The organism is Paenibacillus cremeus (assembly GCF_007786445.1).
In the GTDB taxonomy this organism is placed as follows: Bacteria; Bacillota; Bacilli; order Paenibacillales; family NBRC-103111; genus Paenibacillus_G; species Paenibacillus_G cremeus.
The window spans coordinates 139343-184509 of sequence record NZ_VNJI01000008.1; the positions used below are offsets into that span (position 1 = coordinate 139343).

Sequence of the window (45167 nt, forward strand, 5' to 3'; positions counted from 1 at the left end):
ACAGCGGCGACGGGTGAAGACAACTCACTCCTGAAGATGGGGAACTGACGAAGGAAAGCCGTGTGCGGGAAATCCGCATGCACGGTTTGACGGGGAGTCCGAGGAAGTAATTCCTCGTCTTACCCTACTTTAACCAAATTAGCGGTGTACCGCTTGGGCCCCATTGGAGTAAAATGGGTGTACTATTTTCCAAGGGGGTGACGCAGCGTATGCTCGAAATTCAATTTTTTCAGCTGCAGCAGGCTTACGGCAGCTCTGCGGCAGCACCGGTGGAAGTCACGGTGGCGGAGCTGACCGAGCTATGGGTGTGCTCCGAACGGAATGTGAAGATGATTCTCAAAAAGCTCGAGTCCGCCGGCTGGATCGAATGGACGCCAGGACGGGGCCGGGGGCATCTGTCCAAGCTGCGGTTTCTCCAAGAGGGAGGCGGGCTGCTGCTGGAGCTGTCCAAGGAGCACGTGCAGAAGGGACAGATGAAGGAAGCGCTGGAGCTGCTAGAGCAGTACGGCCAAGGGACGGACGCGAAAGCACGCTTTATGGCCTGGCTCTCCGACTATTTTGGCTACACGAAAGAAACGGCGTCGGATCGGCCGCGAACGGAAATTTTGCGATTCCCGGTATTTCGCTCGGTGATCACCCTCGATCCGGCCAAAATGTTCTACGCCTTCGAAGCTCATTTGGTGAAGCAAATTTTTAATACGCTGGTGACCTTTCACCAGGAACGCCGGAGCATCGAGCCGCAGCTGGCGCATTATTGGGAATACAACGAGGAGCGGCTGGAATGGACCTTTTACCTGCGGCGCGGGATCCGGTTTCATCATGGTGCGGAGCTGACGGCACACGATGCGGCATTTACGTTTCGGCGGTTAATGCGGGTGAACGATCCGCTGCCGCACCGCTGGCTGTTTCAAGAGGTAGCCGACATTGCCGTGCCGGATGATTATGTGCTTCGCGTGCGGCTGCTGCGGCCGAACCATTTGTTTCTGCGGTATTTGTGCTTTCCAGCTACCAGCATTTTGCCTGCCGAATGGGTCCAAGGGAACGAGGCGCTGCTGGATCGGCAGCCGATCGGCACCGGGCCGTTTCAGGTGAAGGAGCTGACGGACAATCACTATGTGCTGGATACGAATCTGACGTATTTCGAGGGACGGGCGCATTTGGACCGGGTTGAAATTTTCGTCATCCCGCCGGAGGAGTTCGCGCAGCTTCAATTGCCGGCTTGGGAGCAGGTCATTTGCTTTCACAGCGGGGTCAGCGCGGATGCGCAAAGCGGCCGAGGCCCCGACTGGGGCGAAATTCATTTGATCAACGACGGCTGTACGATGATGACGTTCAACGGCCGCAAGGACGGACCGCAAAGTGATATTCGCTTCCGCAAAGCGCTGCACCACCTGATGAACCGCCGAGGCATGATCGAAACCCTCGGGGAAAACCGGCGTTTTCCCGCCTCCGGCCTGCAGCCGCACGAGTATTTGGCGATGGAGGATCATGCGTATGACCCTGCGGCCGCGCGCAAGCTGCTGGAGGAGATGGGGTATGCAGGGGAGCCGTTTCGGATCGCGGTGTCATGGAAGCATCTGAACGATGCGCTTTGGGTGAAGGAGCAGTGCGAGGCCTTCGGGGTTCAGGTAGAGGTTACCGGCTACGAAATTCATGAAATTGTGCTGGACCAGAACATCGACCAGGCCGATGCGGTGCTGCATCAGTTTGTGAACGATGAGGGCGAGGTGTCGCTGCTGGAGCTGTTTCTTCGCAAGGACGGCTTCATACGGAGGCATATGAACGATGACATCGGTGCCCGCATGGAAAAAATCGCCGCCGACCTGCTCGCTTCTCCATCGCCGGATTATCGCAAGCACCGGTTTCGGGAGCTGGAGGCGCTGCTGAATCACGAGCACGTCGTGCTGTTCCTGTTATTTAAGGAACTGAACACGTATTACAATCCGTCGGTGCGCGGCGTTTCGCTGAACTCGCTCGGGTGGATCGATTTTAAACAAATTTGGCTGCAAAATGTCTGAGAGGTGAACTAACCGATGAACGTGACCATACAGTTGGCCGCCTATGAAGAGAAGTCCGTGCTGAGGCAGCTGCTGGAGCTGTATAAGTATGATTTTAGCGAGTATGATTCGTCGCTGGATATGAACGAGCACGTACGGTATGAGTATAAATACTTGGATCACTATTGGACGGAGGAGCGGAGGTCGCCCTTTCTCGTGCGCGTGGATGGGAAGCTGGCCGGCTTCGCCTTGGTGTGGCAGTTCGACCAGACGGCGGAGGGGGTACCGATGTACTCGATGGCGGAATTTTTTGTGATGAAAAAATATCGCCGCACCGGCCTGGGCAAGCAAGTCGCCTGTCATTTGTTCGGGAGGTTTGAGGGGCTTTGGATCGTGAAGCAGGTGGAGGAGAACCTGCCTGCGCGTCAATTTTGGCAAACGGTGATCGCGGAGCACACCGGCGGTCAGTATGAGGTCGTGCGGGAAGACGGCTGGGACGGGCCGATTCACCGGTTTCGATCGCCATGATTTGGACACAAAGAGGTTGTCAAAGAACGATTCAAGGTTAGTTCCAGCATATTAGACACCCTATTCTCCAAGAAATAGGGGATTGGTTTGGAAATGTACATAGCTTGTTCCTTGCTTTCCCTCCATACTGAACAACGAAACGAAATATAGAAACCTGCAAAGGTATGGAGGAGTTCACATCATGAAGAGAAACCAACGAATACTGAAGCCCCTATGCGCAGCGGTACTGACCACAGCCCTGCTGACCGCTTGCGGCGCGAAAGAGGAAGCCAAAACGGGGAGTGCTGCAGCGGAAGACAAATCGGCGGCTCCGTTGCCCATCAGCTTGGTCGTGCAGCAGGTGGGTGAAGTGCCGGGCAAAGACAGCCCGATCCAACAGGCGATGGAGAAATACACCAATACGAAGCTGGATTTCCAATGGATTCCTTCCGCCGCCTTTGATGACAAGATTAACGTAATGGTAGCCTCCGGAGAGCTCCCTAAAGCTATGCGGCTGAAGTGGAACGCGTCGACTTTAAACAGCACACGCGACGGATTATTCCATGAGATCGGCCCGCTGCTCAAGGACTACCCGAACTTGTCCGCTTTGAATCAAATGTATTATGACAACGTGAAAGTCGACGGAAAAATCTACGGCCTTCCGCTGTACCGTGATATCGGCCGTGCGGGGATCGTGTTCCGCAAGGACTGGATGGACAAGCTGGGACTGAAGGTTCCGGTTACGCTGGACGACTGGTATAACGTCTCCAAAGAGATCGCAACCAAGGATCCGGACGGAAACAAACAAAACGATACGTACGCGCTGTTTCTGGACAAAAGCTTCACCGGACCAGGCAGCGCCAATACCATGACCCGTTTGGCCGTAAGCCAGGGAGCGCCGAATAAATGGGGTATGATCAACGGCAAAATGACTCCAGACTTCATGACGAAGGAGTACATGGATACGCTCAAGCTTTTCCGCAAGCTGTATGCCGAGAAGCTGATCAACCAGGATTTCTCCGTCGCTCAAACGACTGATAATGACAACAAGTGGAACAACGGAAAGCTGGGCTTGCGGATTGCGGTGGCTTCAACGGCGGAGGGATATAACGATCTGGTCAAAAAGTCCACTCCGAGTGCGGTAACTGACGTGGCCCCAATGACAGGTCCGAAGGGCATTCTGCTTCCTGGCGAACCAGGGAATAACGGGCTGTACGTCTTCCCGAAATCGTCGGTCAAGACCGAAGCGGAGCTGAAGCGCATTTTGAAGTTCTTTGATCAGCTGCTGGATGCGCCAATGGCTAACCTGCTGGCAAGAGGTATCGAAGGTACTCATTATGAAAAAGCGGATGGCGGCAAAGTGAAGTGGAAGGATCTGACGGCATTCCAGAAAGATGTGAAGCCATACCGCGATATGCTTCCATCCTTTGAAGTCGGCGGCAAGGCGTCCCCACTGCAAAACCCGGAGCTTACCGATAAAATGTGGAAGATTGTGGACGAAAACCTGAAGTATTCCGTACCAAACCCTGCTCTGACACTGAATTCCCCTACCTATACGGAAAAAGGGGCCGAGCTCGACAACATGATGATCGATTCCCAAACCAAGTATGTGATGGGCAAAATCGACGATGCAGCCTGGCAGGCGGAAGTAGACAAGTGGATGAAAGCCGGCGGCAGCAAAGTGATTGATGAATATACCGCCGAGTACAATAAGCTGAACAAGAAGTAATTGTGAAGAAAACCAAGAGGGCCGCTGAATTCCAGCGACCCTTTTTTGGGTTGGAGCTCTCCACGCCGAGTTGAGCTAAGTCAGCTTCCGCCCGCCCGCCTCGAGCTTGCGCTTCGCTTCCGCGACGTCCGCATCGCTGACGTCCCGATCGCCGTACCGCACCTGCTCGTACAGCGGCACGATCGCGCGGGGCTCCGCCTCCGCCTTCCGCTGGCTTTGCTCCCACTGCTCCAGCTCTCGGCCTGTCTCCTTCGGCGTCAAGTGGGGCTTCACCCGGTACCCCGCCTTCACGCCCGTCTCCAGCATAGCCCGATACAAAAACCGCACCCGCTCGCGGTTATCCTTGAGCTCATGCCAGCCCGGCTCCTTGCCGCTGCCGCCTTGAAAAAACCGCCGGAACCGGGCGGCAAGGCCGTCGCGAAGCTCCTCCCAGTCGACCAGGCTCTCCACATCGTCCTGATAGCCGGTGCCGGAGTCCCGCAGTCCGCCTTCCTCTAAGTACGCCCGCAGCCAAGAGATCGCTCGACGAATCCAGCGAGCCAACACGCGAATCAGCTGGTACAGCAAAAACACAATCATAACAGCTGCCACCACATAGGCGAAAATTAAAGCGGCTTTTTCCAGCAGCACCCACCACCAGGCCGCCTCTCCGGGAGGCTCCTGACCCATGGGCGGGGGAGGCGCCGGCTGATCCGACTGCGTGGGACCACTCGGCTGATCAAACAGGCTGAGTACCCACAAGAGCGCCAAAATCAGCTGATCCTTCAGCCAGATCACAGCCTCCTCCAGCTGCCGGTACAGAGCAAACACGAGAATCGCCGCGAACACGATCGAGATCAGAATGCGATTTTGCAAAACCACGGTGGAAGCGAGCACGACGTCTTTTTTACTGGACAACGTTTCTTTGCGAAGATTGCCCTGATTCACCATCAATAGCGTGACAGCGAGCGCTGCAATCCCGCACCAAGTTAAAGCTGCATACTCAGCCGCCGTAAACGTGGGTACGATTCGCGTCACAACAGAGGTAGCGAAATAGAGGATCATGCCCAGCAAATAAAAGCTGCCCGGAAAATAGTCCTGCCAAGCCATCCGAGTCATCTGTGACCCGCGATAGGTGAGCAGCCACACGAACAGCCAGCCGTAGATTAGCACATAGCTGCTGCCGAAGAACAGGAATGTCCATCCGAAAGCCAGCGCGATCAAGCAGCCATGCAGCCGGTACTTTTGATGCAGTACGGAGATGCCGCCCACAGCATAGCCCACCGCGTAACAGAGCGGCAAAGCTGCAAACCAGAGCCACCGCAGCATAGGCGGTTCCGACGGCAGCGCATACAGGATAACAAGGAACAGCGCCGGAAAAAACAGAAGCAGCTCCACCAGCCCTTTGGCTACGGCCAAACCAAGTGCAGCAGCATAAGCCTTCATGCCCCGACACCTGCCTCTTCCATGGACGAGGACGACATGGATGACTCCTCAACCTCGTCCCCCTCCAAAATAAACACGTCCACCGCGTTCCCGTTTCGGCGCAGCTCCTCGATCGGGGCAATCATTTTCTCCCCGACGTAGGCGGAAAGGATCAGAATGTCCATCCCGCTGACCATCCGCTCCACCTCCTGCTCCAGGAAGGTATCAAATGGCACGGCCCGCGCCACAATCAGCTTAGCCATCGTTTCGAACAGAAACTCCAGCTGAGCGGCTCCGTTCATCGGCTCTACCCGGACCGGCTCCTTCGGGTCATCGATCGAGTAGGCGTTCGTGCCGAAGCCTGTCTCCATCCCGCGCTCGATGCCGAGCTGGGCGAAGGCGGCGGCGTAGGCGATCCCTTTTTCCATCAGGGGGACGTTGTTGACTTGGCTCCACATTTTTTCGTGGTCCTCCACGTTGAAGTAGATCAGGAGCCGGTGCTCCGCCGTGTAATCGTGCTGATGCACCTGAAGCCGGCCGCTGCGGGCGGTGGCCTTCCAGTTGATCCCCTTCAGCGGGTCGCCCCAGCGGTACTCCCGGGTCCCGGAGATCATGAACGGATCGTCGACGATCCAGCGCCGCACGGTCACATCGCCTTGCCAGCTGTGGCTGGGCAGGTCGATCCCTTCCAGCGTTGCAGGCTGCGGATAGACCAGCAGCTCCCCGCCGAGCGTCAGCTGCTGACTGGAACGGTTCAGCCCCAGCATATCCCCCGACGTCAACGTAGCCGTACTCAAACGGTAGCAGCCTCGCTTCAGGCAGGTGATGTGGTGACGACGCGTAATTTGCATGTAGGGCATTAGGCTAAAAAAGCTGCGGTGGTTCTGAAACATAACCCCGTCGCTAATATCGAGATTGAACTGCCGCTCAAACTTCAGATTGGCGTGAATGAGCGACTCCAGCCGCAGCCAAGGTACAGGAAGCAGCTTGCGGTTCGATATGCGCTCGACCATTTCAATTTGCTCACCGGGCAGACACGAACGCACGCTAAAATACCGCTCATACCGCAGCCCCCGCTGACCGAACCGGTTAAACAGCCAGCCCTGCACGCCAGCCACAAGCACTGCGACGAACAAAAACCAATGAATACCCATTTTCGCTTCACGTCCTATTCTCCGAAGCTGGTGCTGCTGCTACAAAAATGAGCCGGTCTCCGCTGGCACAGGAATGTCCGTCAGGATCTTGTCCAGGATGGCCTGAACGGCATCTTGGCGTGAACGTACGCCGGCCTTCAGCACGAGGCGGTGGCCCAGCACCGGACCGGCCAGCGCTTTGACATCGTCGGGGGTGACAAAGTCCCGCCCGCGTAAAATCGCATGCACCTGAGCCGCCTTGAGCAGCGCTTGACTGCCCCGCGGACTGACGCCGACGGCGACATCGCTGTGGGAGCGAGTCTTTTCCACAAGCTGCAGCAGGTACGCGAGGACGTCATCCGACACCGTCACGCTGGAGTAGCTTTGCTGCGCTTGGATGATATCCGCCGCTTCGGCAACGCTTTCAATCGTCTCCAGCGGACTGCTTGCTTTGAACCGTTTAAGGATCTGCAGCCCTTCCTCGTTCGTCGGGTAGCCCATCTTAATCTTGAACAGAAACCGGTCCAGCTGCGCTTCCGGCAGGGGGAAGGTGCCTTGATTCTCGATTGGGTTTTGCGTGGCGATAACAAGAAATGGACGCTCTAAGCTGTGCGTTTCGCCATCGATGCTGATTTGGCGCTCCTCCATACATTCGAGAAGGCTCGATTGCGTCCTCGGCGTGGCTCGGTTGATTTCGTCGGCAAGCAGCAGGTTGGTGAAAAGCGGGCCTGGACGGAATTCGAATTCGGACAGCTTCTGATTGTAAAAATGAATGCCGCTGAGGTCCGAAGGCAGGAGGTCCGGGGTGAACTGGATGCGTTTAAAGCTGCAGCCGAGGGACTGTGCCATGGCTTTGGCCAGCAGTGTCTTGCCTGTGCCGGGGACATCCTCGAGCAGCACGTGCCCGGACGCGATCAGCGCGATCAGCAGCTTGTCGATGACGTCCTCTTTGCCGACGATGACGCGATTGACGTTGCTTCGAATGCGGTCCGCCAGCTCTTTGATATGCGCGAAGGACATGAGTGATTTCTCCTTTTTCAATAAAGGGATAGAATGATGGTAAATTCAGTATATATGGAAAGCGGCAGGAAATCGAGATGAAATGAAAGGGGCGAGGATAGGCATTCGATACCGGAACTACATTCCGCTATTTGATCTCCAGAGAAAGCATTTTTTAAATTAGAGGAACTAGCTTCCGCTATCGGAGCCCTAACACCAAAGATTTTGGTGAAAACAAGCGAATAACGGAAGTCCGTTCCGCTAATCCCAACGCGAAAGCCCGTGTGCATCAGTGGCATAAAAAAAACTTGCTCCCCAATGAGGAGCAAGTTCCGTTCTACGTCCCGAACTGCGCCCGATGCAGCCGGCTGTACACGCCGCCCGAGGCGACGAGCTCCTCGTGCCGGCCCTGCTCGGTGACGCCTTGCTCCGTCACGACGACGATGCGGTCCGCGCTGCGGATCGTCGCCAGACGGTGGGCGATCACGAGCGTCGTGCGGCCGACGGCGAGCTCCGCGAGCGACTGCTGGATCGCCGCCTCCGTCTCCGTGTCGAGCGCTGAGGTCGCCTCGTCGAGGATCAGAATCGGCGGATTTTTGAGGAACATCCGCGCGATGGCGAGCCGCTGCTTTTGCCCGCCGGACAGCTTCACGCCGCGGTCTCCGACCAGCGTGTCAAGGCCGAGCGGCAGCGAGCGCACAAACTCCTCCAGACGCGCCCGACGGGCCGCGTCCCAAATTTCCGCCTCCGTCGCGCCCAGCTTGCCGTACACAATGTTCTCCCGCAGCGTGCCGGAGAACAGGAACACCTCCTGCTGCACGATGCCGATGTGCCCGCGCAGCGAAGCCAGCGTCATCGCCCGGATGTTCATCCCGTCGATGGTGATGCTGCCCGCTTCGATCTCGTAGAAGCGAGGCAGCAGGCTGCACAGCGTCGTTTTGCCGGCGCCGGACGGCCCGACGAAAGCGATCGTCTCGCCGGCGCGAATCGTCAGATCGACGCTTTGCAGCACCTTCGCATGATCCTCGTAGCCGAACGTCACGCCCTGAAACGCGATATCCCCGCGCAGGCTCCGCACCTCGATTGCATCCGGCCGATCCGCGACATCCGGCTCCGTATCGAGCACCTCGAGAAATCGCTTGAACCCGGCCATCCCCTTCGGATAGCTTTCGAGAAAGGCGTTAATTTTTTCAATTGGCTTGAAGAAAATGTTGATGAGCAGCAGGAACCCGACGAACTCCCCGTAGGACAGCTGCCCCCGCACGACGAACCACGCCCCGCACAGCAGCACGAACAAGCTGATCAGCCGCATCAATAAGTACATTCCCGACGAGCTGAACGCGATAATCCGGTACGAATGCAGCTTGGCGCGCCGATAATTGCTGTTGCTGACCGTAAATTTGTCCATTTCATGCGCTTCGTTCGTAAACGTCTGCACCACTCGAATGCCGGTCACACTGTCCTCCACCTGCGCATTCACGTCGGCGATATCGGTGAACATCTGCTTGGCCGCCTTCACCAGCTTCAGGTTGCACACCACGACGAGCCAGATCAAGAGCGGAACGATGAGGAACGTCAAGCAGGCGAGCTTCCAATTAATGAAAAGCATCATCGTAAACGCGCCCAGCAGCGTCATCACCGCAATAAACACGTCCTCCGGCCCGTGGTGAGCCATCTCCCCGATCTCGAACAAATCATTGGTCAGCCGCGACATCAGGTGGCCGGTCTTGTTGTTGTCAAAAAAGCGGAACGACAGCTTCTGAATATGCCCGAACAGCTGCCGCCGCATGTCATACTCGATGTTAATGCCGAGCTTATGCCCCCAATAGGTTACGACAAACTGCAGGCCGGTGCTGCCCAGGTACATCAAGAGCAAGCCGACGCACGCCCAGAGAATCAGGGACCAATCCTTGCCGGGAAGCAGGTTGTCGACGATCGATTTGACCGCCAGCGGAAACGAAAGCTCCAGCAGCGCGGCAACGACCGCGGAAGCGAAGTCTAGCACGAACAGCTTCGTATAAGGCCGGTAATAGCTAAAAAATCGACGAATCATAGGTTCACGCTCCATGCTGGGTTTTTGCCATTATAAGGTCTGCACCCGCACGGCAACAAGGGAAAAATCAGCTATAACACACGATATTTTCGGATTGCGCATTTGGGCAGGGGATGGTACTATAAAGTTGTCAGTATACAAAACCTTGGTTTAGTATACTAAACTCACAGTGTGGAGGAAGCATGGAAAAGAAGTATTGGGTACCGGCACTGGAAAAAGCAAACGACGTGCTCCTAACGATCTCCGAGCAGCCGTCCGGGCTGAAGCTGATCGACATCTCCAAGCGGCTGGGCATTAACAAAAGCTCGATGTTCTCGCTGCTCAATACGATGGAAGAGCTGGATTGGGTCGTACGCGAGTCGGACGGCACTTACTCTTTGGGCTCCAAGCTGGGGTACATTGGAAACGCTTTTTTCAAGCAGTTCAGTCTCATCGACCGGTTTCGGAAGGAAGCGTCCGTGACCAAGCATGTGATTCAGGAAACGATTCAGCTAGCGAAGCTGGAGCAGCATGAGGTGCTTTATTTAGCCAAGGAAGAGATGCCCTCGCCGGTCCGATTGGCTTCGGAGCCCGGCAAGAAGCTGCCTGCGCACTCGACTGCACTCGGGAAGGCGATGCTAGCCTGGCTTGATGAGGCGGAATTGAAAGCGCTGTTTCAGAGCGAAGAGCTGGAGCCTTGCTTAACCCCGCTGACGCTGCGAAGCCGAGATGCACTTCTGGCGCAGCTTCAAGTGGTGAGGGAGAACGGGTATGCCTTCGATTTGCAGGAGGCGGTGATGGGCTTTTGCTGCGTGGCGGCCCCGGTTCGGGGAAGCAGCGGTGAAGTCGTCGCAGCGATCAGCTGCTCGATGTTCCAGCACGAATGGGAGCAGAAGCGGGAGCTGGCAATTAGTGAGATTTGTGCGCTCGCCAAGCGGCTGTCCCACGTCTAACGGTTATTCTTTTTCATTTTAATATAAGCCAAAGGAAGTGACCTGATCTTGAGACTGCAGAACAAGATTACCCTCATTACCGGTTCCGGCTCCGGAATCGGCCAAAGCTCGGCGGTGCTGTTCGCCCGTGAAGGCGCAACGGTAATCGTCAACGATCTGCTGGAGGAAAAAGGCCAGGAGACGATCGAGCTGATCCGCCAAGCGGGCGGCGACGCAATGTTTATTCAAGCCGACGTGACGAATCCGGATTCCGTCAAGGCGATGGTGGATACCGTCATCGAGAAGTACGGCCGCATCGACGTGCTGTTTAACAATGCAGGTGTTAGCGGTGTCGGTGCGATTCACGAGGTGGAGCCGGATGCATGGGACCGCGTCATCAGCATCAACATTCGCGGCGTGTACCTGCCATGCAAATACGTGCTGCCTCATATGATGGAGCGCAAGGCAGGCTCTGTCATCAACATGTCTTCGTGCATAGCCGAGATCGGGTTGGCTCGCAGAGCTTCGTATTCCGCCACCAAGGGCGCCGTGCTGGCTCTGACCAAGTCGATGCAGGTTGATTACGCGCCATACGACATTCGTGTGAATGCGCTGCTGCCGGGGACGGTGCTGACGCCGTTTGTAGAGGATTATTTGAAAAAGTCGTACGCCAATCCGGAGGAGGGCTACGAATCGCTTAAGCGTCGCCAGCTCAGCGGCGATCTGCTTCGTCCGGACGACATCGCCAAGGCGGCGTTGTTCCTGGCCTCCGATGAATCCAAGTTTATGATGGGCTCCCCGTTGTATATCGACGGCGGCGTCGTGTTTGGCAAAAATGTTTAAACAATAAACTATAAAACTCTAAGGAGACTGAACTCATATGAAACTGCTTACTTTTATCGAAAACGGACAGCAGCAGCTCGGCGTCAAAACGGACCGCGGTATTGTACATATTTCCAAAGCGCTTGAGGTCATTCCTGCGGACGGCGCGGTAGCGCGCAATGTGCATGAAGTGATCGACGGCGGCCAAGCGGCGGTAAGCGCTCTGGATGCGTATGTTTCCAAAGCACTAGCAGCGGGCGGCAGCGACGCTTATGTGCTGGACGAAGCGAACCTGACACTTGGACCTTGCGTAACCCACCCGAACAAAATCATTTGCGTAGGTCTGAACTACCGTCAGCATGCGATCGAGACGAACGCGGCGATTCCGAAATTCCCGATTCTGTTTAACAAGTTCAACAACACGCTGACAGGGCATGGACACGATGTGGAGCTGCCGATTCGCGTGACGAGCCAAGTGGACTATGAAGCGGAGCTGGTTATCGTCATCGGTAAAGAGGCTAAATATGTAGCCAAAGAAGACGCGTTGAGCCACGTGTTCGGCTACTGCAACGTGAATGACTTGTCCGCCCGTGACCTGCAAATGCGCACCCAGCAATGGCTGCTCGGCAAAACATGCGATGGCTTCAGCCCGCTCGGACCTTACCTTGTAACCGCTGATGAAGTGGGCAACCCGAACGATCTCAGCATCAAATGCATCGTCAACGGCGAGGTTCGCCAAGACTCGAACACGTCGGATATGATTTTCCACTGTGATGAGGTTGTCAGCTACATTTCGCAGCACATGACGCTGGTGCCTGGCGATATTATTTTGACGGGTACGCCTCAAGGGGTTGTGCTCGGCTATCCGGAAGACAAGCGCGTTTATTTGAAGGACGGCGATGTCGTGACGATCGAGATCGAGAAGCTTGGATCGCTGACGAACCGTATGGTGAACGAAAAGGCATAACGCCGGGAAAAGGAGCCCTACATGGCAGGACATATTACATCAGGAGCCGAGGCGTTGGTCATGGATTCGCGCGATCACGTCGCCACGGCGATCAAGGATTTGAACGCGGGTGACCGGATTACGTACCGCTTGCAGGATCAGGTCAAGGAGCTGACGCTGGTCGAGCCGGTGCCTTTCGGGCATAAGGTGGCGATCGGCGACATTCCGCTCGGCACCGACATTCGCAAGTACGGCGAAGTGATCGGACGTACGACGGAGGTTGTTCAAGCCGGCCAGCACGTTCATGTGCACAATGTGGAAGGCATTCGCGGACGCGGAGATCAAGCGAAAGCATAATGAAATGTATAAAGATCCGCATAGGATAGGCTTGCAAGGGTTTTGCAACCAGAAGGAGAACGAAGCATGACTCACATGATGGGATATAGAAGACCGAACGGTGACGTAGGCATCCGCAATCATCTGCTTATTATTCCTACCGTTATCTGCTCGAACCAAGTGTGCAACCGGATTATGCAAATGGTGCCGGAAACCGTAGCCATCCCGCATCAGCACGGCTGCAGCCAGATCGGCGCCGATAAGGAGCGTACCTTTGAGGTGCTGGCAGGGACAGGACGCAACCCGAACGTCGGCGGCGTCATCATCATCAGTCTCGGGTGCGAGGTCGTGGATCCGCATGCGCTGGCTGAGGCGATTCGTCCGACCGGCAAGCTGGTCGAGGTGTTCGACATTCAATCGGTCGGCGGCTCGGTTAAAGCGATTCAGCACGGCGTAGAGCTGGCGAAAAAAATGCGCGCGGAGCTCGATGCCATGAAGCCGGAGCCGGTGCCGTTCAGCGAGCTGATCATCGGCGTGAAGTGCGGCGGCTCGGACGCAACGTCCGGTCTTGCCTCCAACCCGGCGCTCGGCGCTGCAGCGGACACGCTGATTCAGCAGGGCGGCGGCGTCGTGATCGGGGAGACGACCGAAATTATCGGCGCCGAGCACGTGCTTGCTTCCCGCTGCTCGACGCAGGAGACGACGGATAAGCTGTACCATATCGTCGACCGCTTCGAGAAAGAGGTCGAGCGAATGGGCGCGGACATGCGCGGCGGCAACCCGAGTCCCGGCAACATCGCCGGCGGCCTGTCCACGATCGAGGAGAAATCGCTCGGCTGCATCAGCAAGTGCGGCAACGCCCCGATCGAGGGCGTGATCGAGTACGCCGAGTCCATTCCGAAGCACGGGCTGTACTTCATGGACTCCCCGGGGAACGACATCGAGTGCGTCTCCGGGATGGCGGCCGGCGGCGCGCATCTGGTCTGCTTCACGACCGGTCGCGGAACGCCGACGGGCTCGGCGGTTATTCCGGTCATTAAGATTACCGGCAATAAGCGCATGTTTGAGCGGATGTCCGACAACATGGACGTCGATGTCAGCGACATGCTGGAAGGTACGCTCAGCCTGGAGGATGCCGGCAGCATCGTTTGGGAAGAAATCCGAGCCGTCACCAGCGGCAAGCTGACCAAGGCGGAAATCCTCGGCCACACCGAGTTCAGTATCAACCGAATCGGCCCAAGCTTGTAAGTCTGTCTATATTACGCCCTTCCGTCCATCGGAGGGGCGTTTTCCTTTCTGCCGTCCGCCTCCAGTCTTTGGAGGAAAAAGGTTTATTTGCAAAAGGAGTGAGGAGAGCAGAGTAGTTCCCGCAGAGTTTACGTGTCGCCTTTGAAAATGGATTCCATCCTCCTTAATAAATTAGTGGGAATCCATTTTCAAGAGCGACCGAAGGGAACTGACTCTGACTCGGAGCACTGCTGCTTTTGCATGTAGAATTTTGTCGTCCAAAGACTAACTCTCCTAATATATATCTTAAACTTTCTAAAAATTTCCTCGGTATAGTAGGGATAGTGAGAGGGAACTAGGAGGTGTGAGCGTATGAAGGAAATTCATATGTTGTATAAAGGAAGAGTATGTCAGGGACGAGTAGCGTATGAAGGGGCCGACGTGATGGAGCTGCGGGTGACCTCACCGTTCTCGTTTAAGTACGGGGAGTCGGTGGTTTGCTATGACTTCAAGAGGCGGCTGAATATGCGGGTTATACAGGGATCAGGCTCCAAGTTGATTGTAGCACCGGAAGAAGCGGAAATATTCCGAATCGGCGAGCAGCCGATGAAAACATTCGAGGAATTGTACCGGGACGAGTCCAAAGTGTTCACCAGCTTCAAGCTCAATACGTTCGGGACGATTAGTAAGGACTTCAAGACGTACGCCGTGCGGTTTGCTGATGTAAGCCGGCTCGGGTTCGGATTTGAGATCGACGACTTTTCCATTCGACTCAACCAAGTGTACGACTCAATGATCATTTGTAACGAAGAGACGATTCATCCGAAGCTAATTGTACGGTACGCGCATATTCTGGAGAAAAAGATTCGATACGGGGCGGAAATTCACGCCATCTCGAACAAGGATTTGAATAAGCTGCGATATTATATTGCTTCCAAGCAATTTTAAAAAGAGGAAACCCGGCGCACCGTGAGCAGAAGCGGAGGCGGCCGGGTTTTTTTGGCGTTAAGCGAAAGGAAAAAAAGGGTTACCGGATCAAGCGGCCTTCCACCCACACGCGCTGCAGCTCCAGCTCGGGCGAAATGAGCAGCAGATCGGCCATCTTGCCTGCGGTGATGCTGCCGGTGGTCTCCTCCAGGCCCAGCAGTCGGGCCGGGTTCAAGCTCGCCAAGCGGCTGGCCAGCTCGACGCTGGTACCGGTGTGGCGAACCACGTAGCGCAGCGCATCGACCATCGTCAGCGTGCTGCCGGCGAGGCTGCTCCCGTCCTTCAAGCGGGCGACGCCGTCCTTCACGACGACATCGAGACCGCCGAGCGAGTAATCGCCGTCGCCGAGTCCCGCGGCAGACATCGCATCGGTGATGAGGAGCAGCTGGTCCGGCGCTTTCAATTGCAGCAGCAGTCCGATGCAGGCGGGGTGAACGTGATGCCCATCAGCGATAATTTCCGCGGAAATTGACTTTTGAGTCAGCACGGCGCCGACGACGCCCGGCTCACGATGGTGCAGGCCTTTCATGGCGTTGAACGTATGCACCGCATGACTTAGGCCATGCTGTACCGCTTCAACGATTTGCGCGTAAGTCGAGTCCGTATGCCCGCACGCGGCAACAATGCCTTGCTCGGACAGCAAGCGGATCAGCTCCAGCGCGCCATCCGTTTCCGGCGCCAGCGTCATCATTTTGACCAAGTCTGGGTATTGAGCGATCCACTCGCGCATCCACTGGGACTGAGGAGGGACGATAAAGCTTGGATTTTGGGCGCCGGGCCATTTCGGGCTGATGAACGGGCCTTCCAAATGGACCCCTGCAAGCTTGGCATGCGGCATTCCGCCTTCACGGCGTGTAAAAGCATCCACTGATTCAAGCACCCGATCAATCGCTTCACGGGAGGCAGTCACCGTGGTAGCTAGCATGGTCGTGGTGCCGTTTTGACTGTGGAAGTGAGTAATTCCCTCCAGCGATTTCTGCGTACCGTCCATAAAATCGTGACCATACCCGCCATGCACGTGCACGTCAATAAAACCGGGCAGCAGCCAGCTGCCTTTGGCATCCAATAGCTCCGCGGCGGAGCTGCGATCCGCTTCACTCAGGGAATCCATGGAGCCGACGCTTTGAATCCGCCCTCCGGACACCTTGACGAAGCCCGATTCGATGGTGCTATCAAGCGTTACGACTTTAGCATTTACAATGATAAGTTCCGCTGCTGTGTTCATCATGCCAATTTACTCCCCGCTTCCGAGTCTAATAGGACGACGACATGCGGGTGGGTCTGCAGCAGCGAGGCTGGAACCTCCGTCGTGATCGGTCCTTGCAAGGCCTGCTTTACAATGTCTGCTTTATCGATACCGCGGACCACGAGCAGGATCATTTTCGCTTTGAGAATCGTTCCGACACCCATCGTAATCGCATGGCTCGGCACTTCCTCCGGCGTGTTGAAAAAGCGTGCATTCGCCTCCCGCGTCTGCTCGCGAAGCTTAACGACGTGCGTGCCGCGGATCAGGGAATGATCCGGCTCGTTAAAGCCGATATGGCCGTTATGGCCAAGTCCGAGCAGCTGAAGATCGATCTGCTTCGCCTGCTCCAGCAAGCTGTCGTACCGCTGGCATTCCTCTTCCAGATTCGTGGCCATACCGTTAGGGATGTGGCACTGCTCCGGAGTAACGTTGACATGTCCGAGCAGATGCTTTTGCATGAAATAGTAGTAGCTTTCCGGGTGGGAGCGGTCCAAGCCGACATACTCATCCAAGTTAAAGGTCGTTGCTTTGGAGAAGCTGACGAGCCCTTGGCGGTAGATTTGCACCAGCTCTTCATAGATTCCGATCGGCGTGCTGCCTGTAGCCAGCCCTAGAATGGCACGCGGATTCGTTTGCAGCATCCCGGTCAAAATTCCGGCGCCTGCTTTGTTCAGCTCTTCATTCGAGCGAAAGGTCAAAATGTTCATACGAGCTATTTCCTGCTTTCTTTGTGGTATTTTTTCACCTGCTGGTACGAATGCTCGAGCAGCGGGACGTATTCGTCAAACTGTTCACTTACAAGCGCAGTAAATAAAATATCGATTACATGCAGCAGCGCGATTCTGGAGGCCATGTCGCCGCGCCGCATCCCTTCCTCAAGCGAGGAGGCAAACAGCCGGATATCCGACGTTTGCGACAGCCGATTCATGCCGAACTTGGTCAGCGAGATGGTCAGCGCCCCGCGTTCTTTCGCACATTGCAGCGCATCAATCGTCTCGTGCGTTTCGCCGGAGTAGGAGATGGCGACCGCGACATCCTCCTTGGACAGGCTGGAAGCCGCCGTGATCTGCATGTGGGAGTCGGACCAGTGCTGGGCCATTTTGCCGATTCGCACCAGCTTCTGCTGAAAATCCAGCGCAACGATGCCGGAGGTGGCCATCCCGTACAGATCAATTCGCCGCGCGGAGCGGAGGGCATCAACTGCGCGCCGCAGCTCGCTCAAATCCAGCTGGCGTGTCGTATCGGAGATGGAGCGCAGATGGTTCGACTCGATCGCCTGCACAATGCTGGCCAGCGAATTGCCCGCAACGATGTCTTGGTAAGAGTTCTGCCCCGGTGTCTGTACGAGCTCGGCACCAAGCTTCATCCGAAAATCGGCATACCCCTTAAACAAAAAGCTGCGGCAAAACCGCGAAACCGTCGCTGTACTCGTACCCGACTTCTCAGAAAGCTCCGTGATGCTGAGGTGCACGGCCTCATGAGCATGGTCCAAAAGATATTGCGCCAGCTCTTGTTCCTTGCGGTGTAGAGCGGGTTGTTTTTCACGGATCGCCTGCAAAATGCTGGACATGGACGGATCACCTTAATTTTGCGTTAAATTTATTTACTTAATTTTAAATGAATGAAGAAAATTATTTACATCATTATCATATCCAATGCACGGCAATTATGCAACCGATTTGCACCGCCGCCCCAGCTATTATTTCCCTGAGCAGCAATCCAAATTACTCCAGTCGAAAATAGATGAAAAAGTCATGAAACGCGTTCGTTTTTTGTAAAATGTAGTCCTATTCTCTTATTTCCATGGTAAAATAAAACTATCTATGTCTACTAGAGGTGAAATATGTCGAAACGCAAAGAGCCTGCCCATAAGAAGCGAGGAAAGCGCCATGTTCACAAGCCGATGACAGCATTGCTGGCTGCTGCATTGTCGGTGGGACCGGCATTCTATTCGTTGGGTGCTGCTGAAGCCCAGGCTGCTCCTCCGGTAACGCTGCTGCCGATCAAAGATATCACTGGCGTGCCGGGTGAGACTTTCAGTCTAAATCTAGCGGATTACTTCGGTCCGGGAAACGAAACTAGCACGTTTAATGTAGTGGCTACAAACTCCGAGATTGTCAAAAAAGCGCAGTTCGGCAGCAAGCTCGAATTGTACCTGGACCACCCGGGGATGACGACGTTTACCGTCACGCTGGGCAGCGGCACGGTCAGCGAAAGCTTTAACGTCCGAGTCATCGATCCGGGAGCCGATGGGAAGCTGGATGTCATTGATCTCGTCCGATTCATGAACAACAATCCAGGCGCCATCACTTCACGAGACGGCGCGACCGGCGTACTCAATAAGGTAGAACCGGCGGTCAGCAAAGTGAACCACGCGCCAACGCCGAACACGTTTCAATTTCAAATTCCCTACTCTGGTTCGCAGGCTTTGGTGCGTTTGGCGCAAATATTCCGAGATCCGGATGGAGACTCGCTAACCTTCCAGGCTGAGCCTGTCATTCCGGGCGGTGAGGGAGTGACGGCCTCCGTGACTGGGAATGAGCTCACGTTCACGGGGGACTTAATAGCAGGAACGGCGGGTGCCACCTTCCGGATTACAGCGACGGATAGTGCGGGGCTGTCGGCCGTTCAGTTCCTGACGCTCGTGCCTAATCACAACCCACAGACGGTAGCTACCGCTACTTACAGTGTCTACGCTCCGCTTGGTACGGTGCCTGCTCCTATTAACCTCAGCCCGTTTTTTATGGATCCGGATGGGGATCCGATTACGTATTCCGTCACTCCACCAGTTAACGGCGGGGTCACAGCGAGTGTGTATGGCTCTACGCTAACTTTCTCTGGTGTGATGAGCAACAACCCTACGGAATTTAGCGTATGGGCGAGGGATAATAAGGGCGGATACTCGAATCCGTTCTTGGTGATTCTGAACCCTAACAGTACAGCGCCGACTGGTAATCATACGCCGACAGTGACACAGCAAACGTACGGTCTAGTCTACAGACAAGGCGATATGGTGCATCCGATCAACTTGGCGAGTAATTTCAGCGATCCGGACGGCGATGCGCTGAGTTATTCTTTGAGCGCTTTCAATAGCGGAGGCCTTAATCCTTCCATAAGCGGTTCTATGCTTTCGTTTACCGGCAAGCTGCTATCCGACGCCTTTTTTGTAGTGAAGGCAGATGACAACCGCGGCGGGAAAATAACGGCAACTTATCAAATTACAGCGACTCCCAATAACTCTCCAACGGTGTCGCAGCAGGTGTACAGCTTTGACTATCCTGTAGGTACTACTAAGCTGCCCACGTTTGAGTTGGGTCAACTATTTAACGATCCGGACGGGGATCCACTCCAGTACAGCTATACGACATCTGATGACGGAGGCCTCATTCCAACGATCATCGGCTCTACGCTAAGCTTCGGTGGTCAGTTGGAGCGGAATGCTTCCATCATTGTATCCGCTACCGATGGCAGGTACGGTTTTGCTAGCGCCTATTTCTATTTCAATGCTGCGGCAGTGAATCACGCGCCAACGGTAACGCAGCAGACCTACGGTTTTACTTATCCGCAAGGCGATTTCGTACAATTAAGCTTTGATTTGAGCGAAAACTTTAAGGATCTGGACGGGGATGCACTGCAGTTCACGATCACGTCGTCATCAACCGCTGGAGATATCAGCCCAGAGCTTAACGGATCGAACCTATCCTTCACCGGCAAGCTGAACTCGGACGTGACCTTTACTGTTACGGCATACGACGGCAAGGGAGGTACTGCTGAGGCGTATTATTACTTCAACGCGCAAGCTCCTGCAAACCATGCTCCGACGGCGGTGCAGCAGGTGTTCAGCTTTACATCCAAGCAAGGAAGCTATGTGGAATCGATCGATTTATCCGGAAACTTTACGGATCTGGACAACGATAGGTTGGAATATTCGGTTACACCACAATTGCCTTCGGGCTTCAACCCAATCGTCAGCGGCTCGCTGCTTATGTTCAACGAGAAAATGCCATCCGATGCGACGTTTACTGTTACGGCAAGCGATGGGCACGGCGGAACGGCGCAGGCGGAGTATCACATCATTGCGGAGCTGAATCACGCACCGACGGTGATGGAGCCGAATTATAATTATACATATCTGTCAGGCAGCAGGGTGAATTCCATCGATTTGGCAAACGATTTCGCCGATTCCGACGGAGATCAGCTTCAGTACAGTTACACGACAACGGATGCTGGTGGACTGTATCCTGAAATCAGCGGCTCCATGCTGTTATTAGGTGGTCAATTGGATCGTGATGCGACCTTTATCGTGACGGCAGAAGATGGCCAGGGCGGTAGTATGAAGGCGAATTATAACTTCAAGGTGAACCACGCACCAACAGTGACGGAAGCGACATACAATTTAACTTATCTAATAGGTAGCGCAGTGAATTCGGTCGATTTGTCGCACTTTTTCACCGATCCGGATGGAGATCAGCTTGAGTACAGTTACACGACAATGGATGCTGGAGGATTGAACCCGCAGATCAGCGGCTCTATGCTGTTGTTAGGCGGTCAATTGGAACGAGATGCGACCTTTATCGTGACGGCGGACGACAATCGCGGCGGGACCATGAAGGCGACTTATAACTTCAAGGTAAACCACGCGCCGACAGTAACGCATCAGACTTATGGCGGTCTAATGTTCAATGAAGGCAGCATTAACGCATCTATCGACGTGTCAGGAAACTTTAATGACCTGGACGGCGATACGCTGGAGTACAAAGTTACACCAGACACTAGCGCAGATGTTACAGCTACAATTAGCGGCTCTGTACTTTCTTTTGGAGGCACGCTGCATTCCGGGACCACGTTCACTGTTAAGGCGAGTGACGGTCGGGGTGGAGTCGTGTCCGCGGACTATCCTATTGCAGTTAATCATGCTCCAACGGTGACGAATGCTGAGATCGTTGGCGAGTACAGACTAGGGTCAGGCACATCCGCTGCCATCCAAACGCCAAGCTTCGATTTATCGGGAAATTTCCAAGATGCAGATTTGGATGCATGGGATCATCTTACCTTTAATGTGACCCCATCTAGTACGAATACACTGGAGACAGTAGTTAGAAATGGAGTATTATCTTTTGCTGGAATGCCTTCCGGCAGCCCTGTATTGACCTATACCGTGACAGCTACGGATTTAATGGGGCTCTCAAGCAGCGCTACCTATACTCTGAATCCGAAGGTCAATCAAAATCCTTCGGTTACCGAAAATGTGTATCATTTAACTTATCCGGCAGCTTCAGAAGGACTCGTAACCATACCTGAAACATCGATTAATTTGCTCGACAACTTCTCCGACGCAGATCATGATGCGTTGAACTTCACACTGGCTACGGAAGGCTCGGTGATTCCTGAAGGGCTCACGGCTTTCGTGTCGGGCTCGAATCTGATCTATTCTGGAAGCATTGAGGCATGGGAGACGCCGAGGTTCCTGATCGTTGCCGAAGATGAATTGAAGGGCAAGGTCGAAGCAACCTATGTTCTGGAGTCGTCGGATGGAAATCATAAGCCGGTTGTTGCTTCAGGGTTAACATTCGAGTATAGCACTGGCGAAGGTTATATGGATTTTTATGAAAATATAGACAATTATGTGAGCGACCTTGACAATGACAGTTTGACCTTTACAATAAACCAATCGAAGACCAGCCCGGATATTTTGCAAAAGGCAGCTATTGTGTCAGGTTCTTTCTTAAGTGTTTGGGGCTACATGCAAGGTCATTTTGGGAATTATACCGTCGCCGTAGATGTACAGGATTCGAAGGGCGCTACAACGACGCTTAGCATTAATCTATTAGCACCTAATCATGCACCTGGCGTGGAGGATAGTAATCCGCACGTAACCTTTATTGATAAGAATGATACCAGCACGCTGGAATCCGTCTTTTTAGATTATAACTTTTATGATGAAGACGAAGAGGCGATTACCTACACGATCGATGAGGCGAACTCAATTCTACCAAGTGGTTACAAGGTGAATATTAATGAATTCAATGAGCTTGAACTGAAAAAGGTCGATGGTTACGTACCACAGGCCACAGATGTTATTTCGGTTAGGGTAGTAGCAAAGGATGGCAGAGGCGAGACGGTGTCGGCGAATTATACTTTCCAGTACGACCGCGCTCCGCAAGTGCTCGCTAGCAGCTATGCTGTGCAGGCTGATGCTCAAGATTTTACGCTAGATCTTTATCAGCTCTGTGAAGACCCAGACAAAGGAGACGAGTTTAACATCCAAGCAAGCATCGTGGATTCTGGAGCTGGATGGATCAGTTTGGACAGTGAGGTTTCGACGTTGCTGCACTTCGGAACGCCTAGTGGATCGATGCCGGCATCCGTTAATTTCACCGTAACGGATAGCCACGGTTTGACCGCATCGAAGACGGTTACATTTACCCCTTCGGATACAGCGGCATTGACACCTAAAGACAAGAGCATCGGGATCGGCACCCAATTAACATTAAAAGACATGTACAAGCGTTACAGCAATCTGAATGCTTCAACCAAATTCACAGCTAGTACTTCCTACGATTCTAACGTGTTTGCTATTACATCGGAGGATTGGAAAGATTTGACCTTTGAATCGTACTACTATAGCGGAGTCTCCAACGTGGTGATCGTCGGATCAGATACTCTCGGAAATCAAGGGGTTATTGATATCCTAAAGATTACAGCAGATTATCCGATAACGTCGGGGTCTACAGTGACCGTAAATAATCCGTTTAATGAGACGAATGAGTTGAGCAGCCTAACGACAGAGGTGCTAGATTATTACGGGGTGGGCATAACAGCCGATGTTACTCAAAGCACGCAGCCCGGTGCTTTGGATGTGAATGTCCACAATCCGTCTCAGGGCTATGCCCCAGCTCAAATTATAATCAAATCCCAATTCAATGACGGCTCCGGTGAAGCAACGATTTATCAGTTCTATTACCAGCCACAGCTAAATTAGACACAGCTATATGAAGGAGAGGCCATGAGAACAGCCCAAGCGGAGCGCTATTACGAGTCGATAATTGCAGCCCTAAAAGAACAACGCTACACCGAAGCTGAGCGGGGGGCAATCGAAGAAATTCGGAGAGCCCCGCTGGCTCCCCAGGCGTGGACGCTGCTAGGCGAAGCGCTGCTGCACCAAGGCTACGGCCATGCAGCACGCAAGACGTTTGGCCGAGCGTGGCTGTTGGACCCGGAAGCGGCTTGGGTGGAGCAGGTGGAGCAAGCGCTGAAGCGCACACAACCAGGACCCTCACGCGCAGACATCGATGAGCTGCTGCAGGTCAAACGCGTGACCGTGACCGTCGGCATCATTGCTCGGGACGAAGAGCGAACGATCCGCCGATGTTTAGCCAGTCTGCAAGGAGCTGTCGATGATATCGTCGTGGTGGATTGCGAATCCAAGGATGCTACAGCCTCGATTGCTGCTGAGTTTCCTGGTGTGAAAATTGTACGAACATCATGGAACAACGATTTTTCTGCGCTGCGCAATGCCGGTTTGGCTGTCATGAACACGGACTGGGTGCTCTGGATCGATGCCGATGAAGAGCTGCACCCGGATGATGTGACAGCCGTGCGCGAAGTCGCCGGATTGTACGATGATATGGATGTGCCTTCGGTGCTGTACATTTGGCAGGTGAATCGGATCGCGGGCTCCGTACGGCATGAATTTTCGCAGACTCGTATGTTCCCGCTTCGATATGGGCTCCGCTATCACGGTCGCGTGCATGAACAGGTTGGTCCGAGGGAAGGGAGCATCTACTCGCAGGTGACCTATCGGAAGCCGGTTCGGATTCGACTGCTGCACGACGGGTACGAGCCGGATATCGTGAAGCAGAAGGATAAGATCAGCCGCAATCTGAGGCTGCTTGAGATGATGGTGAAGGAAGAGCCGGACAACCCCGGCTGGTGGATGTATTATGCCCGGGAGTCGCTGGCGGCAGGGCAAACGGAGCAGGCGCTTGAAGCGATTCGCAGGACGGAAGAGACCGCGCTGCACCAGCCGCGCTTCGGGCGCTTGCTGGATGCCTTGATGCTCAAGGCCAAAATTCATTTGGCGGCTCGCCGGTGGGATGAAGTCGAAGAGGCTTGCATGAAGGCACTCGAGCTGGATGCCGATTTCCCGGACGCCCAATTTTACTTAGCCACCGCGAAGCTGCACCGGGGCGCAGAGCTGCATCGGGAAGCCGAGAAGCTTTTGCGGCAATCCAAGGATAGCTTCAAGCGGTACCGCGGCACTGTCTCTCCGGACCACGAGATCGCCCAGTGGAAAGCGGACGTATCGCTCGCCGACATCGCGCGTTCCGTAGGCAAATTCGCAGACGCTACCCAGATGTACCAGCAAGTGCAAGCCCGTGCCCCTTACGTCCACCAGATCCATAAGCCGTTGCAGCGGATGGAAGAGCAGTACCGGAAGCTGCAGGAACTGATGAACCGACCAGACGGACGATCGAAGTAGAGCAGAACGAAACCAATGCACCTCATAGAAAAGGACATGGGAGCCCGAGTGGTAATCCGATGGAAATTCTAGGGGTGCATTTTTGTCGTTCCAATTCCTCCATTCAGCATAAAAAAGCCGCTCCCGGGCCCAGCCCACAACAGGCTGAGCCGGAAAGCGGCCCAAATTACGCGAATTTACTCAAACAGCTTCTTCAAGTTTTCCTCATACGGCGCGCGGATAACACCCTTTTCCGTGATAATCGCCGTCACATATTCGTTCGGTGTGACGTCGAAGGCAGGATTAAATACCTTCACGCCTACAGGGGCGGTACGTTTGCCAAAGCCCTGTGTAATCTCGTCCTCGTGACGCTCCTCGATCGGAATGTCCCCGCCGGTCGGCGTGGTCAGGTCGATCGTGGACATCGGGCACGCGACGTAGAATGGAATGCCGTGCGCCTTCGCCAGCACAGCAACGCTGTACGTGCCGATTTTGTTGGCCACGTCGCCATTGGCGGCAACCCGGTCGGTGCCCACGATAACGGCCTGCACCCAGCCTTTAGCCATGACGGCACCGGCCATGTTGTCGCAGATCAGCGTCACGTCAACGCCGGCCTGCTGCAGCTCAAACGCGGTTAAGCGCGCGCCCTGGAGAACGGGCCGGGTTTCATCCGCGAACACCTTGAGGTTCATGCCCTTCTCCTTCGCCAGATACATCGGCGCCGTCGCCGTGCCGTACCGCGCGGTCGCCAGGCCGCCCGCGTTGCAGTGCGTGAGGACGCCCATGCCGTCCTCGAACAACCCCAGCGCGTGCTCGCCAATGAGGCGGCACGTCTCCTCGTCCTCGGCTTGGATCGCCCGCGCCTCGTCAAGCAGCGCTTGCTTCGCCGCTTCCACGGTCACATCGCCCGTGGAAGCGCCGCCGAGCAGCGCCTCTGCCAGCGCTCGCATGCGATCGAGCGCCCAAAACAAATTCACCGCCGTCGGTCTCGACGTCGCAAGATAATCGCACTGGCGGAGCACCTCCGCCAGCAGCGCCTCCCGGCTGCCGCTAAGCGCGCGCACGCCGAGGTACACCCCATACGCCGCCGAGATGCCGATGGCCGGCGCCCCGCGGACCGCCAGCTGCTTGATGGCGTCCCAAACCTGCTCGGACGTCGTCAGCTCCAGGTAGACGATCTCGCCCGGAAGCAGACGCTGATCCAGCAGGTCCAAGCGATCCTCGAGCGAATTCCACCGGACCGACTGCAGCCAATCGGCGGAAGCTTGTGTTTCAATACTCATATCGATAATCTCCTTCGATGTAAAAAATTACTGTACTGCTTTCTCCGCAATGTCCAACAGCTGCTCAATCGAGTCCGCTTGGCGATTGAATTTAATCAGCGAGGTGCCGATCTGAAGCGCAATACGTTGAGCGCGCTCCTTAGCCGCTTCATCCTCCAGCTTGTTGATATCCGCTACCTGAGCAAGACCGTGCACGCGGCGCACCATTTTGCTGCCGGTGTAGCCGAACGCATCGCGCAGCACTTGCTGCATATACCAGTCTTGATATCCTGGAGTAGCCGCCATCCGGTCAACGCCATGGTCGTTCCACAGCGTGCGGAACTCCTGCTCGAACGTCGTCCAGGTGTCCCGGATCGTGCCGGTCAAGTAAGCACGGTAATCGCTGCGGGAAGCCTCGTCCCGGCTCCAGCCTTCCTGCGCTGCAAAGTTCAGCAGCAGGTTGGCGAACACCGCACCGATATCAAAGCCCATCGGGCCATAATAAGCGAATTCCGGGTCGATCACCTTGGTGGAATCCGGCTTGATAAAAATGCTCCCCGTATGCAAATCGCCATGCAGCAGCGCCTGAGCATGCGTCAGGAACTTGTCCCTTAAAATCGCTACCTCCAGATGCAGTGCGGTATCAGCCCAAACCTGCTCCACCGCATCGCGGATGGCCGGAGGCACGTTGTTGTTCGGCGAATTGGTGTAAGGATCGTCAAAGATCAAATCCTCAGTAATTTTGCACAGCTCCGGATTGATGAACCGCTTCACGCGCTCTTTTTTCTCCTGCTGGTTCATGCCCAGATCCGAAGTATAGAACAGCGTATGCGCCAAAAAGCGTCCGATATCCCCAGCAAAACGTGGGTACCGGTTGCCCTCGATTAGACCTCTGCGCATGATAATATGATCGCTCAAATCTTCCATCACAGTGAGCGCAAGCTCCGGCTCGTAAGCATGTACATGCGGCACCAGATCCGGGCAGAGCGACTCCTGGATCATCAGCGCTTCGCTTTCGATGCGGGCACGGTCCAGCGTGAGCGGCCAGGATTCACCGACGACTTTGGCATACGGCAGTGCTTGTTTGAGAATAATGCTTTTTCCTGTGGATGGCTCAGAGATATGAAAGACGAGATTCAAGTTCCCGTCGCCAATTTCGCGGCTGACCAGCTCGCTGCCTTCAGTGAATAAATCCGGAAGCTGCCGTGCATACGCAATCGCTTCCGCTTCGGTAAGTGCATGATACGTCATAAGTGAATAGTTCCTCCCCTATAGTTGCAACAGTCATTCCCATTAGTATAAAACAATTTTTGCCCGCATGGAATAGAAGTACAAGCACGGCGAATTTTTACACAAACTTAACTCGGTGTTAATACGCAAATGATGTTCAATCCTATAATAAAAAGAGTAAGGAAAACGTTAAAAATGTTGGAGGGGTACCTGGAATGGAGAAGCTGATCGAAAAAGTCTTTGGTGTCGCATTATGTGCGGGTGTGCTCGCGCTGCTCGGCTTATATTCAGCTTCAAGCGATCATACGGCGACAGGCATGACCGCAAACACGTTTAAAGTGAACCAGACCCAGTTCGAGCGCATGCACGATGACATGAGAACAAGCTATTATGTACAACTCGGCCAGAAGTAAAAGAACTAATGAAAGTAGTTACCCGATACATAAAAAGACAAGGGAGGGCGTATCGCCGTCCCTTTTTTGGATTTCACCTGCACCTGAAACGGCTAAAACGGCCGACGGCGGTGTTCCACCAAGTCGATCGATCCGAGCACGACATGGGCTAGCCCAAAGCCGACGACAGCTGCTGCGGCCATCGGATATTTCTTGATTAGGGCGGCACCGGATGCGGTAACCGCAGTGCCTAGCACGGTCGGAAGCATTCCTTCGCGCATGGTCCTTCACCTCGTCCTCGATTAGATTAGGTACAGCGAGTATGGTCACAACTGACATCGCGCTGTTGCGCTGTACAGCCGCAACCTTAGCATCGATTTCAAAGAACGGTTTTATGCCGATCGGGAATTGCATTCTTTTGGCTGGAAACCTATAATATCATATGGATTGCTTTGAATCGGATGTTCGGTACCGGTTAAAGGGGGTAGAGTAAATGGAATCGGGGAAAGAACAAGCCGTCGCGTTAAAAGAATGGGCCGCAGCCGTCGAGGCGCTTCGTAAAGGTCAGCAAATGCTGATCATGCGCAAAGGAGGTATCCGGGAGGAAACGAAGGATTTCCAAGTGGAGGCGGACAGCTTTTACCTGTATCCAACCTACGAGCATCAGAAAAAACAGCTGATCAAGCCTGGGTTCGAACAGATGGTGGACGAGATGATTCAAGGGTGGAGCAGTGAGGAGACGGAAACGGTCATCCGCTGCTATGCCGAGCTGGAAGAGGACATTCTCATTTCGTCCCAAGAAGAGCTGGACAAGCTGAGGGAGCTGCACATTTGGACGGATCAATTCGCCGAAGAGCGGCTGAAATGGAAGAAGACGAAGCCGCTGCACGTGATGCTGCTGAGAGTGTATGAGCTGGAGCAGCCGGTGCGTGTGCGTATTATGCCGGAGTTTATCGGGTGCAAATCGTGGATCGCTCTTCCGCAAGAGGAGCTGAGCCGGATGCCACGCAAGCAAGTGATGTCCGATGAGTCATTTGCCCTTGCGGTAGAGAAAGTACATAAGGCGCTAAATAATTAAACAAATTGTCACCGTGATATCCGGGTCTTTATTGATTTTTGCAGGTAAGATATAATATAATTGAGAATCACTGATAATCATTTTGTAATGATTATTAACTAAGAAAAATTAAAAAACGGAGGATTACAGCAAATGGCGAATTCACCACAATTTATTATAGACGGGCTTAAGGCGACTGTCGAAGGCAAAGAAATTTTGAAAGGGCTCAGCTTGTCGATCAAAGGCGGCGAAGTGCACGCGATCATGGGCCCGAACGGTACAGGTAAAAGTACGCTGGCCTCCACTCTGATGGGCCATCCGAAATATGAAGTGACCGAAGGCTCCGTTTCGCTCAACGGCGAAGACGTGCTGGAGATGGCTACAGACGAAAGAGCGCGCGCAGGTCTGTTCCTGGCGATGCAATATCCTTCCGAAATCACCGGCGTAACGAATGCAGACTTCCTGCGTTCCGCGATCAACGCTCGCCGCGGCGAAGGCAACGAAATCTCCTTGATCAAGTTCATCCGCCAAATGGAAAGCAAGATGAAAGAGCTTGAGATGAACCCTGAGTTCATGCACCGTTACCTGAACGAAGGCTTCTCCGGCGGGGAGAAGAAGCGTAACGAAATTTTGCAAATGATGAACCTCGATCCTAGCATCGTCATTCTTGACGAGATCGACTCGGGCCTTGACATCGACGCGCTTCGCATCGTAGCTACTGGTGTTAACGCAATGCGTTCCGAAGATCGCGGCTTCTTGATCATCACGCACTACCAGCGCCTCTTGAACTACATCAAGCCTGACTTCGTTCACGTTATGATGCAAGGCCGCATTGTAAAATCCGGCGGTCCAGAGCTGGCTGAACGCCTTGAGAACGAAGGCTATGACTGGGTGAAGGAAGAGCTCGGTATTGTTGACGAAACCGTCGGCAAAGACGAGACGGAATTCAAAGTACCAATGAACACTACTGCTCCAAAATACTAATCTACGCGAAGCAACATTCTCAGGAGGGATCTCACGATGAGTACACAAATCGTTCTTCCCATCGATCGCGCTGGGTTAGTAGAACTGTCCAAAACAAGACAGGAGCCTCAGTGGATGACCACTCTGCGCGAGCAAGCGCTGGAGCTGGCCGGATCGTTGGAACTGCCAAAACTCGAAAAAACAAGAATCGACCGTTGGAACCTGGCTTCCTACGGTACCTATAAAGCAGCTGCGGCTTTGACCACGCTGGAGCAATTGCCGGAGTCGGCGAAGAGCCTGCTGCAAAACGAAGGCCAAGGACACCCGGAAAACCTGCTTGTACAGAAAAACTCCGGTGTCGTCTACAACAGCATTTCCGATGAGCTGAAGCAGCAGGGCGTGGTGTTCTGCAGCCTGGAAGAGGCGCTGAACAGCCATAGCGAGCTGGTGCAGAAGCACTTCATGACCGTGGTAAGCAAAGATGAGAATCAGCTGACGGCGCTGCATGCAGCGCTCTGGAGCGGCGGCGTATTCCTGTACGTACCGAAAAACGTGGAAGTGAACGTCCCGATTCAAGCCTTGTTCTTAACGGATGATGCCGAAGCGAGCTTCTCGCCGCACGTGCTGATCGTAGCTGAGCAGCATTCCTCGGTTACTTATGTTGACAACTACATTTCCGAGGGTAACCTGAACCACTTGGTTCAAAACGGCGTGGTGGAAGTTGTAGCGAAGCCGGGCGCCAATGTAACGTTTGCTTCCGTTCATAACTTGAATGATTCTGTAACGGACTTGACTTACCGTAGAGCGGTTGTTGAGAATGATGCGTCCATCGAGTGGATCGTCGGTGAGATGAACTTCGGCAACGCGATGTCCGATACGACTACAATTCTCAAAGGCAACGGCTCCACGTCGGATGCTAAAATCATTTGCGTCGGCACAGCGGATCAGAAGCTGAACATTACGACCCGTGCGGTCCATTTCGGCAAAAGCTCCGACAGTAACATGATCACTCGTGCGGTTATGCGTGATGAAGCTACGGCGATCATCAACGGCGTGACCAAAATCGAGCACGGCGCAACCAAAGCGAACGGCGAGCAAACGGAGAAGGTACTGATGCTCAGCCCGAAATCGCGCGGCGACGCCAACCCGATTCTTTTGATCGACGAAGACGACGTAACGGCCGGTCACGCAGCTAGCGTAGGCCAAGTGAACCCGGAGCAAGTGTACTACCTGATGTCCCGCGGGATCTCCAAAGCCGAAGCCGAACGCTTGATCATTTATGGCTTCCTTGCTCCAGTCGTCTCCGAAATTCCGCTTGAGCAAATTCAATCGCAACTGCAGCACCTTGTAGAAAGGAAGCTGGGACAATGAATACGGAGGACATTCGCAAACAGTTTCCGATTCTCCACCAGGAAGTAAACGGGCATCCGCTCGTTTACTTGGATTCGGCGGCCACATCCCAAAAGCCAGTCAGTGTCATTGAGGCAGTCAAGCGCTACTACGAGTGGGATAATGCGAACGTTCACCGCGGCGTGCATACGCTCGGCTCACGGGCAACGGATGCCTACGAAGGCGCAAGAGAAAAGCTTCGCAAGTTTATTAATGCGAGTTCTACGGAAGAAATTATTTTTACCCGCGGAACGACGACCGCACTTAATTTGGTCGCTTCGAGCTATGCCAGATCGGTGTGCCAGGAGGGCGATGAGATTGTCATTACCCCGATGGAGCATCACAGCAACCTGATCCCTTGGCAGCAAGTCGCTAAAGCGACCGGAGCGGTCTTAAAATATATGCCGCTGCAGCAGGACGGCACCATCAGTCTGGAAGCGGTGGAGAAGACGATTACCGATCGAACCAAAATCGTTTCCGTCACTTATGTATCGAATGTGCTCGGTGTAGTCAATCCTGTAAAAGAGATTGCTGCCATCGCTCACCGTCATGGGGCCAAAATGGTCGTCGACGGAGCCCAAAGCACGCCGCATTTGAAGGTGGATGTGCAGGATCTCGATTGCGATTTCTACGCCTTGTCGGGACACAAGATGTGCGCTCCGACCGGCATCGGTGCTTTGTACGGCAAGAAGGCGCTGCTGCAGGAGATGGATCCGATCGAGTTTGGCGGAGAAATGATCGACCACGTAGGGCTGTACGATTCGACGTGGAAGGATCTGCCTTGGAAGTTCGAAGGCGGTACGCCGATCATCGCAGGTGCGGTAGGGCTTGGCGCGGCGATCGATTTTCTCGAGAGCATCGGGCTGGATCAGATCGACAAGCATGAGAAGCAGCTGGCGGCCTATGCGATGGAAAGAATGCAGGAGATTGACGGGCTGACCATTTACGGTCCGCAAACGAACCGAGCAGGACTCATCACCTTTAATTTGGACGACGTGCATCCGCATGATGTTGCAACCGTACTGGATGCGGATGGAGTTGCGGTCAGAGCGGGTCATCATTGCTGCCAGCCGCTGATGCGTTGGCTGAATGTGACGGCGACGGCGCGTGCTAGCTTTTATCTATATAATAATGAGTCGGACGTCGATCGGTTGGTAGCTTCCTTAATCAAAACAAAGGAGTACTTCGGCTATGCAATTGGATGATTTATATCGTAGAGTCATTATGGATCATTACAAAACCCCGCGTAACCGCGGTACCTTCGATGGCGAGTCTGTTAGCGTAGACCTGAACAACCCGACCTGCGGCGACAAGATTCAGCTCCAAATGCAGGTTGAGGATGGCAAAGTCAAAGCTGCCAAGTATACCGGTGAAGGCTGCTCCATCAGCATGTCCTCCGCTTCCATGATGACGGATGCGATCAAAGGCAAGACGCTGGAGGAGGCGCTTCAGATGGCGGAGAACTTCTCCAGCCTGATGAAAGGCCAGCCGGTCGAATTCGAATACGAAGATATCGAGGCTCTCTCGGGTGTGAACAAATTCCCTGCGCGCATCAAGTGCGCTACACTCGCCTGGAACGCACTGCGCAAAGGTGTGGAGCAGGTTAAAAATAATCAGTAGATGGTGTTTTGAAAACAACATGTATAGGAGGTATGACCCGTGGCTAAGAAAATGCCAGAAATGGAAGAGTATAAATATGGGTTTCGCGACGAGCATAAAGCCGTATTCCAATCCGGTAAGGGCTTGACTCGTGAGATCGTTACGGAAATTTCCAAGATGAAGGGCGAGCCGGACTGGATGCTGGAATTCCGTCTGAAGTCGCTTGAGCAGTTTTTGAAAATGCCTATGCCTACTTGGGGTGGCAACATGGACGATCTGGATTTCAACGATATCCAGTACTATGTCAAGCCATCCGAGAAGCAAGGGAAGACGTGGGAAGAGGTTCCTACGGAAATCAAGGAAACCTTTGACAAGCTGGGGATTCCTGAGGCGGAGCAAAAGTTTTTGGCCGGTGTATCCGCGCAGTATGAGTCCGAGGTTGTTTACCACAGCATGCAAAAGGATCTGGAAGATCAAGGCGTTATTTTTACGGATACGGACACGGCGCTTCGCGAGCATCCGGAAATTTTCAAGAAATTTTTTGGTACCATCATCCCGCCAAGCGACAATAAATTCGCTGCTCTGAACAGCGCGGTTTGGTCCGGAGGAAGCTTCATCTATGTTCCGCCGGGCGTGAAGGTGGAAATCCCGCTGCAAGCATATTTCCGCATCAACTCCGAGAACATGGGCCAATTCGAGCGTACACTGATCATCGCTGACGAAGGCAGCTTCGTGCACTATGTTGAGGGCTGTACAGCTCCAGTTTACAGCACGAACTCCCTACACAGTGCGGTCGTTGAGATCATCTGCTTGAAGGACTCCCGCGTGCGTTATACGACGATCCAGAACTGGGCGCCAAACATCTACAACCTCGTTACGAAGCGTGCGGTGGCTGAAGAGAACGCGACGATGGAATGGGTTGATGGTAACATCGGCTCCAAGCTGACTATGAAGTACCCAGCTGTCGTGCTGAAAGGCCGCGGCGCTAAAGGGATGGTTCTCTCCATCGCTGTAGCCGGTAAAGGCCAGCATCAAGACGCCGGTGCGAAAATGACGCATTTGGCTCCGGATACCACGTCCACGATCATCTCCAAATCGATCAGTAAGCACGGCGGTAAAGTAACGTACCGCGGTCTCGCTTCCTTCGGACGCAACTCTCAGGGCTCCAAGGCGAACATCAAGTGCGATACGCTGATTATGGATAATCAATCGACGTCCGACACGATCCCGTATAACGAGATCATGAACGACAACATCACGCTGGAGCACGAAGCGACCGTATCCAAGGTATCCGAGGATCAGCTCTTCTACCTGATGAGCCGCGGCTTGACGGAAGCGGAAGCGACCCAGATGATCGTTATGGGCTTCATCGAGCCGTTCACCAAAGAGCTGCCGATGGAATATGCGGTTGAAATGAACCGTTTGATCAAGTTTGAGATGGAAGGTAGTATAGGATAACCCTTATACATCAAGGGTTCAGCCGCTCTCCAATTGCGTTTTGCCCGTTTTTTGCCCGTTTTGTTTTCGCAGATGGGCCGAATAGAGGGCTAGCGAGTCGGTTTCAATCGTTTTAGTGATGTGTAAATACGTATCTGATGTCACCTTGACGGACTTATGCCCGAGCCGCTCGGACACGAATTTTACACTTGCGCCGGCTTCGAGCAAATGGACGGCATGTGTATGCCTTAGTGCATGAGGAGATAGTACAGGTAGCCCTACACGATTGCACACGACTTTGAAATAATCCCGAACAATATTTGTACGCAGCCATCGGCCTTTATGCTGATGGAATATGAGATTGTCCTCTGATGCCCAGTAATTCGGATATCGGAGGATGGTCTCTTTTTGATTGATACGATGCCGCCGCATAACTGTAACTGTTTCCTCATCCAGCATAATCGTTCTGCCGCTTGACTTCGATTTAGGCGTACTTATATAGGGCTCACTATTCAGGGGGTAGACTAATGTCTTTGCTACGGTGAGCGTAGCGGCATCCAAGTCGATGTCATTCCAAGTTAGCGCCAACGTCTCGCCAATCCTAAGCGTAACACATCAGGATGCGGAACATGATTTTTCAGTGGCTCAATTTTGGCCTCTAACACCTTAATCGTTTCGGCGATGTCTAATGTAATAATAGCGGCGTTATACGCATTTAGCCCTGGTTGAATGACCAGTGTTTTTCCGACAATTTGATTGATGATACGATGTTGGTGGCCGTCAACAGTATATCCACATCCAACTCCTACAAGAGCTGGTATCCTTGATTTTCACCAACTGTCGCTTCAGTTCGCACACCAGTCTCCAAGTCCGCTTCAAAACCGCCGTGATACAAAACAATCACATAATCAACTTCACTTTTGATCTGCTCACTTGATGTTTCAATGCGGTAAAACGTGAGTGGTGAACCTTGAATCAAATCACCGCCATCCAGCAAGAGCAGATGCTGGCCAACTTGAAGTAATGTTTCTTTTAAAGTGAGCAATCCGCTTAACCCATTATCGCTCAGATTGCGGTCTGCATATGTAGTTGGATAGACATATCCGTGAATATCGGACGTGTATAAAATAGTCAATTGAGATATAGTTTTAAAACCTCTTTTATGTGGTATATTTAGTACTGAAGATTCAAAGTCATCATTCGACAAAAAATTCAAATCCCTTATATTTATACATAAATACTAGATACGATAACAACGCACCCTTTAATTTACATATCCGAAAAGGTGGAGTACTCGTGCATTTAGAAGTTAGGAACTTGCGAAAGAGTTTTGATGGCAAAGAAGTAGTCAAGGACATTTCCTTTACAATAAAACAAGGAGATCTAGTTTGTCTGCTAGGACCATCTGGTTGTGGAAAAACAACAGTTTTAAACATGATCAGCGGGTTGTTGGATGTAACATCAGGGACGATTATGATCGGCGGTCGAGATGTGACGCATGTGCATCCGAAGGAACGCGGGATTGGGGTTGTGTTTCAGAATTACGCGCTCTACCCGCATATGACGGTTCTGGAGAACATCATGTTTCCATTGCTGATTCAGAAAAGAAGCAAGTCGGAAGCGCGTGATGAAGCGATTAAAATAGCGAAAATGGTAGAAATTGATCAGCATTTGCACAAAAAACCGGCGATGCTGTCGGGAGGTCAGCAACAGCGTGTAGCTATTGCGCGTGGGATTGTAAAAAAACCGGGTGTGCTCTTGCTCGATGAACCTCTCTCCAACCTTGATGCGCGCCTTCGTTTGGTCACACGTGAGAACATTCGGCGGATCGTTAAGCAGTTTAACATCACTGCTATTTTCGTTACGCACGATCAAGAGGAAGCACTCTCAATCTCCGACCAGATTATTGTGCTTAATCAAGGAGTTATCCAGCAAAAAGGAAATCCCCAAGATTTATACCAAAATCCGAACAGCCTGTTCGTTGCGAAATTTATGGGGAATCCGCCCATTAATCTTTTCGAAGGGCGCACCGATGAAGCGGGTAAAATAAAGCTGGATAAGATTTCAATCGATACGCCTTGCAAACAACAAGACGTCATCCTCGGTGTCCGGCCCGAAACGTTCCGTATCCTAGATCAAGCGTCTCCCCAAAGTGTGGAATTTACGGTCGAGCTTGTGCAGCTGATCGGGAGAGATACAATTTTATCCGGCAAACTTGGCGGTCAGATGTGCAAGATTGTCACCGAGACGGGGAAGAACAACATTCGTGAGAATTCAATTATTCACCTCAGTATAGATACGACGCAGGTGATGGTGTTTGAAAAACAAACGGGCGCGAGGGTACTGTAATGAAAACACGTTCGTTTCGCTCTGTTACTGCAAATAATGCGTGGTTATATCTTGCGCCAGCTTTAATCCTCTTATTGATTTTCTTTATCTGGCCGTTGATTAACGCATTTCTGTATGCTTTTACATACGAAGGTAAAACTACTTTTGATAATTTCTCTTACATTTTTTCAGATCCGGAGTTTTGGATTGCTCTGAAAAATACGTTAATTTTTGTCGTTGTCGTCGTACCTACAGCGCTTACGATTTCACTGAGTATTGCGATCGCTATCCACTCGAAGATCAAGGGCGCACAAGTATTTGAAACGATGTATTTCATGCCTTATGTTACGAGTGTTATTGCGATCGGGATCGTTTGGAGCGTCATGTTTCATAGCGACTACGGCGTAATAAATACAATCATCAAAACCCTTGGTGGCAGCCGCATTCCTTGGCTTAATTCCCCGAAATTTGCCTTGCTGTCGGTCATTATTTTCAGTGTCTGGAAGTCACTGGCGTTTGACATCGTAATCTTGTTGACCAGCTTGCGCACGATCAATCCACAGCTTTATCGTGTCGCGGACATAGATGGGGCGGGAAGCTGGATGAAATTTAGACGCATCACGTTGCCGCTGCTATCGCCAACACTCACATTTCTCACGCTGCTAGGCATGATCGGCGCATTTAAAGTGTATGACAATGTCGTCGGCCTGTTCGGAACAACAACAGCAGGACCTGCGAACTCGGCGCTTACGCTCGTCTATTACATTTTCAGGTCGATGTACGGACGCAATGACCTGCATTTGGCAGCGGCAGCCGCTGTTGTATTGTTTGTTGTTGTTTTGTTGTTTACAATTTTGCAGCGATATTTAATGAAAAAAATCGAAAAAGCGTAGGAGAACTAATCGGATGAAAACTTCCCAACAAGTGCCTGCAAAATCACTTATATATGTTTGGTTAGGGGCAGGAGCGATATCTACGCTTTTGCCGTTTGTATGGATGGTCCTCTCTTCACTCAAAACGCGAAACGAGATGACCTCTGTTCCGCCAGCGGTTTTACCTAGCACACCTCAATGGGGCAACTATCCTTCAGCGTTGTCCATGGCTCCCTTTCTGCGCTATTTTTTCAACACATTGTTAGTAGCGGGAGGCACCACTTTAGCCGTCGTATTGACTTCGATCTTGGCCGGATTTGCGTTCGCAAAGCTCGATTTTAAATTTAAAAATTATGTTTTTGTCGGGATGATTTCATTGATGATGATTCCCGGCGAAATGCTGGTCATCACCAACTTTCAAACCGTCGTAAATTTTGGGTGGATTGATTCGTATTTGGCGATGATCGTTCCTTTCGCGGTTAACATTTTTTATATTTATCTCATGCGCAATTACTTTATTGGCATCCCAGGTACGTTATACAATGCCGCGAAAGTGGACGGCTGCAGCGATTGGCAGTTTCTTTGGAAAATTCTTGTGCAGAACGCCAAACCTGGTATTGTCACCGTTGGGATTTTGACCTTCATCAATTCGTGGAACGCATTTTTGTGGCCATTTCTCGTGACCAACGATCCCAAAATGCGACTATTAAACAATGGCTTGGTCGCGTTCGTTACAGAAGCGGGCAGTGACCCACAATTGCAAATGGCCGCATCGACAATGATTGTCATTCCAATCGTCATTGTTTATTTTTTCGCACGCAAGCAAATTATCAATGGCATCGGTGGTGGAACAGGTGGCACCAAATCATAAGGCAACCATTACATTTTATGCAGGCACACAGACAATTGGCGGAACGATAGCAGCGATTGAGTATAACAATCATCGCGTCGTATTTGATTTTGGCACGGATTTTCGCCCTGACCCGGAAACTTTGGCCGCGCTGCGCGAGCTGAACGATGACAACGCGCTGCGCATTTTCTTAGAACAGCGCCTTTTACCTAAAGTGGATGGGGTATACCCAGATGCTCAGGTTACCGCTTTCCCCGGGCTCATTGGTGCAGCTGAGTTCCCGATCCATACCGCAGTCATTATCTCTCATTTGCATTTAGATCATGTGGGCGGACTATTATGTATCGATCCGGGCATCGACGTGTATATGAGCGATAAATCATTGGAATTGTACAACGTGCTGAGCGAAGCGGGAGATCGCCCGTTTGGACACGAGCGTACGTTTAATGGAGTCCCCTATTATAAACCGTTTTTTGTTGGGGATATCAAAATCACCGCATATCCAATTGACCACGATTGCTACGGGGCTTCTGCATTTATCATAGAGGCGGGAGACAAGCGAATCGCCTATACGGGAGATTTGCGTATTCACGGCGTCCACAGCCGCTACACATTTGAGTATATAGAGGCAGCCAAGCACGCTGATCTGCTCATTACCGAAGGAGTGGCCGCAAGCTTTTTGCCGGATGATTATGAACTGGTTGGCTCGAAGGAATTCGGAGAGGATTTTTATGCGGAAAAAGATTTAGACCGGCAGTTTCTAGACTTGTTTGAGCTGAAGAAACCGATATTATTCGATTTTTATGCGCGCAATATTGAACGCCTGCGAATGATTATCGACACTGCCAGTAAGACGGACAAGCAGCTCGTGCTGTCCCCTAAGCATGCATTTCTGGCCAAAAAGTTGTTAGGCGCCGATGTTCGTACGACAGACAGTTTAACGGATGCTGATTATGAAAGCGACCGTCTGCTGATTAACTTGCCGTTCGAGCAGTTTGATTCCTGTATCGATAAAGTTGCGTCTGGATCGATCTACATTCATTCCAACAGTGAACCGCTCGGGCCGTTCGACAGCAGGTGGCAAGCATTCATTGATGCACTGGCCATTCGAGATATTGAGCTGCATTCACTTCATTCGTCGGGACACGGGAAAGCTGAACATATCCAATACGTCATTGATCAAATTCAGCCTAAAGTTTTAATGCCTGTCCATAGCTTGAAACCTTACAAAAGTGTTGGGCCGAATCAGCGGATTTTACCGGAAATCGGTGTCACGTATATGATTGATGGGGGTGATGGCCAGGCGAATAAGTAGGGAGTCGAGTTTGCAGTAAAAAGTGAGAAGTTATATAGACTCTCGGAGTTTTAAGGGGGGAACGGACGGAAGTTGAGCGAAAAACTGGAAATTATAAGCGAACGGCAAAGATTTTCATTCGTTTTAAAAAGATCGCATAGCAAACAAGGCCCGCAGGAGGCCGTCAAAAAAATTAGACAGTAGCGGGCAGAATGTCCTCGCGCATCGCTTCCAGAGCTTCCCGTTTTTCCACAAACCAGGCATCGATGTGCTGGCACATCATAATGCCATAGAGGCGGATGTACCACATCATCGTGGAACGATGACGGCCGGCTTCGAGCTTGTAGTCGATCTTCTGGCGTTTGTTCGAGCGCTCCACGGAAGTCCTGCGCTTGTAGACCAGCTTCCATTGCTCGGAGCTGCGGGCGACGCCGGAAAACAGGCGAGGATTATCCTTGCCGTAAGTATGGTAAGTGCGCCCGAACTTCGCCTCGGAGCAAGGGGTAGGGCAGGAGTTGGTAGTTCGTCCCTGCATCATCGGGCAGATCCACTTCTGGCGGTCACGGGTGTTGTCGTAGCCATACGGCTTCATCTCTTTACCCGCCGAACAAATGGGGGTCCCCTCGGGCGAGATCTTCATATCGGTATCGGTGTCTAAGTATTTGGTAGCCCGTTTGTTGAGGTCGATGAAGGGCTTGACACCCTGGTGTCTAAGCAGTCCATAAATGGCTGTGGCGTCATGGGCAGCATCAAGCAACATTTTATCGACCATGCCCAAGGTGAAACGTTGCGCAAATTCAACCGAGCTGACGACAAAGCTGGTAGCGTCATGGCGAGATGCGGGCTGAAGTCGGGGATACAGCGGCAGATCGTGCTTACTGTTTGCAGCAGTAAGCATGTACAGATGGTAGCCGGTGTAATATTTCTCGCGGGAGCTGTCCCATCCGGAGTTGCAGTCGGGTTGGGAATAGTCGCGAGGATGGTTGCATTTCGCAAGGCCGCGGGCATGACAATCACAGGTCGGTTTGCTGCGGGACCACGAGGCGGTCTGCACGGGAGTGCCGTCGCCCGCTACGTCCATAGTGCTGGGGTCCCCCAGCAGGCCGTACTTTGCCGATACGGCAAGGAACTGGGATTGAAAAAACTCAAACAACCGATCCATGGGTTGTGTCTTGGAAGCCATGCCGTATTTCAAAATTCGATCGACGAGGCGTTGCACCTTACCCGGTGAAGTGGTAGGGGCCTTCTCTCCCTTCTTTCCTTTCTGAGGTTTGCGCTTGTGGGGTCTGACCGTAGGAATAAGATGCTTGTGGTCCGAGGCCCAGAATCGGGCAAGGAAGTCATAGAACGTGCCGACGCCGGGAATATCCTCAGGCTCAAAACCGCTCAGAATGGCATAGAGCGGGTAGCGGTACATCTCGTTCACCCACTCCGTGATGCCAATCTCGGGGCGTGCCAGCAGAAAAAGCAGGTAAGAACGGAGCATGGAAGCCGGATCCCGTGGTTTAGGTCCTCTTGCGCTGTAAGTATCGGCGAGCAAGGTGGATGTGGCGGAGAGATCGGTCATGAGGCATTTGTAGATTAAAGGCCAATCAGCGCGAACGAGTATGGCAGCAGGAGGAGCATAATACTTCCTTAAGCGAGCTAGCGTAAGCAAACGGTAATCGCGGTGAGAGATGAAGTCCGGTTTCATAAAGAACACCCCAGTATTCGAAGTAAAGGGAAAGTACAATCCCTTTCTCGCGTAATTGTTGGGGGTATTTTAAAAAGTCAAGTGTTTTTTCGGCTTTTCATAGAAAATTTTTCAAAACTTAATTTCCAGTTTTTATGCTGGTAAAAATAAAAAATCCCACACAATGGTGGGAGGAAGCCGCACAGGGCATAAGCAGAAAAGCCTTGTGCAGCAAGCCTCGGCTAATGCCGAGAGGCTATTTATAACAGGGGAGGAAACAGAATGAAACACATGTTCAAAAAATCATTGCTTGGAGCTTTGGTGCTTAGTCTCGGATTGACAGGGTGCGGAACTTCAACAAAATCAGGTACATCCGGAAAAGACAGCCAAACCAAAGCTGCTATCGTTACAGCTGATGATGTTAAAACTGAAACAACGCTTACTTTCTGGCATGCATTGACGGGGCCGCACCAAGATCAGCTCAACAAAATGGTGAGCGGGTTCAATGACAAGTGGAAAGGGAAGTTTAAGGTAGAGGCCTCCAACCAAGGTACATACACCGACCTATCCACAAAATTAGCCACGGCATTAACGGCCAAGCAGCTGCCTACGATGACGCTCGGATACGAAGATTGGATGTATTCACATCACGAAAAAGATGCTGTTGTTGCTTTGGATGATTATATTACGAATGCAAAAGTCGGAATGAAAGACTACGAAGACATTTTCCAAGCTTTCCGTGATACAACAAAGCTTGATGGCAAAACGTATGCGGTCCCTTTTAACAAATCAACGGAAGTGCTATATGTAAACGATGATTTGTTGGCGAAAGCAGGCGTTACAGCGCCTAAAACGGACGACGAGCTAATCAGCGCCTCAAAAGCAATTAAAGAGAAAACCGGTAAACCTGGTTACGGTGCAGACTCTTTGGCGAACTACTTTATTACAAAAACGTATCAGCAAAATGCACCTTATCATACAGGCGATAAAGTGAATCTAACAAATGATGTCTCGAAAAAAATTGCGCAAACGTATCAAGATGGAGTAAAAGGCGGATATTTCCGTATCGCGGGTGAAGACAAGTTCTTATCCGGACCGTTCAACTCCGGAGCAGTTGCTATGTACCAGGGCTCTTCCGCCGGTGCTGCCTTCATTAAGCCGAACGGTTTCAAATTCTCCGTCTACCCGGTTCCGGGCGGAGCAGGCATTCAGCAAGGAACGAATTTGTCCGTCTTCAAAACGGCAACGCCAGAGCAAATTGCAGGTGCATGGGAGTTCATCAAGTATATGACTAGCGTTGATCCGCAAGTCGATTTTGCGATGGTGACAGGGTATCTGCCTATTCGTCAATCGGCTGCGAAATCAGCAAAGTATGTTGAATTCGCTAAGAAAAATACAGTTGCTCAATTGTTCGTCGACGGTAAACTGAAGTTTTTCAGCGATCCTGTGTATAAAGCTAGCACAATAGGAAGAAGCGAGATCGAGGCGATGATGCAAAAGATCAATTCTGATACAAGCGCATCCGTCGACGAAGCACTGAAAAAAGCACAGTCAGCCATAGAGTTCGCACAGAAACGATAGTTCAGTATTATTTACATTTGAGTTTAAAGAGGACCATCCTTAATCAGGATGGTCTTTTGGCTTTTTGACTCGCATACGGTACATGTCTAAGCTGTCTGGGTACAAAAAAGCCCGCCAATAAAGGCAGGCTCAACTAAAATGGGGTAACAAAAGGGTAACGCAAGCAAGTGAAAAACGGTTAATTTTCGTTAACGATGTTACAGCAAACAATTCACAAAAACCTAGATTTTACGCGCTTTCATGAATTGTTATGAACAATGTTACATTCCCTAACCTTATGGGCGGCATGATGTAAAACTTGCCGAAAACCCTAGGTGAAATCTACTTCAAAAGCGGAAAACGGCACAGCGTGGCTGCTGAGCAGTTAAGTCATGGGTTGTCCCGAAATTCCATGCCGCACAATTGGACGGAAAAAGAAGGACAACAAGTCCAAAACCATAGAGACAAGGGGTGGTTTGTGGGTTCACCCCTGCCCGTTTTTTGCTCGTTTTAAATAAAGGCTTTGTTATTTCTTAATGTTGTTATTATGCAAAAAAGAATAAACCGCCTTAAGTACGGCGGTTTATTCAACTAATATTCACTTAAATCTATCCAAAATCTTCTAATAACGTTTCCGTCTTCCTCAACGAAATTTGAATCTGGTATCCCACCATTCTTTAGAATTGTTTTTTCAGAAGCTATATTACCGTCGTTACAAACAACAAGAGCTCTTTCGATTCCTAACTCCTTAGCTTTATGCAAAGATAAGGCTAACAATTTAGTCGCATAACCTTTTTTTCTCTCTTTTGGACGAATTCCGTACCCAATATGTCCGCCAGAATTAAACAACTGTTCTGTTAAACGATGTCTAATGTTAACTGCACCAACTACCTTATTATCAACAACTAACCAAAAAGTAGAACCTGGAACCCAGTTATCGGGTAAATTTTCTCCCTTTTCATTATCTTGAAGGAACCTCACCATCGCTTCAAAGTCAGAGGGGTTTTTACTTATAACCCACGGAACCATGCCTTCTCCACTTTCAATCCATTCTTGATAAAATGAGAGGTATTCGTCTTTCAAGACTACTGATGGTCGGACTAAAGATATAGGTAATTCCATTTCCACCCACCTCCCGTCATTTTCCGAATTGTCTAATATTATCATAAAGCGTTATTTACGAGAAAGTTTTATTTAGCGTTAATACCCTATTTCTCAACAGTAGGTCATTCGTCGAAGTCTGGCGTTTGTCTCCTTCACAGAAAATAGGCATGAAGACACCAACATGTTCTTCTTATTCGACGTTGTGTTCTCATAGTCCTTGCTGTCAAGATAGCGGAACCAAGCCAAATAATGTTCCAAATACTTGGTTGCAACTCCATTGAAGCGGTCCATCCATTTTTTCAGACGGCTATGGTAGCTATTGACGTTCTGGATATGGTAAACGCCTTTGACTCGTTGTTTTCCATCAGATTTGAATCGGTAATGCGCCAATCCCCTTCGATTAGCATAGGAACTGAACGCACGCCAGGAATCCGTACAAAGCACGCTGGAGTTCGACAGGTGAGAACCGATTGCCTCATCCAGCTTCGTTGTACGGATGCGCCCGCGCCCAAGAACGCCCGAGAAGGTCATTTTCTGACGGTCACGAACGACCAGCACACAAACTTGGTCGTTACTGATACCACGGTGCTTAGCTTTACCGCCCGCGTTTACGTGGCTTGCGTTCGGTAATATTTCGTCTGCCCTTTTCGGAATACAGGAAATAAGTCTCGTCCATTTCGACAATACCTTGGAATGCTTCGGTTGGAATCTGTTTCAGGGCAGCGAGAATCTTATGCCGCCAGTAAAACAAGGTCACAAACGAGACCTCTTCGTACATCAGTTCGGCGCATTTGCGTAGCGAAAATCCTTCAATCATGAGTTCGATAAATCGAACCCACAAATGAGGTCGCCGTGTCCGTTGGAGAGGGCTGTTCGTAAGGTCATTGAACGTTTGAGAGCATGTTTTGCAACGGTAACGCTGGCGCTTAACCGCGCCCGCACGTGTTTTAATGACATACTTTCTGAAGCGCACGACGTCTCTGTTATGACAATGCGGGCAGACCAATCCCTCTTTATGCTTTTGTTCTTGAATTTCACCAATCACTCGAATAGGTGTCGTACCGCCCTTGGTTTCTGACTGCAAAAAGAGAATAAGCTGTTGCTTATCTTTTTCATCCAAGCCCTTAGCAAGTTTAATCAGTTCTTTCAAATCCATAAGGTAATCAGCTCCGAGCCATATTATTACCCTAATTATAGAACAAACGTTCGAAAACTTCAAATATCAACATTTAGGTTTAACATAGCCTAAATAAAATAAAGGGTGATTAAATAAAATAACTCAACTTTCGCAGCTTAAATTACCGAACAAACCCTTGATGTACAAGGGCAAATCGGCCAGCCATTGCTGGAATTGACACAACACCGTTTGTTTGCTGCGTTTGCTCATTGCCCCTGCCATA

General features: G+C 52.1%; 37 protein-coding genes and 1 pseudogene. 23 read left to right on the top strand and 15 right to left on the bottom strand.

Annotated elements, in window-relative coordinates; translation table 11 throughout:
- The first annotated feature begins 209 nt into the window (after positions 1–209).
- From FPZ49_RS08600 to FPZ49_RS08610, 3 genes are all read left to right on the top strand, one after another.
- Positions 210–2018, top strand: coding sequence for an ABC transporter substrate-binding protein (locus FPZ49_RS08600; RefSeq protein WP_186445691.1), 1809 nt, complete (start codon positions 210–212; stop codon positions 2016–2018).
- A 15-nt stretch (positions 2019–2033) separates the two neighbouring features.
- The gene (locus FPZ49_RS08605; RefSeq protein WP_144845553.1) at positions 2034–2525 is read left to right on the top strand and encodes a GNAT family N-acetyltransferase; all 492 of its coding nucleotides are present in this window, start codon (positions 2034–2036) and stop codon (positions 2523–2525) included.
- Between the two features lie 181 nt (positions 2526–2706).
- Positions 2707–4233, top strand: coding sequence for an extracellular solute-binding protein (locus FPZ49_RS08610; RefSeq protein WP_144845555.1), 1527 nt, complete (start codon positions 2707–2709; stop codon positions 4231–4233).
- A gap of 75 nt (positions 4234–4308) precedes the next feature.
- On the opposite strand, the gene FPZ49_RS08615 is transcribed toward FPZ49_RS08610, so the two are convergent.
- The 4 genes from FPZ49_RS08615 to FPZ49_RS08630 form a co-directional block, all read right to left on the bottom strand.
- Entirely contained in the window at positions 4309–5658 is a 1350-nt protein-coding gene (locus FPZ49_RS08615; protein WP_144845557.1) for a DUF4129 domain-containing protein, read from the bottom strand.
- Complete coding sequence (locus tag FPZ49_RS08620; RefSeq protein WP_144845559.1) at positions 5655–6791, bottom strand: DUF58 domain-containing protein; 1137 nt, start codon at positions 6789–6791, stop codon at positions 5655–5657. Before FPZ49_RS08620 ends, FPZ49_RS08615 begins: the two co-directional genes overlap by 4 nt.
- Positions 6792–6830: 39 nt before the next feature.
- Positions 6831–7790 carry an AAA family ATPase gene (locus tag FPZ49_RS08625; RefSeq protein WP_144845561.1) on the bottom strand — a complete coding sequence of 320 codons (960 nt, stop codon included), beginning with the start codon at positions 7788–7790 and terminating at the stop codon, positions 6831–6833.
- Positions 7791–8106: 316 nt separating this feature from the next.
- Positions 8107–9822: an ABC transporter ATP-binding protein gene (locus FPZ49_RS08630; protein WP_144845563.1), complete on the bottom strand. Its 1716-nt coding sequence runs from the start codon at positions 9820–9822 to the stop codon at positions 8107–8109.
- A gap of 182 nt (positions 9823–10004) precedes the next feature.
- Between FPZ49_RS08630 and FPZ49_RS08635 the strand changes: the two genes are divergently transcribed.
- The 6 genes from FPZ49_RS08635 to FPZ49_RS08660 all read left to right on the top strand — a co-directional run bounded on the left by FPZ49_RS08635 (position 10005) and on the right by FPZ49_RS08660 (position 15012).
- Positions 10005–10754, top strand: a complete 750-nt coding sequence (locus FPZ49_RS08635) for an IclR family transcriptional regulator (protein ID WP_144845565.1) — start codon at positions 10005–10007, stop codon at positions 10752–10754.
- A 48-nt stretch (positions 10755–10802) separates the two neighbouring features.
- Positions 10803–11576 (top strand): SDR family NAD(P)-dependent oxidoreductase, encoded by a 774-nt coding sequence (locus FPZ49_RS08640; RefSeq protein ID WP_144845567.1) that lies wholly within the window; start codon positions 10803–10805, stop codon positions 11574–11576.
- Positions 11577–11613: 37 nt separating this feature from the next.
- Positions 11614–12522 carry a fumarylacetoacetate hydrolase family protein gene (locus FPZ49_RS08645; RefSeq protein ID WP_144845569.1) on the top strand — a complete coding sequence of 303 codons (909 nt, stop codon included), beginning with the start codon at positions 11614–11616 and terminating at the stop codon, positions 12520–12522.
- A gap of 21 nt (positions 12523–12543) precedes the next feature.
- Positions 12544–12858, top strand: a complete 315-nt coding sequence (locus FPZ49_RS08650) for a UxaA family hydrolase (protein ID WP_144845571.1) — start codon at positions 12544–12546, stop codon at positions 12856–12858.
- Between the two features lie 66 nt (positions 12859–12924).
- Positions 12925–14085 carry a UxaA family hydrolase gene (locus FPZ49_RS08655; protein ID WP_144845573.1) on the top strand — a complete coding sequence of 387 codons (1161 nt, stop codon included), beginning with the start codon at positions 12925–12927 and terminating at the stop codon, positions 14083–14085.
- Positions 14086–14436: 351 nt separating this feature from the next.
- Positions 14437–15012, top strand: coding sequence for a hypothetical protein (locus tag FPZ49_RS08660; RefSeq protein WP_144845575.1), 576 nt, complete (start codon positions 14437–14439; stop codon positions 15010–15012).
- Between the two features lie 79 nt (positions 15013–15091).
- Here the strand turns inward: FPZ49_RS08660 and nagA are convergent, their stop codons facing one another.
- From nagA to FPZ49_RS08675, 3 genes are read right to left on the bottom strand one after another with little or no spacing between them, the layout of a single operon-like run.
- Positions 15092–16276, bottom strand: coding sequence for an N-acetylglucosamine-6-phosphate deacetylase (gene nagA / locus FPZ49_RS08665; protein ID WP_144845641.1), 1185 nt, complete (start codon positions 16274–16276; stop codon positions 15092–15094).
- A complete protein-coding gene (gene nagB, locus FPZ49_RS08670) occupies positions 16276–17004 on the bottom strand; it encodes a glucosamine-6-phosphate deaminase (protein WP_144845577.1) in 729 nt (242 codons plus the stop codon). The genes nagA and nagB overlap by 1 nt, the downstream gene beginning before the upstream one ends.
- Before the next feature lie 5 nt (positions 17005–17009).
- On the bottom strand, positions 17010–17867 hold the full coding sequence (locus FPZ49_RS08675) for a MurR/RpiR family transcriptional regulator (protein WP_144845579.1): 858 nt from the start codon (positions 17865–17867) through the stop codon (positions 17010–17012).
- Positions 17868–18140: 273 nt separating this feature from the next.
- Here FPZ49_RS08675 and FPZ49_RS08680 point away from each other — a divergent pair, with 273 nt between their 5' ends.
- Both FPZ49_RS08680 and FPZ49_RS08685 read left to right on the top strand, forming a co-directional pair.
- Positions 18141–23279 (top strand): Ig-like domain-containing protein, encoded by a 5139-nt coding sequence (locus tag FPZ49_RS08680; RefSeq protein ID WP_144845581.1) that lies wholly within the window; start codon positions 18141–18143, stop codon positions 23277–23279.
- 24 nt (positions 23280–23303) lie between these two features.
- Positions 23304–24779, top strand: a complete 1476-nt coding sequence (locus FPZ49_RS08685) for a glycosyltransferase family 2 protein (RefSeq protein WP_144845583.1) — start codon at positions 23304–23306, stop codon at positions 24777–24779.
- Between the two features lie 176 nt (positions 24780–24955).
- Here the strand turns inward: FPZ49_RS08685 and mtnA are convergent, their stop codons facing one another.
- Together mtnA and mtnK are read right to left on the bottom strand one after the other, a co-directional pair.
- The gene (mtnA, locus tag FPZ49_RS08690) at positions 24956–26041 is read right to left on the bottom strand and encodes an S-methyl-5-thioribose-1-phosphate isomerase (RefSeq protein ID WP_144845585.1); all 1086 of its coding nucleotides are present in this window, start codon (positions 26039–26041) and stop codon (positions 24956–24958) included.
- Positions 26042–26068: 27 nt separating this feature from the next.
- Positions 26069–27271, bottom strand: a complete 1203-nt coding sequence (gene mtnK / locus FPZ49_RS08695) for an S-methyl-5-thioribose kinase (RefSeq protein ID WP_144845587.1) — start codon at positions 27269–27271, stop codon at positions 26069–26071.
- A gap of 194 nt (positions 27272–27465) precedes the next feature.
- On the opposite strand from mtnK, the gene FPZ49_RS08700 reads away from it, so the two are divergent.
- Positions 27466–27663 carry a hypothetical protein gene (locus FPZ49_RS08700; protein WP_144845589.1) on the top strand — a complete coding sequence of 66 codons (198 nt, stop codon included), beginning with the start codon at positions 27466–27468 and terminating at the stop codon, positions 27661–27663.
- A gap of 92 nt (positions 27664–27755) precedes the next feature.
- On the opposite strand, the gene FPZ49_RS08705 is transcribed toward FPZ49_RS08700, so the two are convergent.
- The gene (locus FPZ49_RS08705; protein WP_144845591.1) at positions 27756–27923 is read right to left on the bottom strand and encodes an asparagine synthase; all 168 of its coding nucleotides are present in this window, start codon (positions 27921–27923) and stop codon (positions 27756–27758) included.
- Between the two features lie 212 nt (positions 27924–28135).
- Between FPZ49_RS08705 and FPZ49_RS08710 the strand changes: the two genes are divergently transcribed.
- The 6 genes from FPZ49_RS08710 to sufB all read left to right on the top strand — a co-directional run bounded on the left by FPZ49_RS08710 (position 28136) and on the right by sufB (position 34108).
- Positions 28136–28720, top strand: a complete 585-nt coding sequence (locus FPZ49_RS08710; protein ID WP_144845593.1) for a DUF1802 family protein — start codon at positions 28136–28138, stop codon at positions 28718–28720.
- A gap of 132 nt (positions 28721–28852) precedes the next feature.
- Positions 28853–29683 carry a Fe-S cluster assembly ATPase SufC gene (gene sufC, locus FPZ49_RS08715; protein ID WP_144845595.1) on the top strand — a complete coding sequence of 277 codons (831 nt, stop codon included), beginning with the start codon at positions 28853–28855 and terminating at the stop codon, positions 29681–29683.
- A 36-nt stretch (positions 29684–29719) separates the two neighbouring features.
- Positions 29720–31033, top strand: a complete 1314-nt coding sequence (gene sufD, locus FPZ49_RS08720; RefSeq protein ID WP_144845597.1) for a Fe-S cluster assembly protein SufD — start codon at positions 29720–29722, stop codon at positions 31031–31033.
- The gene (locus FPZ49_RS08725; protein WP_144845599.1) at positions 31030–32256 is read left to right on the top strand and encodes a cysteine desulfurase; all 1227 of its coding nucleotides are present in this window, start codon (positions 31030–31032) and stop codon (positions 32254–32256) included. The genes sufD and FPZ49_RS08725 overlap by 4 nt, the downstream gene beginning before the upstream one ends.
- A complete protein-coding gene (gene sufU, locus FPZ49_RS08730; protein WP_144845601.1) occupies positions 32243–32671 on the top strand; it encodes a Fe-S cluster assembly sulfur transfer protein SufU in 429 nt (142 codons plus the stop codon). Before FPZ49_RS08725 ends, sufU begins: the two co-directional genes overlap by 14 nt.
- Before the next feature lie 39 nt (positions 32672–32710).
- Entirely contained in the window at positions 32711–34108 is a 1398-nt protein-coding gene (sufB, locus tag FPZ49_RS08735) for a Fe-S cluster assembly protein SufB (protein WP_144845603.1), read from the top strand.
- An 18-nt stretch (positions 34109–34126) separates the two neighbouring features.
- Here the strand turns inward: sufB and FPZ49_RS08740 are convergent, their stop codons facing one another.
- Both FPZ49_RS08740 and FPZ49_RS08745 read right to left on the bottom strand, forming a co-directional pair.
- Positions 34127–34687 (bottom strand): site-specific integrase, encoded by a 561-nt coding sequence (locus tag FPZ49_RS08740; RefSeq protein ID WP_144845605.1) that lies wholly within the window; start codon positions 34685–34687, stop codon positions 34127–34129.
- Positions 34688–34892: 205 nt separating this feature from the next.
- The gene (locus FPZ49_RS08745; RefSeq protein ID WP_144845607.1) at positions 34893–35294 is read right to left on the bottom strand and encodes a hypothetical protein; all 402 of its coding nucleotides are present in this window, start codon (positions 35292–35294) and stop codon (positions 34893–34895) included.
- A gap of 89 nt (positions 35295–35383) precedes the next feature.
- Between FPZ49_RS08745 and FPZ49_RS08750 the strand changes: the two genes are divergently transcribed.
- From FPZ49_RS08750 to FPZ49_RS08765, 4 genes are read left to right on the top strand one after another with little or no spacing between them, the layout of a single operon-like run.
- Complete coding sequence (locus tag FPZ49_RS08750) at positions 35384–36436, top strand: ABC transporter ATP-binding protein (protein ID WP_144845609.1); 1053 nt, start codon at positions 35384–35386, stop codon at positions 36434–36436.
- On the top strand, positions 36436–37308 hold the full coding sequence (locus FPZ49_RS08755) for a carbohydrate ABC transporter permease (protein ID WP_144845610.1): 873 nt from the start codon (positions 36436–36438) through the stop codon (positions 37306–37308). Before FPZ49_RS08750 ends, FPZ49_RS08755 begins: the two co-directional genes overlap by 1 nt.
- Before the next feature lie 13 nt (positions 37309–37321).
- Complete coding sequence (locus tag FPZ49_RS08760; protein WP_144845612.1) at positions 37322–38158, top strand: carbohydrate ABC transporter permease; 837 nt, start codon at positions 37322–37324, stop codon at positions 38156–38158.
- Positions 38121–39452, top strand: a complete 1332-nt coding sequence (locus FPZ49_RS08765) for an MBL fold metallo-hydrolase (RefSeq protein ID WP_144845614.1) — start codon at positions 38121–38123, stop codon at positions 39450–39452. Before FPZ49_RS08760 ends, FPZ49_RS08765 begins: the two co-directional genes overlap by 38 nt.
- Before the next feature lie 172 nt (positions 39453–39624).
- On the opposite strand, the gene FPZ49_RS08770 is transcribed toward FPZ49_RS08765, so the two are convergent.
- Positions 39625–41124 carry a transposase gene (locus FPZ49_RS08770; RefSeq protein WP_144845616.1) on the bottom strand — a complete coding sequence of 500 codons (1500 nt, stop codon included), beginning with the start codon at positions 41122–41124 and terminating at the stop codon, positions 39625–39627.
- A 261-nt stretch (positions 41125–41385) separates the two neighbouring features.
- On the opposite strand from FPZ49_RS08770, the gene FPZ49_RS08775 reads away from it, so the two are divergent.
- Positions 41386–42684: an ABC transporter substrate-binding protein gene (locus FPZ49_RS08775; protein ID WP_144845618.1), complete on the top strand. Its 1299-nt coding sequence runs from the start codon at positions 41386–41388 to the stop codon at positions 42682–42684.
- 570 nt (positions 42685–43254) lie between these two features.
- Here the strand turns inward: FPZ49_RS08775 and FPZ49_RS08780 are convergent.
- Both FPZ49_RS08780 and FPZ49_RS08785 read right to left on the bottom strand, forming a co-directional pair.
- Positions 43255–43785 carry a GNAT family N-acetyltransferase gene (locus tag FPZ49_RS08780; RefSeq protein ID WP_144845620.1) on the bottom strand — a complete coding sequence of 177 codons (531 nt, stop codon included), beginning with the start codon at positions 43783–43785 and terminating at the stop codon, positions 43255–43257.
- 93 nt (positions 43786–43878) lie between these two features.
- A pseudogene (locus tag FPZ49_RS08785) lies at positions 43879–44923 on the bottom strand (IS1595 family transposase).
- Positions 44924–45167: the final 244 nt, after the last annotated feature.

Coding starts and splice junctions, on each gene's coding strand:
- FPZ49_RS08660 (WP_144845575.1), top strand. CDS start 14,437: ATGAAGGAAATTCATATGTTGTATAAAGGAAGAGTATGTCAGGGACGA.
- nagA (WP_144845641.1), bottom strand. CDS start 16,276: ATGAACACAGCAGCGGAACTTATCATTGTAAATGCTAAAGTCGTAACG.
- nagB (WP_144845577.1), bottom strand. CDS start 17,004: ATGAACATTTTGACCTTTCGCTCGAATGAAGAGCTGAACAAAGCAGGC.
- FPZ49_RS08770 (WP_144845616.1), bottom strand. CDS start 41,124: ATGAAACCGGACTTCATCTCTCACCGCGATTACCGTTTGCTTACGCTA.
- FPZ49_RS08630 (WP_144845563.1), bottom strand. CDS start 9,822: ATGATTCGTCGATTTTTTAGCTATTACCGGCCTTATACGAAGCTGTTC.
- FPZ49_RS08675 (WP_144845579.1), bottom strand. CDS start 17,867: ATGTCCAGCATTTTGCAGGCGATCCGTGAAAAACAACCCGCTCTACAC.
- FPZ49_RS08765 (WP_144845614.1), top strand. CDS start 38,121: ATGGCATCGGTGGTGGAACAGGTGGCACCAAATCATAAGGCAACCATT.
- sufD (WP_144845597.1), top strand. CDS start 29,720: ATGAGTACACAAATCGTTCTTCCCATCGATCGCGCTGGGTTAGTAGAA.
- FPZ49_RS08710 (WP_144845593.1), top strand. CDS start 28,136: ATGGAATCGGGGAAAGAACAAGCCGTCGCGTTAAAAGAATGGGCCGCA.
- FPZ49_RS08615 (WP_144845557.1), bottom strand. CDS start 5,658: ATGAAGGCTTATGCTGCTGCACTTGGTTTGGCCGTAGCCAAAGGGCTG.
- FPZ49_RS08685 (WP_144845583.1), top strand. CDS start 23,304: ATGAGAACAGCCCAAGCGGAGCGCTATTACGAGTCGATAATTGCAGCC.
- FPZ49_RS08705 (WP_144845591.1), bottom strand. CDS start 27,923: ATGCGCGAAGGAATGCTTCCGACCGTGCTAGGCACTGCGGTTACCGCA.
- FPZ49_RS08725 (WP_144845599.1), top strand. CDS start 31,030: ATGAATACGGAGGACATTCGCAAACAGTTTCCGATTCTCCACCAGGAA.
- FPZ49_RS08780 (WP_144845620.1), bottom strand. CDS start 43,785: ATGGAATTACCTATATCTTTAGTCCGACCATCAGTAGTCTTGAAAGAC.
- FPZ49_RS08645 (WP_144845569.1), top strand. CDS start 11,614: ATGAAACTGCTTACTTTTATCGAAAACGGACAGCAGCAGCTCGGCGTC.
- mtnA (WP_144845585.1), bottom strand. CDS start 26,041: ATGAGTATTGAAACACAAGCTTCCGCCGATTGGCTGCAGTCGGTCCGG.
- FPZ49_RS08650 (WP_144845571.1), top strand. CDS start 12,544: ATGGCAGGACATATTACATCAGGAGCCGAGGCGTTGGTCATGGATTCG.
- FPZ49_RS08655 (WP_144845573.1), top strand. CDS start 12,925: ATGACTCACATGATGGGATATAGAAGACCGAACGGTGACGTAGGCATC.
- FPZ49_RS08625 (WP_144845561.1), bottom strand. CDS start 7,790: ATGTCCTTCGCGCATATCAAAGAGCTGGCGGACCGCATTCGAAGCAAC.
- sufC (WP_144845595.1), top strand. CDS start 28,853: ATGGCGAATTCACCACAATTTATTATAGACGGGCTTAAGGCGACTGTC.
- FPZ49_RS08775 (WP_144845618.1), top strand. CDS start 41,386: ATGAAACACATGTTCAAAAAATCATTGCTTGGAGCTTTGGTGCTTAGT.
- FPZ49_RS08680 (WP_144845581.1), top strand. CDS start 18,141: ATGTCGAAACGCAAAGAGCCTGCCCATAAGAAGCGAGGAAAGCGCCAT.
- FPZ49_RS08700 (WP_144845589.1), top strand. CDS start 27,466: ATGGAGAAGCTGATCGAAAAAGTCTTTGGTGTCGCATTATGTGCGGGT.
- FPZ49_RS08755 (WP_144845610.1), top strand. CDS start 36,436: ATGAAAACACGTTCGTTTCGCTCTGTTACTGCAAATAATGCGTGGTTA.
- FPZ49_RS08610 (WP_144845555.1), top strand. CDS start 2,707: ATGAAGAGAAACCAACGAATACTGAAGCCCCTATGCGCAGCGGTACTG.
- FPZ49_RS08635 (WP_144845565.1), top strand. CDS start 10,005: ATGGAAAAGAAGTATTGGGTACCGGCACTGGAAAAAGCAAACGACGTG.
- FPZ49_RS08760 (WP_144845612.1), top strand. CDS start 37,322: ATGAAAACTTCCCAACAAGTGCCTGCAAAATCACTTATATATGTTTGG.
- sufU (WP_144845601.1), top strand. CDS start 32,243: ATGCAATTGGATGATTTATATCGTAGAGTCATTATGGATCATTACAAA.
- FPZ49_RS08620 (WP_144845559.1), bottom strand. CDS start 6,791: ATGGGTATTCATTGGTTTTTGTTCGTCGCAGTGCTTGTGGCTGGCGTG.
- FPZ49_RS08600 (WP_186445691.1), top strand. CDS start 210: ATGCTCGAAATTCAATTTTTTCAGCTGCAGCAGGCTTACGGCAGCTCT.
- FPZ49_RS08605 (WP_144845553.1), top strand. CDS start 2,034: ATGAACGTGACCATACAGTTGGCCGCCTATGAAGAGAAGTCCGTGCTG.
- mtnK (WP_144845587.1), bottom strand. CDS start 27,271: ATGACGTATCATGCACTTACCGAAGCGGAAGCGATTGCGTATGCACGG.